This is a genomic window from Streptomyces sp. B93 (assembly GCF_018070565.1).
In the GTDB taxonomy this organism is placed as follows: Bacteria; Actinomycetota; Actinomycetes; order Streptomycetales; family Streptomycetaceae; genus Streptomyces.
Genome location: NZ_JAGPXL010000014.1, coordinates 112,303 through 167,772, shown reverse-complemented (window position 1 = coordinate 167,772; position 55,470 = coordinate 112,303). Strand labels below are relative to the sequence as shown.

At 73.2% G+C, this 55,470-nt stretch carries 55 protein-coding genes (2 of these 55 cut by a window edge); 28 read left to right on the top strand and 27 right to left on the bottom strand.

The window, feature by feature from the left end:
- The 8 genes from KBY47_RS16720 to chpG form a co-directional block, all read right to left on the bottom strand.
- Positions 1-478 carry the 5' portion of a tyrosinase family protein gene (locus KBY47_RS16720; protein WP_210921921.1) on the bottom strand. The gene continues 389 nt to the left of window position 1, outside the view, so the window shows 478 of its 867 coding nt (coding positions 1-478); the start codon lies at positions 476-478; its stop codon lies beyond the left edge, outside the window.
- A complete protein-coding gene (locus KBY47_RS16715; protein ID WP_210921920.1) occupies positions 462-893 on the bottom strand; it encodes a tyrosinase cofactor in 432 nt (143 codons plus the stop codon). Before KBY47_RS16715 ends, KBY47_RS16720 begins: the two co-directional genes overlap by 17 nt.
- Before the next feature lie 124 nt (positions 894-1,017).
- Positions 1,018-1,539: a hypothetical protein gene (locus tag KBY47_RS16710; protein ID WP_210921919.1), complete on the bottom strand. Its 522-nt coding sequence runs from the start codon at positions 1,537-1,539 to the stop codon at positions 1,018-1,020.
- Positions 1,540-1,665: 126 nt separating this feature from the next.
- Positions 1,666-2,283: a vitamin K epoxide reductase family protein gene (locus KBY47_RS16705; protein WP_210921918.1), complete on the bottom strand. Its 618-nt coding sequence runs from the start codon at positions 2,281-2,283 to the stop codon at positions 1,666-1,668.
- Positions 2,283-2,783, bottom strand: a complete 501-nt coding sequence (locus KBY47_RS16700; RefSeq protein ID WP_210921917.1) for a DUF5949 family protein — start codon at positions 2,781-2,783, stop codon at positions 2,283-2,285. Before KBY47_RS16700 ends, KBY47_RS16705 begins: the two co-directional genes overlap by 1 nt.
- 188 nt (positions 2,784-2,971) lie before the next feature.
- Positions 2,972-3,253: a hypothetical protein gene (locus KBY47_RS16695; RefSeq protein ID WP_210921916.1), complete on the bottom strand. Its 282-nt coding sequence runs from the start codon at positions 3,251-3,253 to the stop codon at positions 2,972-2,974.
- Positions 3,254-3,418: 165 nt separating this feature from the next.
- The gene (locus KBY47_RS16690) at positions 3,419-3,964 is read right to left on the bottom strand and encodes a hypothetical protein (RefSeq protein ID WP_210921915.1); all 546 of its coding nucleotides are present in this window, start codon (positions 3,962-3,964) and stop codon (positions 3,419-3,421) included.
- Positions 3,965-4,115: 151 nt separating this feature from the next.
- Positions 4,116-4,355, bottom strand: a complete 240-nt coding sequence (gene chpG / locus KBY47_RS16685) for a chaplin ChpG (RefSeq protein ID WP_210921914.1) — start codon at positions 4,353-4,355, stop codon at positions 4,116-4,118.
- A 245-nt stretch (positions 4,356-4,600) separates the two neighbouring features.
- On the opposite strand from chpG, the gene KBY47_RS16680 reads away from it, so the two are divergent.
- From KBY47_RS16680 to KBY47_RS16640, 9 genes are read left to right on the top strand one after another with little or no spacing between them, the layout of a single operon-like run.
- Complete coding sequence (locus KBY47_RS16680) at positions 4,601-5,644, top strand: DUF3344 domain-containing protein (protein ID WP_210921913.1); 1,044 nt, start codon at positions 4,601-4,603, stop codon at positions 5,642-5,644.
- Between the two features lie 50 nt (positions 5,645-5,694).
- Positions 5,695-7,032: a glycosyltransferase family 4 protein gene (locus KBY47_RS16675; RefSeq protein ID WP_210921912.1), complete on the top strand. Its 1,338-nt coding sequence runs from the start codon at positions 5,695-5,697 to the stop codon at positions 7,030-7,032.
- Positions 7,029-8,444: a sugar transferase gene (locus tag KBY47_RS16670; RefSeq protein ID WP_210921911.1), complete on the top strand. Its 1,416-nt coding sequence runs from the start codon at positions 7,029-7,031 to the stop codon at positions 8,442-8,444. Before KBY47_RS16675 ends, KBY47_RS16670 begins: the two co-directional genes overlap by 4 nt.
- 6 nt (positions 8,445-8,450) lie before the next feature.
- A complete protein-coding gene (locus KBY47_RS16665; RefSeq protein WP_210921910.1) occupies positions 8,451-9,806 on the top strand; it encodes an O-antigen ligase in 1,356 nt (451 codons plus the stop codon).
- Complete coding sequence (locus KBY47_RS16660; RefSeq protein ID WP_210921909.1) at positions 9,803-11,476, top strand: lipid II flippase MurJ; 1,674 nt, start codon at positions 9,803-9,805, stop codon at positions 11,474-11,476. The genes KBY47_RS16665 and KBY47_RS16660 overlap by 4 nt, the downstream gene beginning before the upstream one ends.
- Positions 11,460-12,236: a polysaccharide deacetylase family protein gene (locus KBY47_RS16655; RefSeq protein ID WP_210921908.1), complete on the top strand. Its 777-nt coding sequence runs from the start codon at positions 11,460-11,462 to the stop codon at positions 12,234-12,236. The genes KBY47_RS16660 and KBY47_RS16655 overlap by 17 nt, the downstream gene beginning before the upstream one ends.
- Positions 12,233-13,459, top strand: coding sequence for a glycosyltransferase (locus tag KBY47_RS16650; RefSeq protein WP_210921907.1), 1,227 nt, complete (start codon positions 12,233-12,235; stop codon positions 13,457-13,459). Before KBY47_RS16655 ends, KBY47_RS16650 begins: the two co-directional genes overlap by 4 nt.
- A complete protein-coding gene (locus KBY47_RS16645) occupies positions 13,456-14,118 on the top strand; it encodes a lipopolysaccharide biosynthesis protein (protein ID WP_210921906.1) in 663 nt (220 codons plus the stop codon). The genes KBY47_RS16650 and KBY47_RS16645 overlap by 4 nt, the downstream gene beginning before the upstream one ends.
- A complete protein-coding gene (locus KBY47_RS16640; RefSeq protein ID WP_210921905.1) occupies positions 14,115-15,227 on the top strand; it encodes a GNAT family N-acetyltransferase in 1,113 nt (370 codons plus the stop codon). The genes KBY47_RS16645 and KBY47_RS16640 overlap by 4 nt, the downstream gene beginning before the upstream one ends.
- A gap of 34 nt (positions 15,228-15,261) precedes the next feature.
- On the opposite strand, the gene KBY47_RS16635 is transcribed toward KBY47_RS16640, so the two are convergent.
- Positions 15,262-16,530: a glycoside hydrolase family 26 protein gene (locus KBY47_RS16635; protein WP_210921904.1), complete on the bottom strand. Its 1,269-nt coding sequence runs from the start codon at positions 16,528-16,530 to the stop codon at positions 15,262-15,264.
- 131 nt (positions 16,531-16,661) lie between these two features.
- On the opposite strand from KBY47_RS16635, the gene KBY47_RS16630 reads away from it, so the two are divergent.
- On the top strand, positions 16,662-17,957 hold the full coding sequence (locus KBY47_RS16630; RefSeq protein WP_210921903.1) for an ATP-grasp domain-containing protein: 1,296 nt from the start codon (positions 16,662-16,664) through the stop codon (positions 17,955-17,957).
- On the top strand, positions 17,957-19,270 hold the full coding sequence (locus tag KBY47_RS16625; RefSeq protein ID WP_210921902.1) for an NAD(P)-binding domain-containing protein: 1,314 nt from the start codon (positions 17,957-17,959) through the stop codon (positions 19,268-19,270). The genes KBY47_RS16630 and KBY47_RS16625 overlap by 1 nt, the downstream gene beginning before the upstream one ends.
- Positions 19,271-19,332: 62 nt before the next feature.
- Here the strand turns inward: KBY47_RS16625 and KBY47_RS16620 are convergent, their stop codons facing one another.
- The 3 genes from KBY47_RS16620 to KBY47_RS16610 form a co-directional block, all read right to left on the bottom strand.
- Positions 19,333-20,256, bottom strand: coding sequence for a chaplin (locus tag KBY47_RS16620; RefSeq protein ID WP_247694789.1), 924 nt, complete (start codon positions 20,254-20,256; stop codon positions 19,333-19,335).
- Positions 20,257-20,365: 109 nt separating this feature from the next.
- Positions 20,366-20,593: a chaplin gene (locus KBY47_RS16615; RefSeq protein ID WP_210921950.1), complete on the bottom strand. Its 228-nt coding sequence runs from the start codon at positions 20,591-20,593 to the stop codon at positions 20,366-20,368.
- A gap of 277 nt (positions 20,594-20,870) precedes the next feature.
- Positions 20,871-21,260, bottom strand: coding sequence for a rodlin (locus tag KBY47_RS16610; RefSeq protein WP_210921901.1), 390 nt, complete (start codon positions 21,258-21,260; stop codon positions 20,871-20,873).
- A gap of 189 nt (positions 21,261-21,449) precedes the next feature.
- Here KBY47_RS16610 and KBY47_RS16605 point away from each other — a divergent pair, with 189 nt between their 5' ends.
- On the top strand, positions 21,450-21,842 hold the full coding sequence (locus KBY47_RS16605; RefSeq protein WP_210921900.1) for a rodlin: 393 nt from the start codon (positions 21,450-21,452) through the stop codon (positions 21,840-21,842).
- Positions 21,843-21,928: 86 nt separating this feature from the next.
- Here the strand turns inward: KBY47_RS16605 and KBY47_RS16600 are convergent, their stop codons facing one another.
- The 9 genes from KBY47_RS16600 to iolC all read right to left on the bottom strand — a co-directional run bounded on the left by KBY47_RS16600 (position 21,929) and on the right by iolC (position 35,557).
- Entirely contained in the window at positions 21,929-23,854 is a 1,926-nt protein-coding gene (locus tag KBY47_RS16600; protein WP_210921899.1) for a long-chain fatty acid--CoA ligase, read from the bottom strand.
- Between the two features lie 102 nt (positions 23,855-23,956).
- Positions 23,957-25,618, bottom strand: coding sequence for a von Willebrand factor type A domain-containing protein (locus tag KBY47_RS16595; protein ID WP_210921898.1), 1,662 nt, complete (start codon positions 25,616-25,618; stop codon positions 23,957-23,959).
- A 234-nt stretch (positions 25,619-25,852) separates the two neighbouring features.
- The gene (locus KBY47_RS16590) at positions 25,853-26,725 is read right to left on the bottom strand and encodes an ABC transporter permease (protein ID WP_210921897.1); all 873 of its coding nucleotides are present in this window, start codon (positions 26,723-26,725) and stop codon (positions 25,853-25,855) included.
- Positions 26,722-29,370: an alpha/beta fold hydrolase gene (locus tag KBY47_RS16585; RefSeq protein WP_210921896.1), complete on the bottom strand. Its 2,649-nt coding sequence runs from the start codon at positions 29,368-29,370 to the stop codon at positions 26,722-26,724. The genes KBY47_RS16590 and KBY47_RS16585 overlap by 4 nt, the downstream gene beginning before the upstream one ends.
- 132 nt (positions 29,371-29,502) lie before the next feature.
- Positions 29,503-31,005 (bottom strand): CoA-acylating methylmalonate-semialdehyde dehydrogenase, encoded by a 1,503-nt coding sequence (gene mmsA / locus KBY47_RS16580; RefSeq protein WP_210921895.1) that lies wholly within the window; start codon positions 31,003-31,005, stop codon positions 29,503-29,505.
- 14 nt (positions 31,006-31,019) lie between these two features.
- On the bottom strand, positions 31,020-32,903 hold the full coding sequence (iolD, locus tag KBY47_RS16575) for a 3D-(3,5/4)-trihydroxycyclohexane-1,2-dione acylhydrolase (decyclizing) (RefSeq protein ID WP_210921894.1): 1,884 nt from the start codon (positions 32,901-32,903) through the stop codon (positions 31,020-31,022).
- Positions 32,900-33,712 (bottom strand): 5-deoxy-glucuronate isomerase, encoded by an 813-nt coding sequence (gene iolB / locus KBY47_RS16570; RefSeq protein ID WP_210921893.1) that lies wholly within the window; start codon positions 33,710-33,712, stop codon positions 32,900-32,902. The genes iolD and iolB overlap by 4 nt, the downstream gene beginning before the upstream one ends.
- A gap of 7 nt (positions 33,713-33,719) precedes the next feature.
- Positions 33,720-34,610 (bottom strand): deoxyribose-phosphate aldolase, encoded by an 891-nt coding sequence (locus KBY47_RS16565; protein WP_210921892.1) that lies wholly within the window; start codon positions 34,608-34,610, stop codon positions 33,720-33,722.
- Positions 34,607-35,557 (bottom strand): 5-dehydro-2-deoxygluconokinase, encoded by a 951-nt coding sequence (iolC, locus tag KBY47_RS16560; RefSeq protein WP_210921949.1) that lies wholly within the window; start codon positions 35,555-35,557, stop codon positions 34,607-34,609. Before iolC ends, KBY47_RS16565 begins: the two co-directional genes overlap by 4 nt.
- A gap of 385 nt (positions 35,558-35,942) precedes the next feature.
- On the opposite strand from iolC, the gene KBY47_RS16555 reads away from it, so the two are divergent.
- Both KBY47_RS16555 and KBY47_RS16550 read left to right on the top strand, forming a co-directional pair.
- Positions 35,943-36,143 carry an AlpA family transcriptional regulator gene (locus KBY47_RS16555; protein WP_210921891.1) on the top strand — a complete coding sequence of 67 codons (201 nt, stop codon included), beginning with the start codon at positions 35,943-35,945 and terminating at the stop codon, positions 36,141-36,143.
- An 87-nt stretch (positions 36,144-36,230) separates the two neighbouring features.
- A complete protein-coding gene (locus KBY47_RS16550; protein ID WP_210921890.1) occupies positions 36,231-36,821 on the top strand; it encodes a GNAT family N-acetyltransferase in 591 nt (196 codons plus the stop codon).
- On the opposite strand, the gene KBY47_RS16545 is transcribed toward KBY47_RS16550, so the two are convergent.
- Positions 36,799-37,845: a zinc-dependent alcohol dehydrogenase family protein gene (locus tag KBY47_RS16545; RefSeq protein WP_210921889.1), complete on the bottom strand. Its 1,047-nt coding sequence runs from the start codon at positions 37,843-37,845 to the stop codon at positions 36,799-36,801. The two genes, KBY47_RS16550 and KBY47_RS16545, sit on opposite strands and share 23 nt — an antisense overlap.
- Before the next feature lie 55 nt (positions 37,846-37,900).
- On the bottom strand, positions 37,901-40,201 hold the full coding sequence (locus tag KBY47_RS16540; RefSeq protein ID WP_210921888.1) for an MMPL family transporter: 2,301 nt from the start codon (positions 40,199-40,201) through the stop codon (positions 37,901-37,903).
- A 167-nt stretch (positions 40,202-40,368) separates the two neighbouring features.
- Here KBY47_RS16540 and KBY47_RS16535 point away from each other — a divergent pair, with 167 nt between their 5' ends.
- The 3 genes from KBY47_RS16535 (at position 40,369) to KBY47_RS16525 (ending at position 43,778) form a co-directional block, all read left to right on the top strand.
- Entirely contained in the window at positions 40,369-41,055 is a 687-nt protein-coding gene (locus KBY47_RS16535) for a TetR/AcrR family transcriptional regulator (RefSeq protein ID WP_210921887.1), read from the top strand.
- A 74-nt stretch (positions 41,056-41,129) separates the two neighbouring features.
- Positions 41,130-41,369, top strand: coding sequence for a heavy-metal-associated domain-containing protein (locus KBY47_RS16530; protein ID WP_210921886.1), 240 nt, complete (start codon positions 41,130-41,132; stop codon positions 41,367-41,369).
- A gap of 111 nt (positions 41,370-41,480) precedes the next feature.
- Positions 41,481-43,778 carry a cation-translocating P-type ATPase gene (locus tag KBY47_RS16525; RefSeq protein ID WP_210921885.1) on the top strand — a complete coding sequence of 766 codons (2,298 nt, stop codon included), beginning with the start codon at positions 41,481-41,483 and terminating at the stop codon, positions 43,776-43,778.
- A 571-nt stretch (positions 43,779-44,349) separates the two neighbouring features.
- Here the strand turns inward: KBY47_RS16525 and KBY47_RS16520 are convergent.
- Positions 44,350-45,639, bottom strand: coding sequence for a citrate synthase (locus KBY47_RS16520; RefSeq protein WP_210921884.1), 1,290 nt, complete (start codon positions 45,637-45,639; stop codon positions 44,350-44,352).
- A gap of 241 nt (positions 45,640-45,880) precedes the next feature.
- The gene (locus KBY47_RS16515) at positions 45,881-48,148 is read right to left on the bottom strand and encodes an ATP-dependent RecD-like DNA helicase (RefSeq protein WP_210921883.1); all 2,268 of its coding nucleotides are present in this window, start codon (positions 48,146-48,148) and stop codon (positions 45,881-45,883) included.
- Between the two features lie 74 nt (positions 48,149-48,222).
- Here KBY47_RS16515 and KBY47_RS16510 point away from each other — a divergent pair, with 74 nt between their 5' ends.
- The 11 genes from KBY47_RS16510 to KBY47_RS16460 all read left to right on the top strand — a co-directional run bounded on the left by KBY47_RS16510 (position 48,223) and on the right by KBY47_RS16460 (position 54,527).
- On the top strand, positions 48,223-49,125 hold the full coding sequence (locus tag KBY47_RS16510) for a ribokinase (protein ID WP_210921882.1): 903 nt from the start codon (positions 48,223-48,225) through the stop codon (positions 49,123-49,125).
- Positions 49,126-49,429: 304 nt separating this feature from the next.
- Entirely contained in the window at positions 49,430-49,708 is a 279-nt protein-coding gene (locus tag KBY47_RS16505) for a gas vesicle protein (protein ID WP_210921881.1), read from the top strand.
- A gap of 30 nt (positions 49,709-49,738) precedes the next feature.
- A complete protein-coding gene (locus tag KBY47_RS16500; RefSeq protein WP_210921880.1) occupies positions 49,739-50,200 on the top strand; it encodes a gas vesicle structural protein GvpA in 462 nt (153 codons plus the stop codon).
- Positions 50,201-50,208: 8 nt separating this feature from the next.
- Positions 50,209-50,922, top strand: coding sequence for a GvpL/GvpF family gas vesicle protein (locus tag KBY47_RS16495; protein ID WP_247694788.1), 714 nt, complete (start codon positions 50,209-50,211; stop codon positions 50,920-50,922).
- 16 nt (positions 50,923-50,938) lie between these two features.
- The gene (locus KBY47_RS16490) at positions 50,939-51,202 is read left to right on the top strand and encodes a gas vesicle protein GvpG (RefSeq protein ID WP_210921878.1); all 264 of its coding nucleotides are present in this window, start codon (positions 50,939-50,941) and stop codon (positions 51,200-51,202) included.
- Positions 51,203-51,225: 23 nt separating this feature from the next.
- Positions 51,226-51,732 (top strand): ABC transporter substrate-binding protein, encoded by a 507-nt coding sequence (locus KBY47_RS16485; protein WP_210921877.1) that lies wholly within the window; start codon positions 51,226-51,228, stop codon positions 51,730-51,732.
- Positions 51,725-52,654, top strand: a complete 930-nt coding sequence (locus KBY47_RS16480) for an SRPBCC family protein (RefSeq protein WP_210921876.1) — start codon at positions 51,725-51,727, stop codon at positions 52,652-52,654. The genes KBY47_RS16485 and KBY47_RS16480 overlap by 8 nt, the downstream gene beginning before the upstream one ends.
- A complete protein-coding gene (gvpJ, locus tag KBY47_RS16475; RefSeq protein WP_210921875.1) occupies positions 52,651-53,064 on the top strand; it encodes a gas vesicle protein in 414 nt (137 codons plus the stop codon). The genes KBY47_RS16480 and gvpJ overlap by 4 nt, the downstream gene beginning before the upstream one ends.
- Positions 53,061-53,873, top strand: a complete 813-nt coding sequence (locus tag KBY47_RS16470; RefSeq protein ID WP_210921874.1) for a GvpL/GvpF family gas vesicle protein — start codon at positions 53,061-53,063, stop codon at positions 53,871-53,873. The genes gvpJ and KBY47_RS16470 overlap by 4 nt, the downstream gene beginning before the upstream one ends.
- A complete protein-coding gene (locus KBY47_RS16465) occupies positions 53,870-54,157 on the top strand; it encodes a gas vesicle protein (protein WP_210921873.1) in 288 nt (95 codons plus the stop codon). The genes KBY47_RS16470 and KBY47_RS16465 overlap by 4 nt, the downstream gene beginning before the upstream one ends.
- Positions 54,141-54,527, top strand: a complete 387-nt coding sequence (locus KBY47_RS16460) for a gas vesicle protein K (protein ID WP_210921872.1) — start codon at positions 54,141-54,143, stop codon at positions 54,525-54,527. The genes KBY47_RS16465 and KBY47_RS16460 overlap by 17 nt, the downstream gene beginning before the upstream one ends.
- Positions 54,528-54,616: 89 nt before the next feature.
- On the opposite strand, the gene KBY47_RS16455 is transcribed toward KBY47_RS16460, so the two are convergent.
- The gene (locus KBY47_RS16455) at positions 54,617-55,417 is read right to left on the bottom strand and encodes a sugar phosphate isomerase/epimerase (RefSeq protein ID WP_210921948.1); all 801 of its coding nucleotides are present in this window, start codon (positions 55,415-55,417) and stop codon (positions 54,617-54,619) included.
- Between the two features lie 47 nt (positions 55,418-55,464).
- Positions 55,465-55,470, bottom strand: partial view of a dihydrodipicolinate synthase family protein gene (locus KBY47_RS16450; protein ID WP_210921871.1) — the 3' portion only. 1,146 nt of this gene lie beyond the right edge of the window; the window shows 6 of its 1,152 coding nt (coding positions 1,147-1,152); its start codon lies beyond the right edge, outside the window; its stop codon occupies positions 55,465-55,467.

Below are 55,470 nucleotides of genomic sequence, written 5' to 3'. Positions count from 1 at the left end.
CCACGTCGCCCGCCGTGGGAAGGTCGACGGGGTCCCGGGGGCGGCCGAGGTCGCGGGTGAGAAAGGTGCCGTCGGTGACGTTCTCCTTGATCTTCCAGTTGCCCTCCGCGTACGCGAACGGCCCGGTCGTCACCTGGTGGTCGGAGCGCCGCCCGTTGCCGCCGAGGAGGTCCGCCGTCCAGGGCGCCGAGGTGGGGGCGCGGTCGCGGGTCCAGTCCCAGTAGGGCACCGACACCGAGTCGTCGACCCGCCGCAGCGCCCGCTCCAGCTCCAGCAGGAACTTGCGGTGCCAGGGCAGGAACGAGGGTGCCATGTGGGCCGTGCGCAGTCCGGCCTCGCCGTCGGCGACGTAGAACTCGATGTGGGTCCGCACGAACTCGTCGTACTCGCCGCGCCGCTTCAGCTCCAGCAGCGCCGTCACCAGCCGCCGCTTCTCGGTGCCGGTGAGGGCGCTCACGCTCTTACGGATGTACGCCATGGTGTCCCCCTCGCAGGTGCCGCCCGGGCCCGAGTTCGTCGACGGCCGCGCGGGCCGCCTCCAGCGGGGAGTCGTACGAGCCGTAGTGGTCGAGCACGCTCAGCCAGCCGCCGTCGGCGCGGCGCATCAGGTGCAGCGGGCGTCCGTCGACGGTGACCTGCCAGGCCGGGGTGCCCAGCGCGCGCCCGGCGACCACCGTGGCGATGCCGTGGATACGGCGGCCCCGGTAGGTCTCGTCGAAGGTGAGGCCGAGGGTGTGCGGTGTGGGCTCCCGCGGCCGGGAGGCCGCGACCAGCGGGGTCAGGGCCAGCGCGGTGACCGCCGCGCGCACCAGGTCCCGGCGGGTGCGGCCCTGGGGCCGTGGTGGCGGCTCGGGCGGTGGGTCCGTCGCCGCGGTGCCGACGCTGACGGCCATCGTGTGCTCCTCGTCCGGTCCGGTGCTCCGTACCGGTAACCGGCGGGCGGGGCCCGCGGTCACGCGCGTACGACCGTGGCCCGTGAACGGTCGTACGGCGTCGCCTGCGCGCGTCTGTCCGCTCCTACAGTCCCGGTCCGGTGACCACGGTCGCGGCCGGGACGGTCTGGAGCATCGGCGTGACCACGCCCGCCTGCGGCAGTCCCGTCCCGGGCAGGCCGTAGCGGTCCCCCTCCGGCTGGCCGACCGGGGCCTGCACGGACAGGCCGGGCGCCAGGGCGCGCAGGTCGGACGGGGGCGCGGAGACGGCGAGGTGGTCGAAGCGGGAGCCGAGGACGTGCGGCAGCGGCGCGCGGACGTCACCGCCGGGCAGCCCGCCGCTGACCGGCAGTTGCGGGACCGCGCGGTCCGGGAGCAGTCGGCCCTCGACGTAACGCGTCCCCTTCGGTTCGCCCGGCACCGGGACCGGCAACTCTCCCCTGGCCTCGGGAAGTTCGACCTTCAGTGCCTTCTCGACGCCCCCCAGCGGCACGGGGACGGGCACCGACGTGACCGCGGCTGCGGAGGACGCGGTCGCGGCACCGGCCGTCGCGGTCGCCACACAGGTGAGCGCGGCGGCGAGGGTTCCTCGGGTGGTGGGCTTCATGAAGGTGCGGTCCCTTTCCGAAGTCGGGAGGCTGTGCGTGCGTACCAGTAACGAGCCGGGCAAGAGCACCAGCACGAGAATCCCCCGGCTGCCGCAGTAGTCGCAGTAATGGCAGTAATACGGTGGTCAGCTCGTCCAGAAGTCCCACCAGCGGGTCAGGATCAGCATCCCGACGACTCCCAGGTGCACCACCGGCACCACCCAGGTGAACTCGGCGAGGAACGCCTTCAGCCACCGCGGCGCGGGCAGGAACGCGTTCCGCACGGCGTGCGCGGTCACGTACCAGAAGAGCAGGATCGTCGCCGCCCACGCCAGACAGCACCACAGGCACAGCGCGTTGATCCGGTACAGCGACTCGAACTGGAGCCAGGAGACGAACCCGACGCCGAACAGACAGCCCGCGTCGAAGGTGAGCCAGTACCAGCGCGGGAAGACGGCCCCGGCCAGCAGGCTCACGCCGACGCCGATGACGACGGCGTAGGTGACCAGGCCCAGCATCGGGTTGGGGAACCCGAAGGCCTCCGCCTGGTCGCTGGTCATGACGCTGCCGCAGGAGACCACCGGGTTGAGGCTGCACCCCGGGGTGAAGTCGGGGTCCTCCAGCAGCTTGAACTTGTCGAGGGTGATGACCCAGGAGGCCACGAGCCCGGCGGCGCCGGTCAGCACCAGCAGCACGGCGAGGCCACGGCCCGCGCCCGCCGCCCGTACCGCGGGGCGGGCGTGCCGCACCCCGGTCCGGGCCATCAGCCGCGCAGGCTGCGGGCCGGGAGGACGATGTGCGCGGCGGCCTTCAGGGTCGCGTCGGCCGTCACGAACTCGCTGAACTCCTCGTGGCCGACGGTGGCGCCGGGCCTCTCGCCGGGCCAGGGCAGGGTGGTGAAGAGGAGGTAGGCGTAGCCGCGCTCGGCGACCGCCGTCAGCCACTCGTCGCCGACCGTGCACTGGGCGCTGAGGCGGGGCATGGTGACGACGGCCTGGCCCGCCACGACCAGCAGGCTGGCCGGCAGGCTCGGCTTCAGATGGCCGTCGACGAGTTCTCCGCCGACGGGCAGGCCGGCGTCGGTGAGCATCTTCTCGACGGCGGCGGTCGCGGCCTCGGGCCCGTCCGCGGCGTCGCCGAGGGTGCAGGCGAGGAGGTAGGGCATGTCCTTGCCGTCGGCGGCCTCGCCGCTCCACGCCATCATGACGAGCGTGCCGAGGTCGGAGGTGGGAAGGGGCCGGGTTTCGGGGGGAGTTGTGGTCACCCGCGGGACCTTATCCACGAGGCGGTGGGGGTCGGCGGGCTTGTCACCCGGGTGGCGGAGCGCACTCGGCGCCGCCACCCGATCGAGGGACGACGCGAAGGGCCGGTCCCCGCGCTCCGTCCGTCAGGGGGACGGGGGCGGGGACCGGCCCTGGTCGCCGGGTGCCGCCCGGCGGGGGGCGGCGCCGGTCAGCGGTTCAGCGGGAGGCCGCCGAGCAGGCCGTCGCGGGAGTTCAGCGAGCGGGTCGCGTCCTTCACGGTGCTGAGCACGGAGTCCTTGTTCTCGGTGTCGAGCGCGTGGGACTGGTGCTGGAGCGGCATCGGGTCGATGGGGCCCTTGGTGAGGGTGTTCACGGCGCCGTTGAGGCTGGTGGGCGTGAGGTCGGCGGTGTCGTAGGCGAACGCGGGCGCGGCGGCACCGGCGAGGGCCATGGACCCGGCAACGACAGCGGCGGCCTTCAGGGACTTCATCGTGTTCCTTTCTTCGGCGACCGGTGTCGCCGGAGGGGAAGGGTGGCGCCGTGCCTAACGAGCCCCGAACGGCCCGGAAACCCCGGCTGCGGGGTGTTTATGCGGCCCACCCGAACGACGGGGGCCGCTCATCGGCGTTTCGCATCCTCATATGATCCGGCGCCCTCACAGGCCCTCCCGGGTCACGGTGAGGAGGTCGGCGAGGCCGGTCACCATCGACTGGGCGGCGGGACCGACCTTGGCGGCGTCGCCGGAGGTGATCACCGCGAGCAGGTCGTCGAGGAGGAGCCGGAGCGCGTCGAGGACATCGGTCCTGGGGTCGGCGGCGGGCTCCGCCTCGGCCGGGAGGGTCTGGGGGGACGGGGTCGCCGAGGAGGCAGGTGACCCGACCCCGGTGATGCCCGTGATGGCCTCCTTGACGGCCTCGCCCAGTTCGGTGGCCTGTTCGGCGGTGAGCTGGCCGTCGTCGGCCTTGGCCACGGCGGTGAGCAGGCCGGTCGCCGGGGTGAGGACGGTACCGAGGTCGGCGAGGTTCCCGCTCTGGCCGAGGAGCGTGTCCGCCCCGGGGACGGGCGCCCGGGACGCCGCGGCGCCGTGTTCCCGGGTGGCCGGGTCACCGTCGGCCGCGAGGGCGGACGGCCCTGCGACGCCGAGGAGGAGGGCGGCGAACAGGGCGGTGGACGCGAGACGCCGTATGGGCAGTTCACGCATGGGACTTCCTTCCGGTGGTGCGGAGGGGGGTGTGCGTCCCACCGTGAAATCGGCCCCCCACGGCCGCAACCGCAGCCGCCCGTTCGGAGCACAGTGAACCGGCCGCCCTCCCGTGCGGGAGAGCGGCCGGTCAGAGCAAGGCGGCTCGACGTCAGTCGTTGACGCACTCGTTGCCGAACGCCGGGTTCAGCAGACCGATGATGTTGACCGTGTTGCCGCAGACGTTGACCGGAACGTGAACCGGAACCTGGAGGACGTTGCCCGACAGCACGCCCGGCGAGTGGGCGGCGGCGGCCTGGGCGCCGCTGTCGGCGGTGGCCACACCGGCGGTGCCGGCCACGGCGGCAGCGGCGACGGAGGTCAGGGCCAGGCCCTTCGCGATACGCGACATGGAAGAGGTGCTCCTTGGGATTGACACAAACATCCGGGCGGGATGCCCGGCGTTGTGTCAACGCGTGAGACGCGCGGGAGTTGTGCCGCCAAAGGAGTGATCCGGCAGAAGGCCCGGCTTCACCATTCCGACACACTTGCCCGAATTCAACGCATTAATCCGCATAGCGGCTAGAGTTGCGGACCGTCCGACGCCCCTATAGCACGCAAATCGCACTGTCGCTTTCCGAAAGGGCACTGCCGGTCATGCGCAATTCCCCGGGTCCACTGCTGCGCCGTGCGACGGTCGGCATGCTCGCCCTCGCCACGTTCTGGACCTCCGCCTCGGCCCCGGCGGCCGCGGCCGAGGCGGAACGGCTGCCCTTCGCCGAGCGGTACCGGGCGACACAGCACGGCGGCATCGTCCGCGCCGCCAACACCTCCATCAGCTGCCGTACGACGTCGCCCTCGTGCGCGTCCGTACGACGGGGCACGACGGCCGCCAACGGTGACTTCGACATGTTCTACGTCGACGTCGACCGCGACCCCAACACCTACAACTCCTCCCGCGCCGAGGTCCGGCTGCCCGCGGGCGCCCGGGTGACCTTCGCCCGGCTGTACTGGGGCGGCAACCTGCGCGTCGGTGAGCAGAAGCCGCCGAAGGACAACGGGCGGGTGCTGATCGCCGAGCCGGGCGGCGCCTACAAGGAGGTCCTGGCGGACACCGTCGTGGGACACCGGGTGGCGCACGGCGCGGACGCCTTCCAGGCCTCGGCGGACGTCACGAAGCTGGTGCGGGACAGCGGGTCGGGACTGTGGACCGTGGCCCAGGTGAACGTGGCGATGGGCAGGTCGGCGGCGGGCGCCTGGGGCGGCTGGACGCTGGTCGTGGCGTACGAGGACCCGGCCGAGCCGTTGCGGCGGCTGTCGGTGTGGGACGGCTTCGAGGCGCTGGACGGGCGGCGGGAGGTCCGGCTGGCCGGCCCGCGGCTGCCGAAGGGCGCGGGCGGCTACGCCGGACTCGTCGCCTACAACGGCGACCGCGGACGCACCGGCGACTCGCTCACCGTCTCCGGCACGGCGCTCTCCGACGCCGCCAACCCCCGCGACGACGTCCTCAACTCGACCATCAGCGGGCCCAGGTCCGAGCGCGTGCCGTCGTACCCGCACACGCTCGGCTACGACTCGGACGTGTTCGGCCTCGGTGCGGTGCCGCGGCGCGGCGGTGACCAGCGGGGCGTCCGGCTCGCGTCCGAGCGGGACGCGGCCTGGGCCGGGGTGCTCTTCACCGCCGTCGACGCCCACGACTGAGGGCGCCGCACCGTCCGTCCCGCGCACCCCGTGAACGAGAGAGCCCGCGCATGCACCAGTCAGCCACCGACCCTCCGCCACGGGTCCTGCATCTCACCCAGCCCGTCCACGGCGGGGTCGCGAAGGTCGTCGCCGATCTGACGCGGGCCCAGCTCGCCGCGGGCTGGCGGGTCACGGTCGGCTGCCCCGACAGCGACCTCGCCCGCCAGGTCCGTGCCTCGGGCGCGGACGTGCGGCGCTGGGAGGCGACGCGGGCGCCGGGGGTGTCGCTCGCCGGTGAGGTACGGCGGCTCGCGCGGCTCGTGGACGCCGTACGGCCGGACCTGGTGCACGCGCACAGCGCGAAGGCCGGGCTGGCCGGGCGGCTGGCGGTGCGGGGGCGGGTGCCGACGGTGTTCCAGCCGCACGCCTGGTCGTTCGAGGCGGTCGGTGGGGCGACCGCGGCGCTGGCGGTCGGGTGGGAGCGGTTCGGGGCGCGTTGGGCGCACCGGGTGGTCTGTGTCAGCGAGGCGGAACGTGCGGCGGGGGCACGGGCCGGGGTCCGGGGCGTCTGGGCCGTCGTACCCAACGGCGTCGACCTGGACCGTTTCCGCCCGGCACCCGCCGAGGCGGTACGACAGCGGCTCCTCCCCGCGCTCGACGCGCGGGCCCCGCTGGTGGTGTGCGTGGGGCGGCTGTGTCCGCAGAAGGGGCAGGACGTGCTGCTGACGGCGTGGGACGCGGTCGCACGGCGGCTGCCCGCGGCGCGGCTGGTGTTCGTCGGCGACGGGCCGGACGGGGAGCGGCTGCGGGTGCGGGCGCCGGGGTCGGTGCTGTTCGCCGGGGCCGTCACCGATCCGGTGCCCTGGTACCGGGCCGCCGATCTGGTCGTCCTGCCGTCCCGCTGGGAGGGCATGGCGCTGGCCCCGCTGGAGGCCATGGCGTGCGGGCGGCCCGTGGTGGCGACGGACGTGGGCGGCGCCCGCGAGTGCCTGCCCCCGTCTGCCGCCGCCGACTGCCTGGTCCCCCCGGCCGACCCCACGGCACTGGCCCGCGCGATCACCGCGCTCCTCGGCGACCCCGCCCGGCGAGCGGCGCTCGGCACGGCGGGACACCACCACGTCCGCTCCGCACACGACGTACGGCACACGGCCGAGGCGATCGCCCGGGTGTACCGGGAGGTCCTCGGCGGACGACCCGCGGGTGGGACGGACCGGGACGGTCGGGGTCGGCGGGGCGGGCGCGGCGAGTCCAGCGCGTACGACGAGCCACACGGGCGCGGCAGGCACGGCCGGCACGACGAGTACGACGAGCGCCACGACCGCGGTGAGTCAGGCCTCCCCGGCCCGTCCGGTGCGTGTGGCGAGTCCGACGAGTCCGACGAGTACAGGGAGTCGATCCACTCGTGACTGCGGAAAGCACTGCGGCGGGCACCGTCCCGTCCCCCAGCGTCCAGCAGCGGGGGCACGGGCCCGGTGGGTTCCCGCGGGTGCCGGGCTTCCGGTACCCGGCGCGGCGGCCCACGGCCCGCTCCGCCTCCCCGGTGCCGCTGCTCCTGGTCGATCTCGCCGCCGCCCTGCCGGGTGCCGTCACGCTCGCCGGGCGGCGGCCGCTGCTCGGGGCGCTGCTGGTCACCGGGGCGATGCTGCTGCGTCCGCACCGGCCGCCGCGCCGCACGCAGGGCGTGCTGGACGAACTGCCCTCGGTGTGCGGGCGGATCGCGGTGGTGTGGCTGGCGCTGGCCGCGCTGGTGGCGGCGTACGTCCCGCAGCACACCCTGTCCGCGCACGCCCTGGCCACCGGGTTCCTGCTGCACGCGGTGGTGGACTGCGCCGGACGGGCGCTGGTGCACGGGCGGCGTCGTGCGACGCTGCTGCGGCAGCCGCGCGCCGCGCTCGTCGTGGGCCCCGCGGCGACCGCGGGCCGGGTGGCCGCGGCGGTGCTGCGCCACCCGGCGTGCGGGGTGCGGCCGGTGGGGATCGTCGCCGACGACCCGGACGGCACCGAGCAGTTGCCGGTGCTGAGCACCGGGGCGGAGGTCCAGCGGGCGCTGATCCAGAACGGGGTGCGGGACGTGCTGGCCGTGCACCCCTCCGTACGCTCGGAGCGGGCCGCGCTGCTGCGGGCGCTCGCCGAGTCGGGGTGCGCGGTGTGGGAGGTGGACGCCGACTCGCCGTCGTACCGGGCGCCCGAGCGGCTCGCCGGGTTCGGCTGCCGCAGGCTGGAGCTGGTGCCCGGGCGGCGCGGCGGCCCCGGCAAGCGGGCCCTGGACGTGACCGTGTCCGGGCTGCTGCTGGTGGTGGCGGGTCCGCTGCTGCTGGCGTGCGCGGCGGTGCTGCGGCTGACCGGCGGCCCGGGGGTGGTGTTCCGGCAGGAGCGCATCGGCGAGGACGGCAGACCGTTCACGCTGCTGAAGTTCCGCACCCACCGTCCCGTCGACGCCCATGAGGCGGCCACCCGGTGGAGCGTGGCGAACCAGCAGGACATGCCCTGGTTCTGCCGCTTCCTGCGGCGCACCTCGCTGGACGAGCTGCTCCAGCTGTGGAACGTCTTCCGCGGCGACATGAGCCTGGTCGGCCCGCGCCCCGAACGCCCCTTCTTCGTCGAGCGGTTCAGCCAGGCCCACCCCGGTTACGCGGCCCGGCACCGGATGCCGACCGGCATCACCGGTCTCGCGCAGGTGAACGGGTTGCGCGGCGACACCTCCATCGAGGACCGGGCCCGCTTCGACAACGCGTACATCGACAACTGGTCGCTGTGGCAGGACGTGTGCATCCTGCTGCGCACCGCCGCCGCGCTGCTGCGGCCGACGGGGAGCTGAGCGCGGATGAGCCTGCCCACCGCCCGCGGGGTGTCGCCGGTCCTCCCCGTGGTGGCCGTCGTCGCGCTGCTCGGGCTGCCGCTGCCGTCCGGTGGCGCCGACGGCGGCGCGACCCCGGCGGACCTGGCCTCCGCGCTGCTGGTGGGCTGGTGCGCGCTGCGGCTGCTGCGGCAGCGGCGGCGCCCGCTGTCCCGGACGGCGGCGGTGGTGCTGGGGCTGCCGCTGGTGGGGCTGGCGGTGGCCGCGGCGGGGGCGCTCTCGCCCACGGCCGGGTTCACCGGGCTGGCCCGCTACGCGCAGGTCTTCGTGCTGGTCCCGGCGGCCGTGCTGCTGCTGATCCGCGACCGGCGCGACGCACGGCTGCTGGCCTGGGCGTTCGTCGGGCTCGCGGTGTGGCAGGGCGCGGTCGGCGTCCACCAGTACGTGACCGGGACCGGCGCCTCGTACCAGGGGCAGCCGATCCGGGCCGTCGGCACCTTCGGGCCGCAGGACGTCATGGGGATGGCCGGTGCGGTGTCGGTGGGGCTGGTCTGTGCGCTCGGGCTGGCGCTGGGGCGCGGGCCGGTGCGGCAGCGGGCGGTGGCCGCCGGGTGCGCGGCGGTGCTGCTGCTGCCGCTGGCGCTGTCCTTCAGCCGGGGCGCGTGGATCGCGACGGCCGTGACCTGCGCGGTGCAGCTGGCGCTGGCCGGGGTGCGGCGGGCGCTGGCGGTGGGCGCCGTGGCCGCCGCGGTGGGTGTGCTGCTGGTCGGCGGCTTCGGGGTGGGTTCGGCGCTGCTCCAGGAGCGGGTCGCCAGCATCACCCGGGTGACCGGCGCGCCCGACCAGTCGGTGACCGACCGGTACGCGCTGTGGACCGCGGCGGCCGGTATGTGGCGCGAGCGGCCGCTGACCGGTGTCGGTCTGAAGGGCTTCCCCGAGCACCGGGACGCACACGCCTCCCTCGCCCTGTCCTCCGGCAGTGACACCGAGGGGGCGGGCGCGGCCTTCCGGCGGCAGCCGCTGCTGTCGCCGCACAACATGTACCTGCTGGTGCTGAGCGAGCAGGGGCTGATCGGTCTGGTCGCGCTCGCCGGGAGCTGGCTGGCGCTGCTGGTGTGCGCGGTGCGCGGGCTGGCCCGGTCCCGCCGGTCCGGCCCCGGCCGCACCGGCCTCGACTGCGCCCTGGTCGCCTGCGGTCTGCTGGTCTGGCAGCTCACCGACTTCGCCTACGCCGACATCGGCGGCCCCTCGACCGTGCTGACGGCGCTGGCCTTCGGGCTGGCGGCGTGGTGGGCGCTGGTGGGGGCGCGGGGGCCGGGCGACGCGGGGGACGTGGTGCCCCGGGACGCCGGACGCCGTGCGGAGAGGGTGGTCGCGGGATGACGGTGACACCGCCGGCGCCGGGAGCGGCACCGCCCGGACAGCGCGCGCCGCATGACACGGCCGCCCCGGAGGCGCCCCGGGAACCACGCGGTTTCCTCGCCAGGGCCGCGCTGCTCACCGCGGCCCTCTCCCTCGCCGGTGCCGTGCTCGGGCTGGTGCGCGACCAGGCGCTGGCCCAGCTGTTCGGGGCGGGGCGGGACACGGACGCGTTCCTGGTGGCGTGGACCGTGCCGGAGTTCGCGGCGACGCTGCTCATCGAGGACGGGCTGGCCTTCGCGCTGGTCCCGGCGTTCAGCCTGGCGCTGGCGCAACGCGCCCAGGGTGCCCCGAAGGACCCGGTGCGCGCCCTGGTCGCCAGCAGCCTGCCGCGGCTCACGCTCGCCCTGGTCGCGGGCGCCGCCCTGACCGTCGCCGCCGCCCCCTACCTGGTCGCCGCCCTCGCCCCCGGGCTGTCCGACCGGGGACTCGCCGTCGACTGCACCCGGCTGACGGCGACCTGTCTGCTGAGCTTCGGGCTCGCCGGCTACTCCAGCGCGGCGCTCCGGGCCCACCGCCGGTTCCTGGCCCCGGCGGCGATCTACGTCGCCTACAACACCGGCATCGTCACGACGATGCTGGTGCTCGGCGGGCGCTGGGGCGTGCGGTCGGCGGCGGCCGGGGTCGCGGTCGGCGGCTTCCTGATGGTGGCGGTGCAACTGCCGGTGCTGTGGCGGCGGCTGCGCACGCCCGAGTCACCGGAACAGCCCGAACCCCCGGACGGGTCCGACCGGAACGGCTCGCCCGCCACCGTGGGCCTCGCCCTCGTCGGCACCGTGCTGCTGTTCGCGCTGTGCCGTCAGTCCCAGGTGCTGATCGAGCGGTTCCTCGCCTCGCACCTGGCCGCCGGGTCGATCTCGCACCTGAACTACGCGCAGAAGGTCGCGCAGATCCCCATGACGCTGTCGCTGATGCTGTGCACGGTCACCTTCCCGGTGGTGGCGCGGGCGCTGGCCGACGGCGACACCGAACGCGCCCGGGAACGGGTGCAGCGGGACCTGGCGCTGGCCGCGTGCACGGTGCTGGCGGGCGCGGCAATCGTCGTCGCCTGCGCCCCGCAGATCATCGAAGTGCTCTTCCAGCGGGGCGCGTTCACCGCCCGGGACACCGCGGCGACGGCGTCCGTGATGCGGGTGTACGCGCTCGGCCTGCTCGGCCAGACCCTGGTCGGCGCGCTGATCCGCTGCTACTTCGGGGCGGGCCGCCCCACCTGGTACCCGCTCGCCACGATGGCCGTCGGCATCGTCGCCACGGCCTGGCTGGGCGTCTGGACGGTACGCCCCTGGGGCACCGCCGGGATCGCCGCCGCCAACGCGGCCGGGATCACCGTCACCGCCGCGCTGCTGCTGGCCGGCGCCCGGGAGAACGGTCCGGGCGGTGTCGTGCCGCTGCGCCGCCGGGCCGTGCTGGCCGAGCTGAGCAGGCCGCTGCGGGCGGCGGTGGTCGCGACGGCGGCGGGCGCCTGCGCGGCGGGCGCCGTGGGCTCGCCGGTGCCGGGCCTGGCCGTCGGTGCCCTCACCGTCGCCGTCGTGTTCGTGCTGGTCGGCCGGGCCCTGGGCGACCAGGGCTGTGTGCTGGCCGTGAGTTGTCTGCGTTCCGTGATCCGGAGGGTTGTGCATGTCCGTTCCCGTTGACGACCTCGGCCTCGACGGCCTTGGCAGCCGCCACGCGCCCGGCCCGCTCCCATGGGTGGCGATGTACCACTCGGTGGGCGACTGCTCCGACGACCCGTACCGCATCACCGTGACCCCGGCCCGGCTCGACGCCCAGCTCGGCTGGCTGCGGCGGCGCGGGCTGCGCGGGGTGTCCGTGGCCGACCTGCTGACCGCCCGGGCACTCGGGGCGGACGCCGGTCTGGTGGGGCTGACCTTCGACGACGGGTACGCCGACTTCGTCACCGACGCGCTGCCGGTGCTGCGCCGCCACGGCTTCGGCGCCACCCTGTTCGTGCTGCCGGGACGGCTCGGCGGCGACAACGCCTGGGACCCGCTCGGCCCGCGCAAGCCGCTGCTGACCGCCGACGGCATCCGGCACGCGGCCGGGCAGGGCGTCGAGATCGGCTCGCACGGCCTCACCCACGTCGACCTCACCAAAGTGGACGACACGCTGCTGCACGCCGAGGTCGCCGAGAGCCGGGCAGTGCTCACGGAACTGACGGGCGCTCCGGTCGCCGGGTTCTGCTACCCGTACGGGACGCTCGACCAGCGCGCCGTGGACGCCGTACGGGCGGCCGGGTACCGGTACGCCTGCGCCATCGACCCCGGCCCGCTGACCGGCCCGCACGCCCTGCCCCGGCTGCACATCGGGCAGCGGGACACCGCCGTACGCCTGCTGCTGAAGTACAGGCTGCACCGGCTGCGCAGACGGCCCGTCCCGGCGGGGGCCGCCCGGTGAAGGCGCTGCACGTCATCACCGGCCTCGGCGTCGGCGGCGCCGAGCAGCAACTGCGGCTGCTGCTGCGGCACCTGCCCGTCGACAGCGACGTCGTCACGCTCACCAACCCCGGACCGGTCGCGGACGGGCTGCGGGCCGACGGCGTACGGGTGATCCACCTCGGCATGGCGGGCAACCGCGACGTCGGCGCGCTGCCCCGGCTGGTGCGGATCGTCCGCGAGGGCGGGTACGACCTGGTGCACACCCACCTCTACCGCGCCTGCCTCTACGGCCGTCTCGCCGCCCGCCTCGCCGGGGTACGGGCGATCGTCGCCACCGAGCACTCCCTCGGCGACTCCCAGATGGAGGGCCGCCCGCTGACCGCCGGGGTGCGGGCGCTGTACCTCGCCGGGGAACGCCTCGGCCGGACCACGGTCGCCGTCTCCCCCACCGTCGCCGACCGGCTCAAGCGCTGGGGGGTGCCCGCGCCCCGTATCGAGGTGGTGCCCAACGGCATCGATCTGGAGCGGTTCCGCTTCGACCCGTGGGCCCGGCTGCGCACCCGGCAGCGGCTCGGGCTGCCCGACACGGCGTACGTCATCGGCGGCATCGGCAGGCTCACCGCCGCCAAACGCTTCGACGTCCTGGTGCGTGCCCTGGCCCGGCTGCCCGCCGACCACTGGCTGCTGCTGGTCGGCGGCGGACCCGAGGAGAACGTGCTGCGCCGCACCGCCCACGAGGCGGGCGTCGCCGACCGGGTGCTGTTCACCGGGGAACGCCCCAGCGTCCCCGACGGCTCACCCGGCCCCGACCTGCCGTCCCTGGTCTCCGCGATGGACATGCTGGCCTCGCCGTCCCCGGAGGAGTCGTTCGGCCTCGCGGTGGTGGAGGCATTGGCCTCCGGGCTGCCCGTGCGGTACGCCTCCTGCCCGGCCGTCGAGGACCTCCCCGCGCGGGACGCGCCCGACGCCCGCCGGGTCGCCCGGGACGCGGGCCCGGACGTGTTCGCGCACGCCGTCGCCGAGGTCCGGGCGGCGGGCCCCCGGCCACGCACCGCCCCCGCCGCCGCCCACCGCTACGACATCACCCGCAGCGCGGCCCGGCTGCTGGACGTGTACCGGGCCGCGCTCACCGCGGACCGAGGGCGTCCGGCGCCCGGCGCCCCGGCCCGGCCAGTGCGCATCCCGGCCGCCCCCCAAGCCCCGATTCCGTCACCATCGCCCCAGGGAGCCAGCCCGTCATGACCGAGAACCCCACCGGAGCGCGCCGCCCGGGCCGGGCCGTCCTGCACCGCGCGCGGACCCTGCCGCCCTGGTCGCTGCTGGTCGCCGGTGCCCTCACCGGCGGTCTCCTCGGCGGCGCGTACGGCGCGCTCAAGACCCCCGAGTACACGGCCACCAGCTATCTCGTCGCCGTGCCCGCCGAAGGCTCCGACCCGGCCGGCGCGCTCGGGTTCGCGCAGGCCTACGGCCGGGTCGCCACCCAGCTCGCGGTGCTCGGGGACGCCCAGGTGTGGGCGGGCGTGCCGGTCGCCACGCTGAAGGACAGCGTGCGCACGGCGACCTCGCCGGACGCGCCGATGGTCGCGGTCACCGCCACCTCCCAGCGCCCCGACCTCGCCGCCGACATGGCCAACGCCGTCGCCCGCGCCCTCACCCGGCACGCCGACGCCGGCGTGAAGACCACCGACGTGAAACTCCAGCGGTTCGCCCGCGCGGTGAAACCCACCGAACCGTCCTCCGCCTCCCCTGCGCTGACCGGCCTGGTCGGGGCGAGCGCGGGCGGGCTGCTCGGCGGGCTCGCCCTGCTGGTCCGGCCCCGCCGGGCCGCCACCGAGAGCGCCGGGCGCCCGGCCGCCGTACCGGGTCCGGCCGTCGCCGCCGACGCCCACGGGCAGCTGTGACGTACACGGCGGAACTCGTCACCGAGGAGCGCGTGTTCGCCGCGCTCGCCCCGCGCTGGGCGCGGCTGTACGGCGGCTGCCCGGCCGCGACCCCGTTCCAGCATCACGCCTGGCTGCACTCCTGGTGGCAGTCGTACGGCAGGCCCGGACGGCTGCGGCTGGTCCTCGTCAGCGACACCGGCGGGGAACTCGTCGCCGCCGCGCCCCTGATGCTCGTACGCCGTCCGCTGCCGTCGCTGGTGCCGATCGGCGGGCCGATCTCCGACTACGGGGACGTCCTGGTGGACGAGGCGCACGGCACCCGGGCGGTGGCCGCGCTCACCGAGGCTCTCCAGCGGGCCGCCCGCACCGCGCTGATCGACCTGCGCGAGGTACGGCCGGGCGGCGCCGCCGAACGGGTCTACGACCGCTGGCCCGGACCGCACCACCGGGTGCCCGACTCGCTGTGCCTGGAGCTGCCCGCCGTACCCATGGACCAGCTCGTCGCCCGGCTGCCGTCGGGCAAGTCCCAGCAGCGGGTCCGCGCCAAGCTGCGCAAACTGGCCGCGCTCGGTGTCGAACGGCACGTCGTGACGCCGGAAGAGGTCGACAAGGCGCTGCGGCGGCTGCTGGAGCTGCACGCCTTGCAGTGGCGGGGGCGGAAGGTGACGCCGGAGCACCTGCGGGAGCGGTTCCGTCAGCACCTGGTGCGCTCCGCCGAGCCGATGGTGCGCTCCGGGGACGCCGTCGTCACCGAGTTCCGGCTGGACGACGACGTCGTGGCCGTCGATCTGACGCTGCGCTCGCGCGGCCTGACCGGCGGCTATCTGTACGGCGCCCACCCGTGTCTGCGGGAGCGCCGGGCGGACGTCGCGGTGATGCTGCTGAGCGCGACCGGTGAGCAGGCCCGGGGCACGCTGAGCCTGCTGCGCGGCGACGAGCCCTACAAACGGCACTGGCGGCCCGAACCCGTCGTCAACCAGCGGCTGTTGCTGGCGCAGCGGCGCACCGCACCGCTGCTCGCGGCCACCGTGTGCGACGTGGCCGCCCGGCGGCGGGGCAAGGAACTGCTGCGCCGCCGCGCCGAGCGGCCCCGACGGAGAGGACACGACGGTGACGGCAGGTCCTGAGCGGGCCCGCCGCCACCGGGCGTCCGACGCCGCGTCAGCGGGCCCGCGACCACCAGTCGAGCCGCATGCACAGCTTCCCGCCGAGCCAGTGCTCCACCCAGTCGCCGAGGTCGAGCGGCTGGCACTCGGACGGCGGCTGCGCGGGTTCGGTGGGCTGGGTGGGCGTGGGGGTCGGGGTGGGCGTCGGGTCCGGCTGGGGCTGCTGGCCGAGACCGGACAGGGCCGCCCGGTACACCTCCGCCGACTTCGGGTTGTCGGCGCACTGCCACACGCCGTGCGGGCAGTAGTCGGTCAGCGTGTTGTACAGCGGCTTGTGCTCGGCCATCCAGGCGAGCATGCGCCGCATGTACTCCGGGTTGTCGCCGTTGCGGAACAGCCCCCACTCCGGGTACGAGATCGGCTTGCCGTGCGCCTTGGCGAACTCGACGTGCTCCTTCAGGCCGTAGGGCTCCTCGACCTGCTGGTCGAAGGTGAGCCCGGCGGGCTGGTCGTAGGAGTCCATGCCGACGATGTCGACGGTGTCGTCGCCCGGGTAGCACTGCGTCCACGGCACGGCGTCCCGGCCCCGGCTGGGGGTGAAGTCGAAGCGGAACCGCTGGCCGGGCACGGCGCGCATGGTGGTGACGATCCGCTTCCAGTACGTCTTCCAGGCCTCGGGGTCCGGGCCGCAGCGGTGGGTGTAGGTGACGCCGTTCATCTCCCAGCCGAGCACGATCACCGTGTCCGGCACCTTCAGCGCGACCAGGCGTTCGGCGAGGGTCCGGAAGTGCTGGTCGTAGCGTCCGGCCGCGCCGCGCCGCAGCTGGCGCCGCACCTCGGCGTCGGGAACGCCCTCCTCGTTGCGTTCCAGCATGGGCACGTTGAGGACGAACATCCGGTCGGCCTTCTCGTTGCGCCAGCGCGCCCAGTCCTCCAGGAAGCTGGGGGCGCCCGCGATGTTGCTCCAACGGTCGCCGGGCAGGTAGGTGTGCCCGACCCGCAGTTCGGTGCCGCCGAGCCAGCGGCTCAGCTCCGCGATCCGGGCCACCCCGCGCGGGCCGTAGTCGAGGTAGGCGCCGAAGGCGGGGACCTCCTCCGGTGGCTGCGGCGCCGGGCTGCTCGGGGCGGCCGGTGCCTGTGCGCTCGGCGGGTCGGCCGGGACCGTGGGCGCCACCGGTGCGGGCGGAGCGGAGGGGTCGGCTTCCACCGCCACCCCCAGTCCCGCGGCGAAACCGGGGACGGACGCCAGGGCGGCCGACGCGGCGACCGTCGCCGCGAGGAGCGCGATCCGCCGGGACCGCGCACGTCGTCGCTGTGGGGCCATGCCTGCTCCTTTCTCCACTCGTCTTCGTCACTCACTGACACCCAGTCACATCAATACGAGGTACGCCAGTGCGGCTGCGGCGTTGGAGCGTCCCACTCGCCCGCACGGGTGACCGACCGAGGAGAACGACCGTGACACTGTTCGACACCCGCGTCCCCGCCGTGCTGCTGCGGATCGACCGGAACCCCTTCCACCACGGCACCCTCGGCGCCGCCCGCTCGCTCGGCCGGGCCGGGCTCGATGTCCATGTGGTCGCCGACTGCGCGGACAGCCCCGTCCAGGCCTCCCGCTACGTACGGCAGGTGCACGCGCCACCGGGGCCGGGGGCGACGCCGCACGAGATCGCGGTGGCGCTGCGCCGGGTGGCCGCCCGGGTCGCCCGGCCCGCGGTGCTGGTCCCGATGGACGACGCGAGCGCCGTGGCCGTGGGGCGGCTGCACACCGAACTCGCCCCCGCCTATCTGCTGCCCACCGTCCCCGCCGCGCTGCCCGAACGCCTCGCCGACAAGGCGGAGCTGGCCGCCGTGTGCGCGGCGCTCGACCTGCCGCACCCGCACACCGTCGTCCCCGACAGCGCCCGGCACGCCGCCGACGCGGCCTGGCGGCTCGGCGTGCCGGTGGTGGCGAAGTGGAGCCGCCCCTGGCTGCTGCCCGCCGGGTCCGGGCTGCGCAGCACGACCCTCGTCCACTCCCCGCGGCAGGCCGGTGAGCTGTACGGGCGGGCCGCCGACGCCGGAAGCAGGCTGCTGATCCAGGAGTTCCTGCCGCCCGGCACCGACCACGACTGGTTCGTCCACGGCTACGCCGACCGCTCGGGGGCGGTGCGCGGCGGCGGACCGGGCCGCAAACTGCGCTCCTGGCCGCGCGCGGCCGGACTGACGGCGGTCGGCGAGTGGACGCCCAACCACGAGGTGCTCTCGCTCGCCGAACGGCTCACCACCGAACTGGGCTTCCGGGGCGTCTTCGACCTGGACTTCCGGCGCTGCGACCGCACCGGCCGCTACCACCTGCTCGACTTCAACCCGCGTCCCGGCGCCCAGTTCCGGCTGTTCAGCGACACCGCGGACCTGGACGTCGTACGCGCCCTGCACCTGGACCTGACCCACCGTCCGCTGCCGGCCGGGGCGCCGCGGCACGGCCGGACCTTCGTGGTGGAGAACTACGCGCCCCTGACCGCGCTCCGCCCGGCGCCCGCCGGACGCGAACTGGCGTGGCACGCCGACGACGACCGGGGCCCCGGCCGTGCGCTGTGGGGCCTGTGGTCCCGGCACGTCTCCCGCCGTCTGCGCACCCGGCTGCACCGCCGGGCCCCGGCGGGCGCCACCCGCGCCCAGCCCCGCGTGGTCCGGCAGGCCACCGCACCGGCCGAGGACACGGGGGACACCCCCGCGGCCCGGCCCACCGACGAGAAAGCGAGCAGCCACTGATGTACGACCTGCTGGTGGTCGGCGCGGGCCCCTACGGGCTGTCCGTCGCCGCCCACGCCGCGGCCGCCGGGCTCTCCCTGCGCGTGCTGGGCCGCCCGATGGCGTCCTGGCGCGACCACATGCCCCGCGGCATGTTCCTGAAGTCGGAACCCTGGGCGTCCAGCCTCTCCGACCCCGAGGGCCGCTGGCGCCTCGACGCCTACTGCGCGGGCCGGGGCACCACCGCCCGGCACGCCGAGCCGATCCCGGTGGAGACGTTCGCCGAGTACGGCCTGTGGTTCGCCCGCAACGCCGTGCCCGAGGTCGACGAGCACCAGGTGACCCGGCTCGCGCCCTGCCCCGGCGGCTTCGAGGCGGTCCTCGACGACGGGCGGACCCTCACCGCCCGCACCGTCGCCCTCGCGGTCGGCGTCATGCCGTTCACCGAGATCCCCGCCGCGCTGCGCGGACTGCCGCCCGCCCTCGTCTCGCACAGCAGCCACCACGCCGACCTGGACCACCTGCGCGGCAAGGACGTCACCGTCGTCGGCGCCGGGCAGGCCGCCCTGGAGACCGCCGCGCTCCTCGCCGAACAGGGCACCCGGGTCCGCGTCCTGGCCCGCACCGCCCGGCTCAGCTGGAACGAGGTCCCGCCGCCCCGGCGCCGCCCCTGGTGGCGCTCGCTGCGCGCCCCGCACTCCGCCCTCGGCTGCGGCTGGCGCAACTGGTGCTACGCCGAGCACCCCGGCCTCTTCCACCACCTCCCCGAACCCACCCGCGCCCGCGTCGCCGCGACCGCGCTGGGCCCCGCGGGCGCCTGGTGGGTACGGGACCGGGTGGAGCCGTCCGTCGAGATCCACCTCGGCCACCGCGTCGCCGCGGCCCGTCCGGTGCCCGGCGGACTCCGCCTGGAAGTGGTCCGCCACACCCCGGGCGCCGGGCCGGCCGGTGAGCCGGAGGCCCTTCAGGCGTGGTCCGCGCGGACCCGGTGCCTGGACACCGAGCACGTCATCGCCGCCACCGGCTTCCGCGCCACCGCCGACCGGCTCGCCCCGCTCTCCCCCGACCTGCGCGGCACCCTGCTCACGCTGTCCGACGGCTCCCCCGCCGTCGGCAGCGACTTCGAGTCGTCGTACCCCGGGCTCTTCCTGGCCGGTCTGGTGACGGCGACCGGGTTCGGCCCGGCGATGCGCTTCGTGCACGGCGCCACCTTCACCGCGCCCACGCTGCTACGAGGCGTGCGGCGCCGACTGGCCGCGGGGGCGGGCGTCGGCACGGTCCCCGCGCCGGGGCGCCGGGGGTCGCGGGAGACCCGGGCCGCCGCGCACGGCTGACCGCAACGCACGGCGCCCCGGGTGACGGACCGTCGGTCGTCACCCGGGGCGCGGTGTGCTCTCTAGCGACGGGACGCGGCCCGTCCCCGGCGGTACAGCACGATGCCGCCGCCGATCAGCATGGCGCTCGCGGCGGAGGCACCGAGCACGGTGCCGCTGCCGGTCTCGGCCAGCGCGGGCGGCTCGTGGTGCCCGCCGCCCGGCGGGGGGCCGGGCTGTTCGCCACCGGTGGGCGGCAGTTCCTCCTCGGCGGGGGGCCGCTCGCTCGTCGGGGGCGGTGTCTTCTCCTCCTCGGCGGGCGGCTTGTTCTCGGGGGGCGAGGCCGGAGGCGTCGTCGGCGGCGTCGTCGGCGGGTGGGCCGGGGGCGTCGTCGGGGGCGTCTCGCCGTATCCCGGTGGCTCCTCGGGGCCGCAGTCGTTGCCGAAGGCCGGGTTCAGCAGGCCGATGACGTCGATGGTGTTCCCGCAGGCGTTGACCGGCAGGTCGATGGGGGCCTGGGCGTTGTTGCCGGAACCGACACCCGGTGAGCCGACGGCACCGCCGTGCGCGGAGGAGCCGTCCGAACCGTGCCCGTGACCGCCGTGGCCGCCACCGCTGTGACCGCCGCCACCGCTGTGACCGCCGTTGCCGCCGTGGCCGCTGCTGGGGCCGCCGTTGCCGCTGTCCTGGCCGCCGTGGCCGCCGTGGGCGCCGCCGTGGTCGGCATCATGGCCACCGCCGTGGTGGCCGCCTTGGTGGCCGCCGCCGTCGGTCTTGCAGCGGTTGCCGAAGGCCGGGTTCAGCGCGGCGACGATGTCGACGGTGTTGCCGCAGGCGTTCACCGGTACGTTCAGCGGCGCCTGGACGTCGTTGCCGGACGCGACCCCGGGCGAGTGCCCGGTGCCTCCTTCGGCCGTCGAGTCGGCGAGGGCGGTGCTGCCGCACAGGGACAGAATGCCGGTCGCGGCGGCCGCCGCGACCATTCCCCTGCTCAGGGTCTGTCGCAATCTCGTGGTCTTCCTGGTGTGAAGAAACGGTTGGGCCGGCCTCGGACGTGAGCGAACCCTCGTCCGAGACCGGCCAGGACGCAGCCGGACGAGCCGGTGCGCTATGACGTCACTTGTTGACGCACACGTTGCCGAACGCCGGGTTCAGCGCGGCGACGAGGTTCAGGGAGTTGCCGCACACATTGACGGGGATGTGAACGGGAACCTGTACGACGTTGCCGGAGAGGAAACCCGGGGACCCGACGGCGGCGCCCTGGGCGCCCGCGTCCGCGAACGCCGGGGCGGCCGCGCCCAGAGCCATGATCGCGCCAGCGACAACAGCAGCGCATTTCTTCATGAACTTTCCCTTCTCTGCGGTCATGCCCCTATGACGGCCGAAGCCGAGCGAGCGCAGCTTCAATGGCTCGCACCATGACCGGCAGGCTGTAGAACGAGGGATAGACGGATTGGGAAACCGAGGAACGCGGGTCGCCCGGGAATTCACCCGATCGCACCGCGCCACCACACTTTTCCCCCCGGCGATTCGGACGGAGACCGGTTTTCCGGAAAAGCCCGGGCGCCCGCGCGATACCGCTGCGGACCACCCGGACTCCACCGGGATTTCCGAATTCGGGTCAGTCGCCGTTGGCCGACAGAACCGACAGGTCCTCCAGGATGTGCGACAGAGCGGCGTCGCGCTTGGCCTGGGTGGAGTTGTCGGAGCACTGCTGAGCCAGGTCGTCCGACAGGATCGGGACATCCTGGATCGGCACGATGTTGAGCACCGCGACGTTGATGTCCTCAAGGCCGACGCACGGCTTGTTGAGCGACCCGTCGACCAGCGAGAGCTGCGGGCTCATGTCGCCCTTGGTCGCCGAGTTGCCGAACGCCGACTCGGCGCCGTTGCCGTTGGCCACGGCCGGGCCGGAGTCGTCGCCCACGGCAAGCGCGTGGGGAGCGGCCGCCACCGACATACCGATGACGGAAGCGGCGGCCGCCGCGGCGACCATTGCCTTCTTGAGCACTTCGCATTCCTTTCCTCGTAGCGACGCATGTCCTACGGCCTCATCAACACGGTGAATCAGGATTAGTTGCGGCGGTTCACCCGGTTGGCCCGCATGTGGGCCGACCGGGTGAACGGGAGAAACCACACTGCATAGGCGCAGTTGACCAGAGAGCTCCGGTGGACGGGGTTTCCTCAGAAAGGACTGCCAGTGATCAAGAAGGTTGTTGCCACCGCGGCGCTCGCCGCGTCCGCCATGGGCGTTTCCGCTGTCACCGCTCCGCAGGCGATGGCGATCGGCGATGACAGCGGCCCGGCCCTCGCGAACGGCAACGGTGCCGCCCAGTTCTACGGCAACTCGGCCACCCACGGGAACATGAGCCCGCAGATGGCGCTCATCCAGGGTTCCTTCAACAAGCCGTGCATCGCCGTCAGCGACGTCCCCGTCAGCGTCGTCAACCTCATCCCGATCCAGAACGTGCCGATCCTGTCGGACGAGTTGACGCAGCAGTGCACCGAGAACTCCACGCAGTCCAAGCGTGACGGCGCGCTGGCGCACCTGCTGGAGGACGTGTCGATCCTGTCGTACAACAGCGAGGACTGAGGCAGCGAAGGACTGAGCTGCGCCCAGCAGCCGTGGGGCGGGGCCGCCGGAGGAAACCGGTGGCCCCGCCCCCGTTCGTGCCGCGTTCAGCGCCCGCCGTCGTAGAGGGCGTCGATCTCCTTGGCGTAGACCTCCGTCACCGCATGGCGTTTGACCTTCAGGGACGGGGTGAGCAGGCCGTTGTCCTCGGTGAACTCGCCGGTGAGGAGGGTGAAGGCGCGGATGGACTCGGCGCGTGAGACGGCCTCGTTGGCGTAGTCGACGGCCCGCTGGACGTCGGCGCGGACGCGTTCGTCGCGGACGACCTCCGAGAGCGGGGTGTCGGCGGGCAGCTTGCGTACGGCCAGCCAGTGGGCGACGGCCTCGGGGTCGAGGGTGATGAGGGCGGCGACGAAGGGGCGGTTGTCGCCGACGACGATGCACTGGCCGATGGGTGAGCGGCTGCGCAGCCGGTCCTCCAGGACGGCCGGGGAGACGTTCTTGCCGCCGGAGGTGACGAGGATGTCCTTCTTGCGGCCGGTGATGGTGAGGTAGCCGTCCTGGTCGAGGGAGCCGAGGTCGCCGGTGTGGAACCAGTCGTCGGTGAGGACGGCGTCGGCGGCCTCGGGGTCGTTCCAGTAGGTGCCGAAGACGATGCCGCCCTTGAGCAGCACCTCGCCGTCGTCGGCGATCCGGACCGAGGTGCCCGGCACCGGGAGGCCGACCGTGCCGGGGCGGGGTCGCAGGGGCGGGACGAGGGTGGCGGCGGCGGTGGTCTCGGTGAGGCCGTAGCCCTCGTAGACGAGGATGCCGGCGGCGTAGAAGAACAGGTTGAGGTTGCGGTCCAGGGGGGAGCCGCCGCTGATGGCGTAGCGCACGCGGCCGCCGAGTTCCTTGCGGACCCTGCGGTAGACCAGCAGGTCGTACAGGGCCCAGGCGGCGTACAGGGCGGGGCCCGGGCCCTTGCCGGTGCCGAGGAACCTGTTGAGGTGGGCCTCGCCGAAGCGGACGGCGATGCGGTCGGCGCGGTCGAAGGAGGCGCCGCGGCCCAGCTTCTCGGCGGTGGCGCGGCCGGTGTCGTGGATCTTCTCGAAGAGGTAGGGGACGCCGACGAGGAAGGTGGGCCGGAACTCCTTGAGGGCCGGGCGGAGTTCGTCGGGCTTGACGCTCGGGAAGTGGCCGGTCTCGATCCGCGCCAGCAGGCAGCCGATCTGGAGGGTGCGGCCGAGGATGTGGGCGAGCGGCAGGAAGAGGAGGGTGGAGGCGGCCTGGCGGGTGACGGCCTTGAAGACGGGGTGCAGCAGTTCGACCGTGTTCGCCGACTCCGCGTGCAGGTTGGCGTGGGTGAGGACGCAGCCCTTGGGGCGGCCGGTGGTGCCGGAGGTGTAGCAGACGGTGGCGACGGTGTCGGGGGTGAGCGCCGTACGGCGCTTGGTGACCTCCTCGTCGGTGATGTGCCGTCCCAGTTGGGTGAGTTCGTCGAGCGCGCCCGCGTCCAGTTCCCAGACGCGGGGGCGTTCGGGGTGGCCGGAGGTGGCGGTGGTGACCGTGGCGGAGTGTTCGGCGGTCTCGGTGACGACGAATCGGGCGCCACAGTCGCGGACGATCCACTCCACCTGGTCGGCCGAGGAGGTGGCGTAGATCGGGACGCCGCAGCCGCCCGCCGCCCAGATCGCGAAGTCGAGGACCGTCCACTCGTAGCGGGTGCGGGACATCAGCGCGACCCGGCCGCCCGGTTCGAGCCCGGCCGCGATCAGGCCCTTGGCCACCGCGGTGACCTCCCGGGCGAAGTCCTGCGCGGTCACCGGCTGCCAGCCCCGGTCGGTACGGCGGCGCAGGACGACCGCGTCGGGGGCCTCGGCCGCGTTGGTGTACGGGATGTCGGCGATGCTGCCCGCCGCCGGGCGGGGTGCGAGCGGTGCCGCCCGCACCTCGCGCACGGTGCCGTCCGCGTCCCTGGTCAGCTCGATGCCGGTGCGGTCGGTGAGGGCGGCATGCTTCCTGGCCCGCTTCAGATCCCTGCGTACGCCCATGGCGGCTCCCGGTACGGCGAACGGCGTTGTCCCGACAAGAACTTACCCGCAAGTAAGAAAGAGTCAATGGGAGGGACGCCGCCCGGCTCGGCTCCGCCCGGCTCAGCTCAGCGCATCCGCCTGCCGGATCGCCTCGGCGAGCTGCCGTACCGCGCTGTCGCCGGTCTCCTCGGCCAGGTCCTCGGCCTCCTCGGTGAGGTCGGTCAGGTCCAGGGCGCCGGGGAGGTGGGTGTGGTCGGTGCCGCGGCGCAGGGCGTCGGCGAAGTAGGCGGCCACGGCGGTGACCCGGAAGCGGTCGGAGGCGGTGGTGCGGGAGTCGTCCAGGGCGCCGCTCTCCAGTTGGGCGGTCTCCTCGTGCGGGGTGCGGCTGTCGGGGTCGAGCCAGCGGACCGTGGCGGTGGCGAGGTGGCCGGAGGCACCGGAGCGGGTGCGGACCGCATACAGCGCGGTGACCGTGTGGCCGGGGCCGATCTCGCCGCCGTCGACCGAGTCGTCGCGGAAGTCCTCGTCGGCGACCCGCCGGTTGTCGTAGCCGACCAGGGAAAACTCGGCGACCGTCTCGGGGTCGAAGGCGACCTGGGCCTTGGCGTCGCGGGCGGTGAGGTCGACGTTGCGCGGGAGTCGCTCCGCGAAGACGTCGTAGGCGTCGTCGGTGTCGGAGACGTAGACGGTGTGGCCGTCGCCACGGTCGGCGAGGCGTTCCATCAGGGCGTCGCCGTAGTCGCTGCCGACGCCGACGCCGAACAGGGTGATGCCGTACTCGCGGCGGGAGTCGGCTATGCGTTCGAGGATGGTGTCGGCGTCGGTGTCGCCGGTGTTGGCGAGCGCGTCGGAGACCAGGACGACCCGGTTGGTGGCGCCCTTGCGCAGGCCCTCCACGGCGGTCCCGTAGCCGGTCTCGACGCCCGCGCCGAGGTTGGTGGACGCCTCCGTGCGCAGGTCGTCGATGGCGTCGTGGATCTCGTCGCGGTTGCCGTCGAGCCGGGTCATCGGCAGGACGGTCTCCGCCTCGTCGCTGAAGGTGACCAGGGCCAACGAGTCGTCGTCGCGCAGCCGGTCCGTCATCACGCCCAGGGACTTCTTGGCGAGGTCGAGACGGCCGGGCTCGGCCATGGAGCCGGAGATGTCGAGGACGAAGGTGAGGGCGGCGGGCGGGCGTTCGCCGTCGTCCTCGGCCGGGCGGGTGGCGAGGCCGACCCGGACCAGGGACCAGTCGTCCTCGCTGGTGCGGGCGCCGTCGACGGTGACGGAGAAGCCGTTGCCGTCCGGGCGTTCGTAGTCCTGCCGGAAGCTGTTGACGAACTCCTCGGGGCGGACGGTCGACGGGTCGGGCAGCCGTCCGTCGGCGAGGGTGCGGCGGGCGTAGCCGTAGGAGGCGGTGTCGACGTCGAGGGCGAAGGTGGAGAGGTAGTCGGGTGCGGGGGCGACCTCGCGCGAGTCGTCCTCGCCGCTTCCGTCACTGTCCCGCTCGCCGGTGCCGTACCCCTGGTCGGGGCCGGGCAGCGGGGCGTCGCCGCGGGATTCGCGGGCGCCGCCCCGGTCGGCCGTGTTGCTCGGCTCGCCGCTGCCGCCGCAGCCGGTGAGCAGCAGACCGCCCGCGAGCGCCGCCGCGGTCAGCGCGGCCCGCAGCCGCCGGGCGGACCCGGGGGCGCGCCGGGGCGGCGGGTGCTCCCGCAGGTCGCCGCCGGGCGTCGCCGCGGGCGGTCGGGGACGGCCGGTGCGGTGGGCGGGCCGCCGGTGGTCGTCGGGTTCGGCGTGCTGCATCTTGGCTCCCCGGTGCGCGTCGGTGTCCGTCCCAGCGACGTGTCCGTCCCAGTGACGGTGTCCGTCCCAGTGACGGTGTCCGTCCCAGTGACGGTGTCCGTCCCAGTGACGGTGTCGGTCTCTGTGACTGTGACGGCGCGGGATGCCGGAAGGTGCGGCACGGGGCGTTGCGGATGGGTCTCGATGCGGGCACGGAGCAGGGCCGTTGAGACCGGTGGGTGATCTTCCGGTGACCTAGGAGACCACGTCCTTGCGGGCGAAGCCGCGGAAGGCCAGGGCGAACAGGACCAGGGCGTACGTTATGGAAATCGCGGTGCCCTGGATCATGCCGGACCACTCGGGGTCGGGCTGGACGGCGTCCGCCCAGGCGAACTGCCAGTGCGCGGGCAGGAAGTGCCGCCAGTCGCCGAGGGCGGTGACGGCGTCGAGGACGTTGCCGACGATGGTCAGGCCGACCGCGCCGCCGACCGCGCCGAGGGGGGCGTCGGTCTTCGTGGACAGCCAGAACGCGAGCCCTGCGGTGACCAGTTGGGAGACGAAGATGAACGCCACGACGATCACCAGCCGCCCGGCGGCCGTGCCCGCCTCCAGTGAGCCGCCGGTGGGGATCTCCAGCGGGCCCCAGCCGTAGGCCACCGTGCCGACGCCGACCGCCACCACCGGCAGCAGCACCATGGCGGCCAGGCTCAGGCCCAGTCCCACGACGAGCTTGGACCACAGCAGCCGGGCGCGCGGCACGGGCGCCGCCAGCAGATAGCGCAGGGAGGACCAGCTGGCCTCCGAGGCGACCGTGTCCCCGCAGAACAGGGCGACGGGGATGACCAGCAGGAAGCCCGCGGAGACGAAGAGGTTGACGGCGGCGAAGTTGGCGCCGGACGCGGTGGCCGTGTCCATCAGGGTGATGCGGTCGCCGCGGCCGTCCGGCTCGCCGCCGATCGCGAAGGCGGCGACGAGGACGAACGGCAGGGCAGCGAGGATGGCGAACATGACCAGCGTGCGCCGCCGCTTCAGCTGGCGGATCAGCTCGACCCGCAGCGGCAGGGTGCGGCCCGCGCGGTAGCCGTGGGCCGTCTCCGTGCGCTCGGCGAGCGTCGTGTCGGCGCTCATGCCGATCCTCCGATCAGGGTGAGGAAGGCGTCCTCGAGGCGGCGGTGCGGGCCCATCGAGGTGACGGGCACCTCCAGCCGGACCAGTTCGGTCACCAGGCGGGCGGGGCTGCCGTCGGCGTCCAGGCGGATGAGGAGTCCGTCGTCGGCGCGGACCGCCGAGGCGACGCCGGGCAGTGCGGCGATCTTCTCGACGACGGGTTCGTCGACGGGGGTGACGGTGCCGACGAGCAGGGTGTCGCCGGAGCCGATGATCTCGGCGACGGGGCCCGCCTGCACCAGCCTGCCCCGGTCCATGACCACGAGGTGTGTGCAGGACTGCTCGACCTCCGCGAGGAGGTGGCTGGAGACGATGACCGTGCGGCCGCCCGCCGCGTACCGGATCATCACCTCGCGCATCTCGCGGATCTGGGGCGGGTCGAGGCCGTTGGTCGGTTCGTCGAGGATCAGCAGGTCGGGCAGGCCGAGCATGGCCTGGGCGATGGCGAGGCGCTGGCGCATGCCCTGGGAGTAGGTGCGCACCGCGCGGGCGAGCGCGTCGCCGAGGCCCGCGATCTCCAGGGCCTCGTCCAGGTGGGCGTCCTCGGGCGGGCGGCCGGTGGCCCGCCAGTACAGCTCCAGGTTCTCCCGGCCGGACAGGTGCGGCAGGAAGCCCGCGCCCTCGACGAAGGCGCCGACCCGGGACAGGACGGGCGCGCCCGGCCGGATGGCGTGGCCGAAGACGCGGATCTCGCCGCCGTCCGGCTGGATCAGGCCCATCAGCATGCGCAGGGTGGTCGTCTTGCCCGCGCCGTTCGGCCCGAGGAGTCCGAGGACCTGGCCCTTCTCGACGGTGAAGGAGAGGTCCCGGACCGCGTACCGGTCCGCCGACTTGGCGTACCGCTTGCTCAGGTCGGTGATCCGCAGCGGCACGTCGGCGAGCGCGGGGTCCGGGGCGGGGGTCGTGGTGCGGCGGCGGCCGGTGACCAGCAGGGCCACGGCGAGGACGGCGGCGGCGAGCGGCAGCCACCACACCCACGCCGGGAGCGGGGCGGCGGCGGTGGTCACACCGGGTGCGGTGGGCACCTGGAGGTCGCCCTTGAGGGACACCTTGTACGTCGCCGGGGCGGCCGGGGAGGCGTAGCCGAGGTCGGTGGAGGCGAGGACCAGGCGGAGGCGGTGGCCCTTCTCCACCTCGTGGTCGATGGCGGGGAGTGTCAGGGTGACGTCCTTGCCCGCCTTGGCGTCCTCGATCCGTACCGGGGTGACGAGCTGGGAGGGCAGCACCTGCTGGGTGCCGTCCGGGCCGACGTCGTACACCTTGCCGAAGAGCACGGCGTCGTCGCTGGTGGACTCGATGTGGACGGTCGCGGTCGGGGAGCCGGTGATGCGCAGGTCGCGGTCGAGGGGCGCCGACTCGAAGCGCGCGAACTGGCCGGGGAAGTCGAGGGAGACGCCGATGCCGAGGGAGGACAGCTGGGCGAGTCCGCCGGAGCCGCCGAGTCCGGGGAGGGCGGAGACGGCGGGCGGGGCGCCGCCGGGCGGGTTGTCGACGCTCTGTTCGCGGCCGGTGAGGGCGATACTCCGCCGTCCGCTGTCCAGGCCGGGGTAGGTGTCGGCGCTCGCGCCCCGCAGCAGCGCCTGGCCGTCGGTGGAGTCGACGCCTCCGGTGCGGGTGACGCGGAAGGCGGGGCCGGTGTCGGCGCCCTTGTCGTCCTTGAGGTAGCGGTCGAACCAGGAGGTGGTCCGGGCGCGCACCCGGTCGCTCTCCGGGTCGCCGCCGTCATGTCCGCCCGCGATCCAGTCGACGTCGACCGGGGCGCCGTTGGCGCGGATCGCCTTGGCCGCCGCGTCGGCCTGGCCGAGCGGGAACAGGGAGTCGGACTGGCCCTGCACCAGCAGGGTGGGCACGTCGATGAGGTCGGCGACGGCGGACGGCGAGCGCTCTTCGAGGAGCGCGCGGGCCTCGGGGTCCGGGGTGCCGGACTCGGCGACCCGTTCGTACATCGCGCACAGCCGGGGCTCGAACTTGTCGCAGCCGCCGCCGGAGTTGACGAAGATGCCCGCCCACAGCTTCTTGAACACGCCGTTCGGGAACAGCGCGTCGGCGAGGTTCCAGTAGGTGATGGCCGGGGCGATGGCGTCCACCCGGCCGTCGTACCCGGCGGAGAGCAGGGCGATGGCGCCGCCGTACGAGGCTCCCGCGACGCCCACGCGCGGGTCGCCGGGCCTGTCGAGGCGCACCTCGGGCCGCTGGGCGAGCCAGTCGATGAGCTGGGAGACGTCGGCGACCTCCCCCTGCGGGTCGTTCAGCCCGATCTTTCCGGTGGAGCGGCCGAAGCCGCGGGCCGACCAGGTCAGCACCGCGTAGCCGTCCCGGGCGAGGTCCTCGGCCTGTTCGCGGACGTCGTCCTTGCTGCCGCCGAAGCCGTGGCCCAGCAGTACGGCGGGGCGGCGTCCGGCGTCGGTGGAGGTGAAGTACGAGGTGTCGACGCGCACTCCGTCGCCCACGCTCAGCACCCGGTCGGCGCGGTGTACCGCGGGCGCCTCGTCGGAGGCGACGGCCGTCCACGTACCGGCACCGGCGAGGACGGCCACGGTGGCCAGTGCGGCGAGCAGCCGCCGTGGCCCGCGTGGCCCTCGCAGTCCGGGCAGTCGAAGATCCATGCGTCAACGGTACGGGCCGCCACCGACAACCGATGCAGACCCCGGTCGGAACCCCCTGACCTCCCACGGGCGTACGGCGCCGCCCCCGCGTACCACGGCTGCGGTACACGGGGGCGGCGGAACGCGCCCGGGTCAGTGGTTGCGCGGGAAGCCCAGGTCGACGCCCGCCGGGGCGTCGGCCGGGTCGGGCCAGCGGGTGGTGACGACCTTGCCGCGGGTGTAGAAGTGCGTGCCGTCGTTGCCGTAGATGTGGTGGTCGCCGAAGAGGGAGTCCTTCCAGCCGCCGAAGGAGTGGTAGCCGACGGGGACCGGGATGGGGACGTTCACGCCGACCATGCCCGCCTCGATCTCCAGCTGGAACCGGCGGGCGGCGCCGCCGTCGCGGGTGAAGATCGCGGTGCCGTTGCCGAAGGGGGAGGCGTTGATGAGCGCCACGCCCTCCTCGTAGGTCTTGGCGCGCAGCACGCACAGCACCGGGCCGAAGATCTCGTCCTGGTACGCCTTGGCCGTCGTCGGGACCTTGTCGAGGAGCGAGATGCCGATCCAGTGGCCGTCCTCATGGCCCTCGACCGTGTAGCCGGTGCCGTCGAGGACCACCTCGCAGCCCTCGGCCGCGGCGCCTTCCACGTACGACGCCACCTTGTCGCGGTGGGCGGCGGTGATCAGGGGGCCCATCTCGGAGGCGGGGTCGGTGCCGGGGCCGATCTTGATCTTCTCGGCGCGCTCGCGGATCTTCGCCACCAGTTCGTCGCCGACCGCGCCGACCGCGACCACCGCGGAGATCGCCATGCAGCGCTCGCCCGCCGAGCCGTACGCCGCCGAGACCGCCGCGTCGGCCGCCGCGTCCAGGTCGGCGTCGGGCAGGACCAGCATGTGGTTCTTGGCGCCGCCGAGGGCCTGTACGCGCTTGCCGTTGGCGGCGGCGGTGGTGTGGATGTAGCGGGCGATGGGGGTGGAGCCGACGAAGGAGACCGCCTTGACGTCGGGGTGTTCCAGGAGCCGGTCGACGGCCACCTTGTCACCGTGCACCACGTTGAAGACGCCGTCCGGCAGGCCCGCCTCCGCGAGCAGTTCGGCGAGGCGGACGGACGCCGACGGGTCCTTCTCGCTGGGCTTGAGGACGAAGGTGTTGCCGCAGGCGATGGCCAGCGGGAACATCCACATCGGCACCATCGCCGGGAAGTTGAACGGCGTGATGCCCGCGACGACGCCCAGCGGCTGCCGGATCGCGGCCACGTCGACGCGGCTGGCGACCTGCGTCGACAGCTCGCCCTTCAGCTGCACGCTGATCCCGCACGCCAGGTCGACGATCTCCAGTCCGCGCGCCACCTCGCCGAGGGCGTCGGAGTGCACCTTGCCGTGCTCGGCGGTGATCAGCTCGGCGATCTCGTCGCGGTGGTCGTCCAGCAGCGCCCGGAACCTGAACAGGATCGAGGTGCGCTGGGCCAGCGAGGACTGGCCCCAGGTGACGTAGGCGTCCTTGGCGGCGGCGACCGCGGCGTCCACCTCGTCGGCCGAGGCGAAGGCGACCTTCGTGGTGACCTGGCCGGTGGCCGGGTCGGTGACCGGGCCGTAGGTGCCCGACGTGCCGTCGACGGTCTTGCCGCCGATCCAGTGGTTGACGATCTTCGTCATGACCGGTTGCTCCTTCACAGATGGCGGCGTCGGGTGGAGACGTGCCGTTCGTACAGCTCACGTGCCTTGACCGCGGACGGCCTGGTCGCGGTCTCGGCCACGGGTACATCCCACCAGGCCTGCGCCGGGGGCGCGCCCGACACTGTGTCTGCCGTTTCGGTCTCCACGTAGACACATGTGGGAGTGTCGGCGGCCCGCGCCTCGGCGAGCGCGGCGCGCAGGTCGCGCACGGTCCGGGCGCGCAGCACCCGCATGCCGAGGCTGGCGGCGTTGGCGGCGAGGTCGACGGGGAGCGGGGCGCCGGTGTAGCCGCCGTCGTCGGCCGGGAAGCGGTAGGCGGTGCCGAAGCGCTCGCCGCCGACGGACTCGGAGAGGCCGCCGATGGAGGCGTAGCCGTGGTTCTGGACGAGCAGGATCTTGATGGCGATGCCCTCCTGTACGGCGGTGACGATCTCCGTCGGCATCATCAGATAGGTGCCGTCGCCGACCAGCGCCCACACGGGGCGGTCGGGCACGGCGAGCTTCACTCCGATGGCGGCGGGGATCTCGTAGCCCATGCAGGAGTAGCCGTACTCCAGGTGGTACTGGTCGCGGGACCGGGTGCGCCAGAGTTTGTGCAGGTCGCCGGGGAGGGAACCGGCCGCGTTGATGATGATGTCGGTCTCGTCGACGAGGGCGTCCAGGGCGCCGAGGACCTGCGGCTGGGTGGGCCGCCGTACGTCCGGTTCGTCGGCCTCGTAGCAGGCGTCGACGCGCTGTTCCCAGCGCTCCTTGTCCTCGGTGTACTCGTCGGCGTAGGCGTCGGGGACGCGGTGGCCGTGCAGGCGGAGGGCGTCGGTGAGTTCGGTCAGGCCGCTGCGGGCGTCCGCGACCAGGGGCAGGCCCGCCATCTTGTGGCCGTCGAAGGGGGTGATGTTGAGGTTGAGGAAGCGGACGCCGGGCGCGGCGAACAGGGTGTTCGAGGCGGTGGTGAAGTCGGTCCAGCGGGTGCCGACGCCGATCACCAGGTCGGCGGTGCGGGCGAGTTCGTCGGCGGTGGCGGTGCCGGTGTGGCCGATGCCGCCGACGTCCTGCGGATGGTCGTAGGCGAGGGAGCCCTTGCCCGCCTGGGTGGCGGCGACGGGGATGCCGGTGGTCTCGGCGAACTCGGCGAGGGCTTCCTCGGCGCGGCTGTGATGGACGCCGCCGCCCGCGACGATCAGGGGGCGGCGGGCGGCGCGGATCGCGGTGACCGCCTCGGCGAGTTCGGTGGGGTCGGCGCCCGGCCGCCTGATCACCCAGGTGCGGTCGGTGAAGAAGTCGTCGGGCCAGTCGTACGCCTCGGCCTGGACGTCCTGCGGGAGGGCGAGGGTGACGGCGCCGGTCTCCACGGGGTCGGTGAGGACGCGCATGGCGGCGAGCGCGGCCGGAATCAGGGCTTCCGGGCGGGTGACGCGGTCAAAGTACCTCGACACCGGGCGCAGACAGTCGTTGACCGACACATCGCCCGCGTACGGCACCTCCAGCTGCTGGAGCACTGGGTCGGCGGGGCGGGCGGCGAAGACGTCGCCGGGGAGCAGGAGGACCGGGAGGTGGTTGATGGTGGCGAGGGCGGCGCCGGTGACGAGGTTGGTGGCGCCCGGGCCGATGGAGGTGGTCACCGCGTGCGTGGACAGGCGGTTGGACTGGCGGGCGTAGCCGACCGCCGCGTGCACCATGGCCTGTTCGTTGCGGCCCTGGTGGTACGGCATCACGTCGCCGTACTCGACGAGCGCCTGGCCGATCCCGGCGACGTTGCCGTGGCCGAAGATGCCCCAGGTGGCGCCGATCAGCCGCCGGCGTACACCGTCGCGCTCGGTGTACTGGGCGGACAGGAAGCGGACGAGCGCCTGCGCGACGGTGAGCCTGGTCGTCGTCATCGGTACCCCTCTGTGTGGTCCGGGTGGAAACAGATCCGCCACTCCCGGGTCTCGCCCGGACCCGCCATGACGTTCAGGTAGTACATGTCGTGGCCGGGCTGGGCGATCGACGGGCCGTGCCAGCCGTCGGGGACGAGGACGGCGTCGCCGGTGCGGACCTCCGCGAGGACGTCGGAGCCGCCCTCACGGGAGGGGAATACGCGCTGGTACCCGAAGCCGTTCGGACCGTCGATCTCGAAGTAGTAGATCTCCTCCAGCTCGGATTCCTCGCCGGGCCGGTGCTCGTCGTGCTTGTGCGGCGGGTACGACGACCAGTTGCCGCCCGGGGTGATCACCTCCACGGCGATGAGCTTGTCGCACTCGAAGGCGTCGGCGGAGGCGAAGTTGCGGACGTGGCGGACGCAGCCGCCGCTGCCGCGCACCTCCACGGGGACCTCCGACGCGGGGCCGCGGCGGGCGGGGAGTCGTCGCTCGCACTTCGCTCCTGCCAGGGCGAAGCGGCCTCCCGCGTCGGAGGCGATCTGGACCTGGGCGTCCCGGGGCACGTACACGAAGTCGGATGCCGACGCGAACACGTTCTCCCGGCCCAGGAGTTCAAACACCTGATCACTTACCTGCACCGTACAACCACCATTGAGGGGCAGCACGATCCACTCACTGTCCCCGGCGGCGAAGGCGTGGCCGCCACCCGGCGCCAGCTCCACGATCCGCAGGGCGCCGTATCCCCAACCGGCCCGCTCGGGATCGATGTCGAGCACGTACCCGGCGCTCTCGGCGGCGCCCCTCGGAATGTACAACTCCTGGCTCATACGGCCCTCACAGCAGTCCGACGGCGGTGTCCACGGCGGCGGCCACATCACCGTCCGCCGGATACAGCAACGAGCGGCCCACCACCAGCCCCCGCACGGTGGGCAGCTGGAGCGCGCCACGCCACTTCTCGTACGCCCCCGCCTGGTCGTCCGGCTTGTCGCCGACGTCGCCGCCGAGCAGCACGGCGGGCAGGGTCGAGGTCTCCATCACCCGGGCCATGTCGTCAGGGTTGTCGGTCACCGGCACCTTCAGCCAGGTGTACGCCGAGCTGCCGCCGAGTCCGGAGGCTATGGCGATGGACCGGGTGACGGCGTCGGCGGACAGGTCGTTGCGCAGCCGCCCCCGATCGTCGCGGCGGGAGATGAACGGCTCCACGAAGACCGGCAGCCTGCGCGCCGCCATCGCGTCGACCGCGCGGGCGGTGGCCTCCAGCGTGGTCAGCGAGCCGGGGTCGCTGTAGTCGATACGGAGCAGCAGCTTGCCCGCGTCGAAACCGAGCCGCTGGATGTCCTCGGGGCGGTGGCCGGTGAAGCGGTCGTCGAGTTCGAAGGCGGCGCCCTGAAGTCCGCCGCGGTTCATCGAGCCCATGACCACCTTGTGGTCGAGGGCGCCGAGCAGCAGCAGGTCGTCGAGGATGTCGGCGGTGGCGAGGACGCCGTCCACACCGGGGCGCGACAGCGCGAGGCAGAGGCGTTCGAGCAGGTCGGCGCGGTTGGCCATGGCGAACTTGCGGTCGCCGACGCCTAGCGCGCCCCGGGCCGGGTGATCGGCGGCGACGATCATCAGACGGTCGCTCGCGCCGAGCAGCGGGCGGCGCGGGCGGCGGGCGGCGGCCTCGGCGATGGCCTCCGGGTGGCGGGTACGGGTGCGGACCAGGTCCGCGATGTCGACGCTCATCGGACCTCTCCCGCGGCGAGCGCGGCCTCGACCTCGTCCGGGGTCGGCATCGCCGACGAGCACTCCAGGCGGGAGGCGACGATGGCTCCGGCGGCGTTGGCGTGCCGCATGGTCCGCTCCAGGCTCCAGCCGCTCAGCAGGCCGTGGCAGAGGGAGCCGCCGAAGGCGTCCCCGGCACCGAGTCCGTTGAGGACGGTCACGGGCAGCGGCGGGACCTCGGCGCTCTCACCGTCGGCGCTGACGGCGAGGACGCCCTTGGGGCCCTGTTTGACGACGGCCAGTTCCACCCCGGCGGCGAGCAGGGCGCGGGCGGCGGCGTGCGGGTCGCGCAGGCCGGTGGCGATCTCCACCTCGTCGAGGTTGCCGACCGCGACGGTGGTGTGGCGCAGGGCCTCGGCGTAGAACGGGCGGGCCGTCTCCGGGTCGCTCCAGAACATCGGGCGCCAGTCGAGGTCGAACACCGTCGTGCCGGACTTCGCGCGGTGCGCGAGCGCCGCGAGGGTGGCGGTGCGGCTGGGCTCCTCGCTCAGGCCGGTGCCGGTGACCCAGAAGATCCCCGCCTCCCGGACGGCGTCCAGGTCGAGGTCGTCGGCGGCGATCTCCAGGTCCGGCGCCTTGGGCCGCCGGTAGAAGTAGAGCGGGAAGTCGTCCGGCGGGAACACCTCGCAGAAGGTGACCGGGGTGGGCAGTCCGGCGACCGGGGTGACCCAGCGGTCGTCGACGCCGAAGCCGCGCAGGGCCTCGTGGAGATAGGTCCCGAACGGGTCGTCGCCGGTGCGGGTGACCACCGCCGTACGGCGGCCGAGTCGGGCGGCGGCGACCGCCACGTTCGTCGCCGAACCGCCGAGGAACTTGCCGAAGGACGTCACCCGCGGGAGCGGAACGCCCGTCTGCAACGGGTACAGGTCCACCCCGATCCGCCCCATCGTGATCAGGTCGTACGCCATCGAGTCCCCTTCGCGGTGCTCTTCGCGCGCTCGCACTGGTTCTCCACGGTTTCTAGCTCCGCACGGGGCGCCCTGTCAATATTTTGTCCGGACATACTGACTAGATATGGCGGGTGGCCCACCGACACGGGCGGGAGGCCCGATGTCAACACGCCCCGCCCAGAGACCGGCGTACGCCTGTGCCGCACCTCTGTCACAAACACCACCCCCGTGTCACACATGTCCCGGGTACGCGGGTCCCCCGTCACACCCGGCCGACAGCCCCTCTCCGTGGTCACTCTCCGTCGTTGACCGGGCACAGGCTTGGTGAACGCCAGCGCAACGCCCGGCTCCCCCGACGGCCGCCCCCGGCCGCCGCCGTGGCACGCGCAGGGAGGTGCGACTCATGACCGACCGAAGGCTCTGGTCCTACAAGGAGATCGCGGCACACATCCGGGTGCAGCCCGACACCGTGCGCTCCTACCGCAAACACGGTCTGCTGCCGCCACCCGACCATGTGGAGGGCGGCAAGCCCTACTGGTACGCCGACACCGTCCGCGCCTGGGTCGCCTCCCGGCCGGGCAACCGGGGGCGCCGACCGGACTGACGCCCGACCGGGCTCAAGCGCCCCGCCACCCGGCCGACGCGGCTAACCCGATTGCCCCGGCGGCGGTGGGCGGCGCAGGATCCGGGGATGGGCCCATCCAGCTTCTCCGAGAAACCCGTCCTCACCGGTGCGAAGACCGTGCTGCGGCCCTTCACCGCCGAGGACGCCGAGGTGATGTGGCAGATCATCGGCGATCCCGAGGTCGTCCGCTTCACCGGCGCCCCGCCGTCCGAACTCACCCCGGAGCGCGTCCGCTCCTGGTACGCCACCCGCGCCGACCAGCCCGACCGCCTCGACCTGGCGGTGACCGACCGGGCGAGCGGGGAGGTGGTCGGCGAGGTCGTCCTGCACGAGTACGACCCCGCGGGCCGTAGCTGCACCTTCCGCACCCTGCTCGGACCGCGCGGCCGGGGCAGGGGGCTGGGCACGGAGGCGACGCGTCTGATCGTCGGCCATGGCTTCGAGCGCCTGGGCCTGCACCGCATCCAGCTGGACGTCTACGCCTTCAACCACCGCGCCCTGCGCGTCTACGAGAAGGCCGGGTTCGTGGTCGAGGGGGTGCGGCGGGAGGTAGAGCCGCGGGACGGGGTGTGGGTGGACGAGGTCGTGATGGGCCTGCTGGACCGGGAGTGGGCCGCCCTGCGGGCCGCCGAGGTCAGCGGCTCCACGGCTCGATGACCGTCACACCCGCGCCCGGTGCCGAGCCCAGCGCGGCGAGCGCTTGGGGGACCGCGTCCAGGCCTATCGCCGAGGTGACCAGGAGGTCGGGGCGCAGGGTGCCGGAGCGCACGAGGTCCAGCAGCGGCGGGTAGGTGTGGGCGGCCATGCCGTGGCTGCCGAGCAGTTCCAGCTCCAGGGCGACCGCGCGGGCCATCGGCACGGGCGTGGTGCCGTCGGCCGAGGGCAGCAGGCCGACCTGGAGGTGGCGGCCCCGGCGGCGCAGGCCGTTCACGGAGGCGGCGCAGGTCACGGGCGAGCCGAGGGCGTCCAGGGAGAGATGGGCGCCGCCGCCGGTCAGTTCCCGGACGGCCCGCGCGGTGTCGTCGGTGTGCGCGGCGTCCACGACGTGCGCCGCGCCGAACTTGCGCGCCAGGTCCAGCGCGGTCGGCGACACGTCGACGGCCACCACCCGGGCTCCGGCCGCGGCGGCGATCATCACCGCCGACAGACCGACTCCCCCGCAGCCGTGCACCGCCACCCACTCCCCCGCGGCGACCCGGCCCTGCTGCACGACCGCGCGGAAGGCCGTGGCGAACCGGCAGCCCAGGGAGGCCGCCGTCGCGAAGGTCAGCTCCTCGGGCACGGCGACGAGGTTCACATCGGCGTGGTCCAGCGCCACGTACTCGGCGAAGGAACCCCAGTGGGTGAAGCCGGGCTGGGTCTGCCGCTCGCACACCTGCTGGTCACCGGCCGCGCAGGACGGGCAGCCGCCGCAGGCGCAGACGAACGGCACGGTGACCCGGTCGCCGGGCCGCCAGCCGGTGACCCGCGCGCCGACCGCCTCGACGACCCCGGCGAGTTCATGCCCGGGCACGTGCGGCAGGGTGATGTCCGGGTCGTGGCCCTGCCAGCCGTGCCAGTCGCTGCGGCACAGGCCGGTGGCCTCGACCCGCACCACGACGCCGTGCTCCGCGGGCCGCGGATCGGGGACGTCCCGCACCTCGGCCGGCTCCCCGAACCGCTCGAACACCACAGCCCGCATCCGTTCTCTCCCTCGCGCCAGTACCTACCAGTTCGGTGGTATGTACAGCGAGACGCTAACCGCCCGCCGTCACCTTGTCCCCCTCCCGGTCCGCCTCTCGGTCCGCCTCGCGCCGCTGCTCGGCCGGGCTGTCGGCCGCCGTCGGCTCCCCTTCGCTCAGCCCGAACCGGGCGTGCAGGCGCCGCAGCGGTGCCGGAGCCCACCAGGTGGCGCGGCCCGTCAGCCGCATCACCGCCGGTACCAGCAGGCTCCGTACGACCATGGCGTCCATCAGCACGGCCAGCGCGGTGCCCAGGCCGAGCATCTTGGTGTTGGTGACCCGGGAGGTGCCGATGGCGACCATCACCACCGCCAGGATGACCGCCGCCGCGGTGATCAGGCCGCCGGTGCGCTGGAGGCCGTGCCGTACGGCCTGCTGGTGGTCGCCGGTGTGGTCGTACTCCTCCTTGATGCGGGAGAGCAGGAACACGCCGTAGTCCATGGAGAGACCGAAGGCGACGCAGAACATCAGGACGGGAAGGGTCGTCTCTATGGAGCCGGGGCTGGTGAAGCCGAGCAGGCCGGAGAGGTGGCCGTCCTGGAAGACCCAGACCACGGCGCCGAACATGGCGGTCAGGCTGAGGGCGTTGAGCAGCACGGCCTGGAGGGGTATCAGCACGCTTCCGGTGAGCAGGAAGACCAGGATCAGCGTGACCACGGTGATGAAGAGCGCGGCCCAGGGCAGCTGCTCCCCTATCGCGTCCTTGGTGTCGACCAGGACGGCGGCGGTGCCGGTGACGGAGGTGTCGAAGGGGGCGTCGGTGGCGCGGATGTCGCTCACCAGGCGCTGGGCCGGTTCATCGACGGCCTCGCCCGCCGGCTGCACCGTGAAGTACGCGGAGTCGCCCTTGACCAGCGGGCCGTCCACCCGGAGGACCTCCGGCAGGACGGCGAGGCGCTCCTTGTAGTCGGTGTACTGGGCCTCGGTGGCGCGGCCTTCGGCGAGGATCTCCAGGCCGCCGCCGGGGCTGCCGGGGAAGCCGTCGCGGAGGTACTGCTGCACGATGTGCGACTCGGCACCGGACGGCAGCTGACGGTCGTCGGCGGTGCCGAACTTCACGCCCAGGAAGGGCAGTCCGAGCAGGACCAGGACGGCTGTGGTGCCGAGTGCGAAGAAGGGCGCCCGGCGCATCACCAGGCCTGCCGTGCGGGCCCAGCCCCGGCCCTCCTCGGCGTCCGGTGTCCGCTCCCGGCCGCGCCGGAACAGCCGGCGCAGGTCGAGGGAGTTGACGCGGTGGCCGAGGAGCACCAGGGCCGCCGGGAGCAGGATGAGGGCGGCGGCCGCGGCCAGCAGGACGACGGCGATGCCGGAGTAGGCGAAGGACCGCAGGAAGTACTGCGGGAACAGCAGCATCGCCACCAGGGACACCGCGACCGTGAGGGCGGAGAACAGGACCGTGCGGCCCGCCGTGCGCAGGGTGGTGGCCACGGCGGTGAGCGGGTCGGCGCCGCCGGACAGTTCCTCGCGGAAGCGGCGGACGATGAACAGGGCGTAGTCGATGGCGAGGCCCAGGCCGAGCGCGGTGGTCAGGTTGAGCGCGAAGACCGAGACATCGGTGATCTCGGTGAGGCCGCGCAGCACGGCGTTGGTCCCGAGGATCGCCACGATGCCGATGCCGAGCGGCAGCAGGGCGGCGACGGCGCTGCCGAAGACCATGACCAGCAGCACCAGGGTCACCGGCAGGGCGATCATCTCGGCCCGCAGCAGGTCCTCCTGGATGATCGTCTGCATGTCGTGGCGCACGGCGACGATGCCGCCGATCTGGACCTCCACCGGGCCCTGGGCGCCGCGGAAGTGGGGTGCGACGCGCTCCAGGGTCTCGCCCGCGGTGGTCTCGTCGCCGGTGATCCGGGCGGCGATCAGCGCCTGGCGGCCGTCCTCCGCGCGCAGGGCCGGGGAGCGGGTGTCCCAGTAGGAGCCGACGCCCGTGATGCCCTCCTCGGCGGCGAGCCGGTCGGCGAGGCGCTCGGCCTCGGCCGCGACCGCCGGGTCGTCCACCGAGGCGCGGCCCGCGTCGACGAGCAGCAGCAGATTGGGCTGGGAGCCGGGGAACTCGCGCTCCAGGGCCTTGGTGGCGTAGGTCGACTCGGCGGCCGGGTCCTCCCAGCCGCCGCTGCCCAGCCGGTCGGCGACCCCGCCGCCCGCGAGGACGGCGAGCAGGGTCACCACGAGGGCCGCGAGCAGCGACAGCCGCGGGCGGGCGGTCACGAGGCGGGTCCATCCCCCGACCCGGGGCCGGCCGGCCCGGGAGTCGTCGGCACGGGAGCCGCCGGCCCCGGACCTGTCGGCCGGGGCCGGACTTTTGACTTCGGTCATCCTGCGGTGTCCCCTTCACCGTGGGCCCAGCTGCCCCGGCGTACGAGCAGGCAGCATGGGAGTGTCATTGCCATAGACTGGCAAACACGAGTCGTCGCTCGCGTTTCTCAAGAATGCGAGCGGTCACTCGTGTTTGTCAATCGCGTTCGGAGAGCTGGGGATAACGCGTGTCCGAGGAGCGAGCGGAACCAGGGACGCAAGAGTCCGAAGAGGCCAAGGACAGACCGCGCCGCCGCCAGGCCCGCGGCGAGCGCCGGATCGCGCAGCTGCTGGAGGCCGCCGCGAGCGTGTTCTGCACGACCGGCTACACCGCCGCCAGCACCAACGCCATCGCCCGCGAGGCGGGCGTCTCGCCCGGCACGCTGTACCAGTTCTTCCCGAACAAGGAAGCGATCGCGATCGAGCTGGGCAGCCGCCTGATGCACGAGATGCGGGAGACCTACGGTGAGGCGCTCGCGCCCGTCGACCCCGCGACCCCGATGGCGGAGGCCATCGGCGCCGCGGTCGACCGGTTCATCACGTTCAACTGCGAACACCCCGAGTTCTTCGCGCTGATGCACGGCCCCGACATCCCGGGCCGGGTCGCCGAACAGCACGACGCCCTGCACGCGACCCTGCTCAGCCGGATCGAGGGACTGCTCGCCTCCCTGCTCCCGGACCGGCCCCCGGCCGACATCACCCGCGTCGCACAGGTCTCCCTGGGCGTCTACAAGGCGGGCCTGGAGCTGGTCCTGGCCCACGAGGGCGCCGAGCGGGACGCGTACGTCCAGGAGATCAAGGACGTACTGACCCGCTACCTGGAGCCGATGGGTGCCGGGACACGGCGCGACCCCTCTTGGATTCATACCCCCTAGGGGTATAGTGTGGACATCGTGACCCCTCCCCCGGGGTCACCTCGGACCCACACGCCTCGACGAGGAGTAACGACATGACCGCCCAGACCGACACCCAGGGTTCCGTCACCACCGTCTACAAGGTGAGCGGGATGAGCTGCGGGCACTGCGAGGGCGCCGTCTCCGGCGAGCTGGCCAAGCTGCCCGGCGTCGGCTCCGTACAGGCCGTGGCCGCGTCCGGCGAGGTCACCGTCGTCTCCGCCGCCCCGCTCGACGAGGACGCCGTGCGCGAGGCCGTCGACGAGGCGGGCTACGAACTGGTCGGCAAGGCCTGACGCACCCCCGGGCCCGCCCGCGCGGGCCCGCCGCACACCCCTTCCGGCACCGGGCCGTACCCGACGCCCCGCGCCCCGTACGGCCCGGTCCCCCCCTTCTGGAGCCCGGGCATGACCAGCAGCACCAGCACCACCTCCGCGGCAGTCGGCATAGCCGCCGCCCCGGCGCCCGGCGCCGAGGTCGAGCTGCTCATCGGCGGGATGACCTGCGCCTCCTGCGCGGCCCGCATCGAGAAGAAGCTCAACCGCATGGACGGCGTCACGGCCACCGTCAACTACGCGACGGAGAAGGCCCGGGTCAGCTACCCGGCCGGGACCGAGGTCGCCGACCTGATCGCCACCGTCGTGAAGACCGGTTACACCGCCGAGGAACCCGCGCCCCCGCAGCCGGAGGCCTCGGAGCCGGAACAGCGCACCGGCGACCCCGAACTCGACACCCTGCGCCAGCGGCTGCTGGTCTCCGTGGCGCTCGCCGTCCCCGTGATCCTGCTGGCGATGGTCCCCTCCCTCCAGTTCGACAACTGGCAGTGGCTCTCCCTCACGCTCGCCGCCCCGGTCGTCGTCTGGGGCGGCTGGCCCTTCCACCGGGCCGCCTGGACCAACGCCCGGCACGCCGCCGCCACCATGGACACCCTGGTGTCGGTCGGCACCCTCGCCGCGTTCGGCTGGTCGCTGTGGGCGCTCTTCCTCGGTGACGCGGGCATGCCCGGCATGCGGCACGGCTTCGACCTCACCGTCTCCCGCGCCGACGGTGCCTCGACGATCTATCTGGAGGTCGCCGCCGGAGTCACCGCCTTCCTGCTCCTCGGCCGCTATCTGGAGGCCCGCTCCAAGCGCCGCGCGGGCGCCGCGCTGCGGGCGCTGATGGAGCTGGGCACCAAGGACGTGGCCGTACTGCGGGCCGGGCGTGAGGTCCGTGTCCCGGTCGCCGAACTGGCGGTCGGGGACCGGTTCGTCGTACGCCCCGGCGAGAAGATCGCCACCGACGGCACCGTGGCCGAGGGCGCCTCCGCCGTCGACGCCTCCATGCTCACCGGCGAGTCCGCGCCGGTGGACGTGACCGTCGGCGACACCGTGACCGGCGCGACCGTCAACGCCGGGGGACGGCTGGTCGTCGAGGCCACCCGGGTCGGCGCCGACACCCAGCTCGCGCGGATGGCCAAGCTGGTCGAGGACGCGCAGAACGGCAAGGCCGAGGTGCAGCGGCTCGCCGACCGGGTCTCCGCCGTCTTCGTACCGGTCGTGCTGCTGATCGCCACCGCCACCTTCGGCGGCTGGCTGGGCGGCACCGGGGACACCGTCGCCGCGTTCACCGCCGCCGTCGCCGTACTGATCATCGCCTGCCCGTGCGCCCTGGGCCTGGCCACGCCGACCGCGCTCATGGTCGGCACCGGGCGCGGCGCCCAGCTCGGCATCCTGATCAAGGGACCGGAGGTGCTGGAGTCCACCCGGCGCGTCGACACCGTCGTCCTCGACAAGACCGGCACCGTCACCACCGGCCGGATGACCCTGCGGGAGGTGTACGCCGCCGAGGACACCGACGACAAGGAGGTGCTGCGGCTCGCGGGCGCCCTGGAGCACGCCTCCGAGCACCCCGTCGCCCGCGCGGTGGCCGCGGGGGCCGAGGAGCGGGTCGGCCCGCTGCCGGGGGCCGAGGGCTTCGAGAACGTCCCCGGCAGGGGCGTACGCGGGCGCGTGGAGGCCAAGGAGGTGGCCGTCGGCCGTCTCTTCGACGAGGTCCCCGAGGAGCTGGCCCGGGCCCGGGAGCGGGCCGAGCGAGCCGGACGCACGGCCGTCGTGGTCGGCTGGGACGGGCGGGCGCGCGGGGTGCTCGCCGTCGCCGACGCGGTCAAGGGGACCAGCGCCGAGGCGGTGCGCCAGCTGCGCGCGCTGGGGCTGACGCCGGTCCTGCTGACCGGGGACAACCGGACGGTGGCCGAGGCGGTGGCCGCGGAGGTCGGCATCGGCGAGGTGATCGCCGAGGTGCTCCCCGAGGACAAGGTCGACGCCGTACGGCGGTTGCAGCGCGAGGGACGGGTCGTCGCCATGGTCGGCGACGGGGTCAACGACGCCGCCGCGCTGGCCGCCGCCGACCTGGGGCTGGCCCTGGGCACGGGCACCGACGCCGCGATCGAGGCGGGCGACCTGACGCTGGTCCGCGGTGACCTGCGGGCGGCGGCGGACGCCATCCGGCTGTCCCGGCGCACGCTCGCCACCATCAAGGGCAATCTCGTATGGGCGTTCGGTTACAACGTGGCCGCGCTGCCGCTGGCCGCGGCCGGGCTGCTCAACCCGATGATCGCGGGGGCGGCGATGGCGTTCTCCTCGGTGTTCGTGGTGACGAACAGTCTGCGGCTGCGCACTTTTCGGTCCGGGATCCCTCTGGAGTCCGGCGCGACCCTCACATAAGCTCTTCACAAGGCTCGCGCATCTTCCTTACGCTTGAGCCCCGTTCACCGAATCGGGCCTCTTGTGCACCTAATAGGACAAATGCAAGAGACGCAGATCACAGTGATGTGAACGTAACCATCGAAGGGGTTCGAAGGTCTAAGTTGGCGATGTCAGACAGCGTCTTGGGGGGCGTTGGCTGGCACTTCCGAGGATGTCTTGGGGGACTTCCTCGGAGATTGCGTTGCCGGGGCACGTACACCGGGGAGCTTTGAGCGGCCACCCCAGCGTGCGTGTCCCCGGCAGACCGCAGGCAGTACGGCAACAACACAGCGGTACGAAAGCAGTACGGCAGCAACACAGCGATTCAGGCGCTGGTCCTCACAAGCGCCCGGCCGGATCCCGTGGGGGGAATCCGCACCGGGACATGGGAAGGCGCCCTGGTCGTCGGCCCGTGGGGGGACTGACGCACCGGGGCGCCTTCTGCCGTTCCCGCCGCCCGCCCACCCGTACTCAAGCCGCAGTGGTACGCAGAAGGTCCCGCACCCCAGGAGTCGGATGCGGGACCTGCGCGTGCGGGTGCGGGTGCGGCTCAGCGCTCCTCGACGGGGACGAAGTCACGCTCGACCACGCCGGTGTAGATCTGGCGCGGACGGCCGATGCGGGAACCCGGCTCCTTGATCATCTCGTGCCACTGGGCGATCCAGCCCGGGAGGCGGCCGAGGGCGAACAGGACCGTGAACATCTCGGTCGGGAAGCCCATGGCCCGGTAGATCAGACCGGTGTAGAAGTCGACGTTCGGGTAGAGGCTGCGCGAGACGAAGTAGTCGTCGGAGAGCGCGTGCTCCTCCAGCTTCAGCGCGATGTCCAGCAGCTCGTCGGACTTGCCGAGCGCGGAGAGGACGTCGTGCGCCGCCGCCTTGATGATCTTGGCGCGCGGGTCGAAGTTCTTGTAGACCCGGTGGCCGAAGCCCATCAGACGGACGCCGTCCTCCTTGTTCTTCACCTTGCGGATGAAGGAGTCGACGTCGCCGCCCGCGTCGCGGATGCCTTCCAGCATCTCCAGCACGGACTGGTTGGCGCCGCCGTGCAGCGGGCCCCACAGCGCGTTGATGCCGGCGGAGATCGAGGCGAACATGTTCGCCTGCGAGGAGCCGACCAGGCGGACCGTGGAGGTCGAGCAGTTCTGCTCGTGGTCGGCGTGCAGGATCAGCAGTTTGTCCAGCGCCGAGACCACGATCGGGTCCAGGTCGTACTCCTGTGCGGGGACCGAGAAGGTCATCCGCAGGAAGTTCTCGACGTAGCCGAGGTCGTTGCGCGGGTAGACGAACGGGTGGCCGACGGACTTCTTGTACGCGTAGGCCGCGATCGTCGGGAGCTTGGCGAGCAGACGGATGGTGGAGAGGTTGCGCTGCTGCTCGTCGAACGGGTTGTGGCTGTCCTGGTAGAAGGTGGACAGCGCGGAGACGACCGACGACAGCATGGCCATCGGGTGGGCGTCGCGCGGGAAGCCCCGGTAGAAGTTCTTGACGTCCTCGTGCAGCAGGGTGTGCTGCGTGATGTCGTTCTTGAAGCCGGACAGCTCGTCGACGGTCGGCAGCTCACCGTTGATCAGCAGGTACGCCACCTCGAGGAAGGTGGAGCGCTCGGCCAGCTGCTCGATCGGGTAGCCGCGGTACCGCAGGATGCCCGCCTCGCCGTCGAGGTAGGTGACGGCGGATTTGTACGCGGCGGTGTTGCCGTACCCGCTGTCCAGGGTCACCAGACCGGTCTGGGCCCGGAGCTTCCCGATGTCGAAGCCCTTGTCCCCGACGGTGCTGTCGATCACCGGGTAGGTGTACTCGCTGCCGTCGTACCGCAGTACTACAGAGTTGTCGCTCACGTCTTCCCTCACCGACGTAGTGCCTCATCTTCGAGGTGCCCTGACTGTCTCTACCATCCCCCATTTGGCTCAGGAGAGTGCACTCGGGGTCGACCATTGGGCTTATTGGCGGCACTGAGTGCCGCCAACTTGCCCATCCTGCACGCTCGCTTCCGCATCCGGAAGTGCTCTGTGACCTTCACGACTCGTTTGATCGATCATTTTTTGCCCGGTGCGCCCTTCACGACCCGAAAGGCCGTTCTCACCGGCCCGCGTGGCGCGGCGAGAGACGGAAGTCCAGCGCCGTGCAGCGCCGCCCCGCCGACACCGTGCGCACCGCCTGTCCGATCGCCTTGCGGGAGCCGACGAGCACGACCAGGCGCTTGGCGCGGGTGACCGCCGTGTAGAGCAGATTGCGCTGGAGCATCATCCAGGCGCCCGTGGTCACCGGGATGACGACCGCCGGGTACTCACTGCCCTGCGAGCGGTGGATGGTCACCGCGTACGCGTGCGCCAGTTCGTCCAGTTCGTCGAAGTCATACGGAACCTCCTCGTCCTCGTCCGTCAGCACCGTCAGCCGCTGCTCGACCGGGTCGAGCGAGGTGACCACGCCCACGGTGCCGTTGAAGACCCCGTTCTTGCCCTTCTCGTAATTGTTGCGGATCTGGGTGACCTTGTCGCCGACACGGAACACCCGGCCGCCGAACCGCCGCTCGGGAAGGTCCGGGCGGCCCGGGGTGATGGCCTGCTGGAGCAGGCCGTTGAGCGTGCCCGCCCCGGCCGGTCCGCGGTGCATAGGGGCCAGGACCTGCACGTCCCGGCGCGGGTCCAGCCCGAACTTCGCCGGGATACGGCGGGCCGCCACGTCCACCGTCAGCCGTCCCGCTTCCTCCGTGTCGTCCTCCACGAAGAGGAAGAAGTCCTTCAGGCCGTCGGTCACCGGATGCTGCCCCGCGTTGATCCGGTGCGCGTTGGTCACCACGCCGGACTGCTGGGCCTGGCGGAACACACGCGTGAGCCGCACCGCCGGGACCGGGCTGCCGTCGGCCAGCAGATCGCGCAGCACCTCGCCCGCGCCGACGCTGGGCAGCTGGTCGACATCGCCGACGAACAGCAGGTGCGCGCCCGGCGGCACCGCCTTGACCAGCTTGTTGGCCAGCAGCAGATCCAGCATCGACGCCTCGTCGACGACCACCAGATCGGCGTCCAGCGGACGGTCCTTGTCGTACGCCGCGTCACCGCCCGGCTTCAGTTCGAGGAGCCGGTGCACGGTGGACGCCTCGGCGCCGGTCAGCTCCGCGAGCCGCTTGGCGGCCCGGCCGGTGGGCGCGGCCAGCACCACCTTCGCCTTCTTGGCGCGGGCCAGCTCCACGACCGAGCGGACCGTGAAGGACTTGCCGCAGCCCGGACCGCCGGTGAGGACGGCGACCTTCTCGGTCAGCGCCAGCTTGACGGCCGCCTCCTGCTCGGGCGCCAGCTCAGCGCCCGTACGGCCCTTCAGCCAGCTCAGCGCCTTGTCCCAGGCGACGTCCCCAAAGCCCGGCATCCGGTCCTCGTCGGTGCGCAGCAGGCGCAGCAGCTGGGCGGAGAGGGAGAGTTCGGCGCGGTGGAAGGGGACCAGGTAGACGGCGGTGACGGGCTCGGAGGCGCCGTCGGGGCCGGGCACCTGTTCTCGTACGACCCCGGGGTCGGCGCCGTCCTCCGGGGGCTGCGCCAGCTCCGCGAGGCAGTCGATGACCAGGCCGGTGTCGACCTGGAGCAGCTTGACCGCGTCGGCGATCAGCCGCTCCTCGGGGAGGAAGCAGTGGCCCTGGTCGGTGGACTGCGACAGCGCGTACTGGAGGCCCGCCTTGACGCGCTCCGGGCTGTCGTGGGGGATGCCGACGGACTGGGCGATCTTGTCGGCGGTGAGGAAGCCGATGCCCCAGACGTCGGCGGCCAGCCGGTAGGGCTGGTTCCTGACGACGGAGATGGAGGCGTCGCCGTACTTCTTGTAGATGCGCACCGCGATGGAGGTGGAGACCTCCACGGTCTGGAGGAACAGCATCACCTCCTTGATCGCCTTCTGTTCCTCCCAGGCGTCGGCGATCTTCTTGGTCCGCTTGGGGCCGAGGCCGGGGACCTCGATCAGACGCTTGGGCTCCTCCTCGATGATCTTCAGGGTGTCCAGGCCGAAGTGCTGGGTGATGCGGTCGGCGAAGACCGGGCCGATGCCCTTGACCAGGCCGGAGCCGAGATAGCGGCGGATGCCCTGGACGGTGGCCGGGAGGACCGTCGTGTAGTTCTCCACCGTGAACTGCTTGCCGTACTGCGGGTGGGAGCCCCAGCGGCCCTCCATCCGCAGCGACTCCCCGACCTGGGCGCCGAGCAGCGCGCCGACGACCGTGAGCAGATCGCCGGCGCCTCTGCCGGTGTCGACGCGCGCGACCGTGTAGCCGTTCTCCTCGTTGGCGTAGGTGATCCGCTCCAGGACGCCTTCGAGGACGGCCGATCGCCGTTCCCCCTGCGCGTTCCCCGCCTCATTGGACATGATCCGACCGTAGCGGGTGCGACTGACAGTGCACGGGGACGCCTGCCGGAGCCCCGTACGGAGAGAGGGTGCTGATGTACCACTACGACCTGCTGGTGGTGGGATCGGCCAACGCCGACCTGGTGATCGCCGTCGAGCGGCGGCCGGACGCCGGGGAGACGGTGCTCGGCTCGGACCTCGCCGTCCACCCCGGCGGCAAGGGCGCCAACCAGGCCGTCGCCGCCGCCCGGCTCGGGGCGCGTACGGCCCTGCTGGCCAGGGTCGGCGACGACGCGTACGGACGGCTGCTGCTGGACTCGCAGCGGGCGGCCGGGGTGGACACGGTGGGCGTGCTGGTGGGCGGGGCGCCGACCGGCGTCGCGCTGATCACCGTGGACCCGTCCGGGGACAACAGCATCGTGGTGTCGCCCGGCGCCAACGGGAAGCTCACCCCCGCCGACGTACGGGCCGCGGCCAGCCTCTTCCATGCCTCCCGGGTCGTCTCGACGCAGTTGGAGATCCCGCTGGAGACGGTCGTGGCGGTGGTGAGGAGCCTGGCGCCCGGCAGCCGCTTCGTGCTGAACCCGTCGCCGCCCCGGCGGCTGCCCGGCGAGGTGCTGGGCGCCTGCGACCCGCTGATCGTCAACGAGCACGAGGCCCGCGTCATCCTTGGCGCGGCCTGTGTCAGCGACGCCCCCGGGGACTGGGCGCGGCTGCTGCTCGCCAAGGGCCCCCGCTCGGTGGTCGTCACCCTCGGCGCCGAAGGCGCGCTGGTGGCGTCCGGGGAGGGGGTCGTCCATGTGCCGTCGGTGCCGGTCGACGTGGTGGACACCACCGGCGCGGGCGACGCGTTCACCGCGGCGCTGGCCTGGCGGCTCGGGGCGGGCGAGCCGCTCGCGCGGGCGGCGGCCTACGCGGCACGGGTGGGCGCGGCGGCGGTCACCAGGGCGGGGGCGCAGGAGTCGTATCCGACGGCCGCGGAGGTCGGGGAGCCGTAGCGGGACGGGGGTAGGGGAGCCGTAGCGGCACGAGGGGGAGGCGGCCTGGAAGCACCGGGGGGAAGCTCAAGGGCACTTCGAGGGGGCCGGTCCGTCGACCGGCCCCCTCGGGTTCCCTCCCCTTTTCCTTCCCTCCCCTTCAGGGCCTCCCAAGATCCCCCCGGATTCCCCCCGGAATCCCCCTCCAGAGGCCCTGACGCCCACTACGACCCACCGGCCGCCGGGATGGTTGCGCCGGACTACCGGAATTTCCGGACTGGCATATGACCCGAGCAAGGTCGATGATGGAGGGTGGAGCGAACCGATGACCGACGACGAACGGGTCTCCGCCGCTGAGGCCATGCGCAACGCGGCCGAACAGCTCACCGAGTTGCTCGGACGGGCCCCCGAGTCGGTTTCCGCGCTGAAGCCGACCGAGCAGGGCTGGGAGGCCGATGTCGAGGTCGTGGAGCTGGAGCGCATCCCGGAGACGACCAGTGTGATGGCCAGCTACCAGGTCGTTCTCGATCCCGCGGGCAAGCTGCTGGGGTACGAACGCGGCCGCCGGTACACGCGCTCACAGGTCGACAGGGACAGACGCTGATCGACACGCACAACCGGTAAGGGGAACCCCGTGACTGTGGTGCCGCAGGGCAATGGGGGAGCCGTATCCACCGGTTCCGGTGGTTCGGGCAATCTCTACGACGTACTGGAACTCGTCCTCGACCGGGGCCTGGTCATCGACGCGTTCGCGCGGGTGTCACTGGTCGGCATCGAGCTGGTGAAGATCGACGCCCGGGTCGTCGTCGCCAGCGTCGACACGTATCTGCGCTTCGCGGAGGCCTGCAACCGGCTGGACCTCGAAGCCGGACGCAAGGCGCCCGCACAACTGTCCGACATCGTCGAGGACACCACCGAGGGGGGCGCCCGCGGCAAGAGCAAGGGGGCGCTGACCGGCGCGGTCCAGGCCGTCACCGAGTCGCTCCAGAAAGGGCACGACGACGAACGGGACGAGCGCCGGTCCGGGCGTGAGAAGCAGCACGAGCGCGCGGAACGCGGTTCCGGCCGCCGTTCCTCCAAGGACCGGGAGGAGTGAAGCGCCCCATGTCGCTGTACGTGTACGGGATCACCAAGGCGTCACACCCACTGCGGCTGGAGGGCGCCAAGGGTGTCGGCGCGGCGCCCACAGAAGTGCGCACGGTACGCAGCGGCGACCTGTGCGCCGTGGTCAGCGAGGCCCCCGGACAACTGGGCGTCTCCCGCGAGGCCCTGGCCGCCCACCAGGAGATCCTGGAGACCCTGTGGGCCGACGGCACGGTCCTCCCCCTCGGCTTCGGATACGTCGCTCCCGACGAGGACGCCGTACGCGCGGTGCTCGACGAACGCGCCGAACCCTTCACCCAGCGCCTGGACGAACTCGCCGGACGCGTGGAGTTCAACGTCAAGGGTGTCCAGGACGAGGACACGGTGCTGCGCGCCGTCCTGACCGACTCCGAGCAGGCCCGCGCCCTCAACGCGGCGACCCGCGACGGCGGTGGCACCTACGAGGACCGGCTGGCCCTCGGACAACTCCTCGCCGAGCAGGTCCAGGTACGGCAGGAGGCGCTGGCCGCCGAGGTGCTGACCGCGCTGCGCCCGCTGGCGCTCGCCGAGAAGCTCTCCCCGCCCTCCCAGCAGTACTTCGTCAGCGCCTCCTTCCTGATCCCCGACGACCGCGCCGAGGACTTCGCCCGCGTGGGAGACGACGTGGCCGGACGGCTCGGCGACGGTGTCGAACTCCGGCTGCGCGGCCCCCTCCCGCCGTACAGCTTCGCCTGACCGAGGAGGTTCACCAGTGGGACTGGTCGTGGGCATCGTGACGCTGCCGCTCGCGCCCTTCCGGGGCGTCGGCTGGGTGATCGACAAGGTCGTCCGCGCCGCCGAGGAGGAGTACTACGACCCGGCCCCCGTGCAGGAGGCGCTCATCAGCCTGGAACGGGCCCGGGACGAGGGACAGATCGACGACGAGGAGTTCGCACGGCACGAGGAGGCACTGCTGCACCGCCTGGAGGAGATCAGGGTCCACCAGCTCCAGCGCGGCGCGCAGCCGGGGCTGTGAGGGGCACGGAAAGAAGACGGATCATGAACAACGCCAAGATCGGCGCGGCCGTCCTGGGCGGCTATGTGCTCGGCCGGACGAAGAAGGGCAAGCTCGCCATCAGCCTCGGCGCCCTGCTGGCCGGATCGCGGGTCCGGCCGGGACAGTTCGGCAAGGCCCTCGACTCGCCCTTCCTCCACAACATCACCGGGCAGGTGCGCACCGAGCTGTCCGAAGCGGGCAAGGCGGCGGCCAGCTCCGTCCTCACCGCGAAGGCCGACCACCTCGCCGACGCGCTGCACGAACGGACGGCGGGGCTGCGGGACCAGGGACGCGACGCGCAGGAACCCGGGGAAGGACTCGAGGAGGAGCCCCCGGACGAGCCGGCGGAGGGCGAAGCGCCGGAGGAAGAGACAGCGCAGGACGAGACGCCGAAGGACAAGACAGCAGAGGACGAGACGCCGAAGCGCGAAACGCCCAAGAAGCGTTCCAGTCCGCCGCGCAAGAAGACGGTGGCCGCCTCGAGGTCGAGGAGGCAGGGCGATGGCTGAGGGCAAGCTCCGTGAGCAGGTCCAGCAGAACCCCGGCACCGCCCACCTCAAGGAGGAGCTGCAGCAGTACATAGAGGCGCGGCTCCAGACGATGCTCCAGGGCGCGGGCCAGAAGATGGGCTCGGGAGCGCGCCGTCTCGGCGAGGGCCACCTGCGCCGCCCGCACCTGAGTCCGCGCCTCGACCCCAAGGACCTCCTCCCGTCGGCCACCTCGGCCGCATCCCACGCCAAGGACGCGGTGCTGGACAAGGCGAAGGAGGCCACCGGCAAGAAGCGCGCCGAGGGGTCCGGGGGAGGCACCGGCAAGAGCATCGCCATCATCGAGGACATCGACGTCGGCGTGCCAGTGCGCGAGGCGTACAACCAGTGGACGCAGTTCCAGGAGTTCGGCCGGTTCGCCAAGGGCGTGGTCGACGTCCAGCGGAAGGACGACACGACCACCGAGTGGCAGGTGAAGGTCGCCAAGTCCAACCGCCGGTGGCGGGGTGTCGTCACCGAGCAGGTGCCGGACGAGCGGATCGCCTGGACGTCCGAGGGACCCAAGGGGACCACCAAGGGCGTGGTGACCTTCCACCCGCTCGGCGAGAACCTCACCAAGGTGCTGCTGGTCCTCCAGTACTTCCCCAGCGGCCTGTTCGAGAAGACCGGCAACCTGGTGCGGGCGCAGGGCCGCCGCGCCCGCCTCGACCTGAAGCTCTACCGCACGTTCGTCATGATGCGCGGCGAGGCCACCGGAGGCTGGCGCGGGGAGATCCGCGACGGCGAGGTCGTACGGGGGGCGGAGGAAGCGGAGGAGGAGGAAGGGGACGAAGAGGCCGAGGGGACGGACGAGACCGAGCACGACGAAGAGGACGAGTACGACGAGGACGAAGGCGAGGACGACTACGACGAGGACGAGGACGAGGAGGAGGCACCCCGGTGACGCACCCCGATTCCCCCGCCCCCACACCGTCGAGGTCCGTCTATCCGTACGGCCAGGGTTCCAGCGCCAACCTCGCCGACATCCTGGAGCGTGTGCTCGACAAGGGCATCGTCATCGTCGGCGACATCAAGATCAACCTGCTCGACATCGAGCTGCTCACGATCAAGCTGCGGCTGCTGGTGGCGTCGGTCGACAAGGCGCGGGAGATCGGCATCGACTGGTGGGAGCACGATCCCGCGCTGTCCTCACGCGCGGACGGCCGCCGCTCCCTGGAGGAACAGAACCGGCGACTGCGCGCCGAGATCCAGGAACTGCGCCGGCAGCTCCCCGAACCGTCCGAGCCGCCCCGCAGGTCCCGCGACGACGCGCCCCGCCGCAAACGCCGGGAGGACCGGAGCCGAGAGTCGTGACCGGGCAGCTGACCTACGTGTACGCCGTCGTCCCGGCGTCCGCCGTCGCCGATCCGGGCGCGCTGACGGGGCTGCACGGCGTGGCGGGGGCGCCGGTCGCGCACGTACGCTCCGGCGCGCTGGCCGCCGTGGTGGGGACGGTGCCCGCCGGGGAGTTCTCCGAGGCCGCCCTGAAGTCGCGTCTGGAGGACCTGGACTGGCTGGAGACGACCGCGCGGGCGCACCACTCCGTCATCGAGGCCCTGGCGGCACGCACCACCGTCCTGCCCCTGCGGCTGGCGACCGTCTACCTCGACGAGGCGCGGGTCGCGGCGATGCTCGGGCAGCGCGAGACGGCCTTCACCACGCTCCTCGAACGGTTCGCGGACCACGAGGAGTGGGGTGTGAAGGTGTACGCCGAGAGCGCGCCCCCGGCCGCGCCCGCACCGGTCGCGCACAGCGGCCCCGACGCCGGACGCGCGTACCTCCGCAGCCGCCGCAGGCTGCGCCAGGAACGGGAGGACACCTGGCGGTCCGCCCAGGAGGCGGTAAGGCGCACCGAGGAACTCGCGCGTGCCGTCGCCGTCGAACGCGCCCGGCACCGGCCGCAGCAGGGCGACCTCGCCCAGCTGCCGGACGGGACCGGTGGGACCGCCGAGAACGTCGCCAACGACGCCTACCTCGTGCCTCGCCACCTCGCCGGGGAGTTCCGCGACCGCATGCGGCACGCCGCCGACGGCCTGCCCGGGGTCCGGGTGGAGGTCACCGGCCCCTGGGCGCCGTACTCCTTCGCCGCGCCCCCGGCGCAGGAGGAGGTGCCGCAACGGTGAACGGACACGGCCCCGAGGACGCGTACGGCTCCTACGGCCCGTACGACGACCGGCCCGTCTCCGGGCGGCAGGTCGCGCTGATCGACCTGCTGGACCGGCTGCTGAGCGGCGGGGTCGTGCTGACCGGTGATCTGGTGCTGTCGATCGCGGACATCGACCTGGTGCGGATCTCGCTGCGTGCGGTGATCGTCTCCGTCCGCGAGCAGATGGACGAGCAGTGGGCCCTGATACCGCCGGGCCGGGCGCTCACGGAAGGCGACGGCGACCGTGACGGACCCGGCTGACCGGCTGCGGGAGGTCGCCGACGCGGCCTCGCGCGCGTTCTCGCTGTTGCCCGCCCGGCCGGAGGACCTCGTGGAGCCTCCGGCCGGGCGGAGTGCGGCGCACCGGCTGCGCACCGATCCGGACACCGTGGAACGGGACCTGGTCAGGCTGGTCCTGACCATCGTCGAGCTGCTGCGCCAGTTGATGGAGCGGCAGGCGCTGCGCCGGGTCGACGAGGGCGGGCTGACGGAGGAGCAGGAGGAGCGGCTGGGCCTGACGCTGATGGTCCTGCACGACAGGATGGCCGAGCTGTGCGACCGGTACGGCCTCACGCTGGAGGACCTCAACCTGGACCTGGGGCCGCTGGGGCCGCTGCTCCCGCCGCCGTGAGGATCGTTGAACGAGACAAGGGGATCGTTGAACGATCCTCACTCGGCCGTCGGCTCATAAGGATTGTTGAACGATCCTCGTTGAACGACTCAACGCATCACATGCTCCACGAACCGCGCCGCCGTCTCCTCCAGCACCTCCCGCCCGTCCCGTGCCCACAGGGGATCGTTGAACAATTCCACCTCGATGGCGCCGGTGTACCCCGCCGCCTCCACGTACCCCTTCCACTCCCGCATGTCGATCGAGCCGTCCCCGATCTGCCCGCGGCCGTTGAGGACGCCCTCCGGCAGCGGAGTGGTCCAGTCGGCGAGCTGGAAGGTGTGGATACGGCCGCTCGCGCCCGCGCGGGCGATCTGCTCGGGCGCCCGGTCGTCCCACCAGATGTGGTACGTGTCGACGGTGACGCCGACCTGGTGGGCGGGGAAGCGCTCGGCGAGGTCGAGGGCCTGGGTCAGGGTGGAGACGACGCAGCGGTCGGCGGCGTACATGGGGTGCAGCGGTTCGATGGCCAGCCGTACGCCATGGGACTCCGCGTAGGGGCCCAGCTCGGCCAGCGCGTCGGCGATGCGTTCGCGGGCGCCGTGCAGGTCCTTGGAGCCGGGTGGGAGGCCGCCGGAGACCAGGACGAGGGTGTCGGTGCCCAGCGTCACCGCCTCGTCGACGGCGCGGCGGTTGTCGTCGAGGGCACGCGCGCGTGCCTCGGCGTCGAGGGCGGTGAGGAAGCCGCCGCGGCAGAGGGTGGTCACGGTCAGGCCCGCGTCGCGGACCAGCTTGGCGGCGGCCTCGACGCCGTACCGCTGGACGGGTTCGCGCCACAGGCCGACGTTGCGGACGCCCAGCACCCCGCAGGTGTCGGCGAGTTCGGGCAGGGTGAGCTGCTTGACCGTCATCTGGTTGATGCTGAAGCGGGCGAGGTCACCGAGGTCGTCGAGTTGGCTCACTG

Coding starts and splice junctions, on each gene's coding strand:
- KBY47_RS16655 (WP_210921908.1), top strand. CDS start 11,460: ATGTCCGTTCCCGTTGACGACCTCGGCCTCGACGGCCTTGGCAGCCGC.
- KBY47_RS16545 (WP_210921889.1), bottom strand. CDS start 37,845: ATGCGGGCTGTGGTGTTCGAGCGGTTCGGGGAGCCGGCCGAGGTGCGG.
- chpG (WP_210921914.1), bottom strand. CDS start 4,355: ATGTCGCGTATCGCGAAGGGCCTGGCCCTGACCTCCGTCGCCGCTGCC.
- KBY47_RS16480 (WP_210921876.1), top strand. CDS start 51,725: ATGGCTGAGGGCAAGCTCCGTGAGCAGGTCCAGCAGAACCCCGGCACC.
- KBY47_RS16680 (WP_210921913.1), top strand. CDS start 4,601: ATGCGCAATTCCCCGGGTCCACTGCTGCGCCGTGCGACGGTCGGCATG.
- KBY47_RS16525 (WP_210921885.1), top strand. CDS start 41,481: ATGACCAGCAGCACCAGCACCACCTCCGCGGCAGTCGGCATAGCCGCC.
- mmsA (WP_210921895.1), bottom strand. CDS start 31,005: ATGACGAAGATCGTCAACCACTGGATCGGCGGCAAGACCGTCGACGGC.
- KBY47_RS16565 (WP_210921892.1), bottom strand. CDS start 34,610: ATGAGCGTCGACATCGCGGACCTGGTCCGCACCCGTACCCGCCACCCG.
- KBY47_RS16705 (WP_210921918.1), bottom strand. CDS start 2,283: ATGGCCCGGACCGGGGTGCGGCACGCCCGCCCCGCGGTACGGGCGGCG.
- iolB (WP_210921893.1), bottom strand. CDS start 33,712: ATGAGCCAGGAGTTGTACATTCCGAGGGGCGCCGCCGAGAGCGCCGGG.
- KBY47_RS16585 (WP_210921896.1), bottom strand. CDS start 29,370: ATGGATCTTCGACTGCCCGGACTGCGAGGGCCACGCGGGCCACGGCGG.
- KBY47_RS16690 (WP_210921915.1), bottom strand. CDS start 3,964: ATGCGTGAACTGCCCATACGGCGTCTCGCGTCCACCGCCCTGTTCGCC.
- KBY47_RS16555 (WP_210921891.1), top strand. CDS start 35,943: ATGACCGACCGAAGGCTCTGGTCCTACAAGGAGATCGCGGCACACATC.
- KBY47_RS16485 (WP_210921877.1), top strand. CDS start 51,226: ATGAACAACGCCAAGATCGGCGCGGCCGTCCTGGGCGGCTATGTGCTC.
- KBY47_RS16510 (WP_210921882.1), top strand. CDS start 48,223: ATGTACCACTACGACCTGCTGGTGGTGGGATCGGCCAACGCCGACCTG.
- KBY47_RS16715 (WP_210921920.1), bottom strand. CDS start 893: ATGGCCGTCAGCGTCGGCACCGCGGCGACGGACCCACCGCCCGAGCCG.
- KBY47_RS16710 (WP_210921919.1), bottom strand. CDS start 1,539: ATGAAGCCCACCACCCGAGGAACCCTCGCCGCCGCGCTCACCTGTGTG.
- iolD (WP_210921894.1), bottom strand. CDS start 32,903: ATGACGACGACCAGGCTCACCGTCGCGCAGGCGCTCGTCCGCTTCCTG.
- KBY47_RS16455 (WP_210921948.1), bottom strand. CDS start 55,417: ATGACGGTCAAGCAGCTCACCCTGCCCGAACTCGCCGACACCTGCGGG.
- KBY47_RS16595 (WP_210921898.1), bottom strand. CDS start 25,618: ATGCAGCACGCCGAACCCGACGACCACCGGCGGCCCGCCCACCGCACC.
- KBY47_RS16695 (WP_210921916.1), bottom strand. CDS start 3,253: ATGAAGTCCCTGAAGGCCGCCGCTGTCGTTGCCGGGTCCATGGCCCTC.
- KBY47_RS16515 (WP_210921883.1), bottom strand. CDS start 48,148: ATGTCCAATGAGGCGGGGAACGCGCAGGGGGAACGGCGATCGGCCGTC.
- KBY47_RS16540 (WP_210921888.1), bottom strand. CDS start 40,201: ATGACCGAAGTCAAAAGTCCGGCCCCGGCCGACAGGTCCGGGGCCGGC.
- KBY47_RS16615 (WP_210921950.1), bottom strand. CDS start 20,593: ATGAAGAAATGCGCTGCTGTTGTCGCTGGCGCGATCATGGCTCTGGGC.
- KBY47_RS16635 (WP_210921904.1), bottom strand. CDS start 16,530: ATGGCCCCACAGCGACGACGTGCGCGGTCCCGGCGGATCGCGCTCCTC.
- KBY47_RS16505 (WP_210921881.1), top strand. CDS start 49,430: ATGACCGACGACGAACGGGTCTCCGCCGCTGAGGCCATGCGCAACGCG.
- KBY47_RS16625 (WP_210921902.1), top strand. CDS start 17,957: ATGTACGACCTGCTGGTGGTCGGCGCGGGCCCCTACGGGCTGTCCGTC.
- KBY47_RS16495 (WP_247694788.1), top strand. CDS start 50,209: ATGTCGCTGTACGTGTACGGGATCACCAAGGCGTCACACCCACTGCGG.
- iolC (WP_210921949.1), bottom strand. CDS start 35,557: ATGGCGTACGACCTGATCACGATGGGGCGGATCGGGGTGGACCTGTAC.
- KBY47_RS16660 (WP_210921909.1), top strand. CDS start 9,803: ATGACGGTGACACCGCCGGCGCCGGGAGCGGCACCGCCCGGACAGCGC.
- KBY47_RS16590 (WP_210921897.1), bottom strand. CDS start 26,725: ATGAGCGCCGACACGACGCTCGCCGAGCGCACGGAGACGGCCCACGGC.
- KBY47_RS16530 (WP_210921886.1), top strand. CDS start 41,130: ATGACCGCCCAGACCGACACCCAGGGTTCCGTCACCACCGTCTACAAG.
- KBY47_RS16550 (WP_210921890.1), top strand. CDS start 36,231: ATGGGCCCATCCAGCTTCTCCGAGAAACCCGTCCTCACCGGTGCGAAG.
- KBY47_RS16675 (WP_210921912.1), top strand. CDS start 5,695: ATGCACCAGTCAGCCACCGACCCTCCGCCACGGGTCCTGCATCTCACC.
- KBY47_RS16665 (WP_210921910.1), top strand. CDS start 8,451: ATGAGCCTGCCCACCGCCCGCGGGGTGTCGCCGGTCCTCCCCGTGGTG.
- KBY47_RS16645 (WP_210921906.1), top strand. CDS start 13,456: ATGACCGAGAACCCCACCGGAGCGCGCCGCCCGGGCCGGGCCGTCCTG.
- KBY47_RS16600 (WP_210921899.1), bottom strand. CDS start 23,854: ATGGGCGTACGCAGGGATCTGAAGCGGGCCAGGAAGCATGCCGCCCTC.